Raw genomic sequence first — 53664 nt, 5'->3', positions numbered from 1 at the left:
CATCGCGCCGTTCGACGCCTACAAGCACGGCTCGCAGCTCCCGGTGATCGCCGACGCGCGAGAAGCCCTCACTGCCCTGACGGCGGCCCTCGCCGGGCACTCCGTGCATCCCGGCTACGCGATGTGGATCGCCGAGGAGAAGGCGGAATGGGACGCGGTGGCGGACGCCGCCCTCGCTCCCGCGACTGTCGGGCTGCCCCCGCTCATCGGGCAGTCCCAGATCATCGGTGCGGTCCAGCGCGCCTCCGACCCCCGCGACGTGGTCGTCCAGGCGGCGGGCTCCCTCCCCGGCGACCTCCACAAGCTGTGGCGCGTCCGCGACCCGCTCGGCTACCACGTCGAGTACGCGTTCTCGTGCATGGGCTACGAGATCGCCGGCGGCCTCGGCGTCAAGCGGGGGCTGGAGGCGGACGGCGACGATCGCGACGTCATCGTGCTGGTCGGCGACGGCTCCTACCTGATGCTGCACACCGAGCTCGCGACCGCGGTAGCGGAGGGCATCAAGATCGTCGTCGTGCTCATCCAGAACCACGGCTACGCGTCCATCGGCCACCTCTCCGAGACGGTCGGCTCGCAGCGCTACGGCACGCGCTATCGGTACCGCGACGACGCCGCGCTGAACTTCGAGCGCGGGGACTTCCTGCCCGTCGACCTCGCCGCCAACGCCCGCAGCTTCGGCATCGACGTGATCGAGCTCGCCCCCGGGCCGGACACGGCGGCCCGGCTGGAGGAGGCCGTGACGGCGGCGAAGGCGAGCACGACGTCCACGCTCATCCACGTCGACTCCGACCCGTTCGCGTACGCGCCGGGCGGCGACGGCTGGTGGGACGTGCCGGTCGCGGAGGTCTCCGAGCTGGAGACCACGCGGACCGCCCGCAGCGAGTACGTCGAACAGCGGAAGAAACAGCGGCCCCTGCTCGGCTGAGCGGTCCGCACCGAACCACCCCGACCTTCGAAGGACGACGATGACCGACACCGCCACCGACCACCGCACGCCCGAAGCCCACACCTCCGGCCTCCGCATCGGCACCGCGCCCGACTCGTGGGGCGTCTGGTTCCCCGACGACCCGCGGCAGACGCCGTGGGCCCGCTTCCTGGACGAGGTTCAGGCCGCCGGGTACCACTGGATCGAGCTGGGGCCGTACGGCTACCTCCCGACCGACCCGGCGCAGCTCCTGGACGAGCTCGAGCAGCGCGACCTCCGGATCAGCGGCGGCACGGTGTTCACCGGGTTCCACAAGGGCGCCGACCAGTGGGACCGCGCCGTCGAGCAGGTCGAGAAGGTCGCCGCGCTGACCCGGGCGGTCGGCGGTGAGCACATCGTCGTCATCCCGGACCTGTGGCGGTCCGACGCCACCGGCGAGACCCTGGAGCCGCGCACGCTGACCGACGAGCAGTGGGCGTCGCTGGCCGCCGGGCACGACCGGCTCGGTCGTATGCTCCTCGAGGAATATGGCCTCCGTCAGCAGTTCCACTCCCATGCCGACTCCCACGTCGGCACGCACCGCGAGGTCGAGCGCCTGCTGGCGCAGACCGATCCGCGCTACGTGAACCTGTGCCTCGACACCGGCCACTTCGCCTACTACGGCGGTGACAGCGTCGCGCTGATCCAGGACCACCCCGAGCGCATCGGCTATCTACACCTCAAGCAGATCGACCCGGAGCTGCGCTCCGAGGTGCTCAAGAACGACATCGCGTTCGCGGACGCCGCCATCGACGTGATGGTCGAGCCGCCGGCGGGCGTCCCGGACTTCGCGCCGATCATCGAGGCGGTCGCCGCCATCGACCCGGAGACCTTCGCGATCGTCGAGCAGGACATGCCCGGCATCGATATCGACGTCCCCCTCGGCATCGCCACCCGCACCCGGCAGCACATCTTCGGATGCTCGCCGCTGACCCGCGTCCGCTGAAACTCATCCGCTGACACCCCCGCCACGCACAGAATCGAGCCGCACCGCATGACCACCAGCAACCAGGACCTCCGCGTCGGCGTCGTCGGCGCCGGGCAGATGGGCGCCGACCACATCCAGCGCATCACGCGCACGATCAGCGGCGCCACCGTCTCCGCCATCGTGGAGCCGGATGCCGGTCGGGCAGAGGCCGCGGCAGCGGCCGCGCCCGGAGCGCGGGCGTTCCCGAGCGTCGAGGCCGCGCTGGACGCCTCCGCCCTCGACGCGGTCATCATCGCGACGCCCGGCCAGTTCCACGAGCCGGTGCTGGTGCCCGCGCTGGAGGCCAGGCTTCCCATCCTGTGCGAGAAGCCGCTGACGCCGGACAGCGCGTCGTCGCTGCGCATTCTGGAGCTGGAGCAGAAGCTCGACCGCCCGCAAATCCAGCTCGGCTTCATGCGCCGGTTCGACGACGAGTACCGCGCGCTGCGCGAACTCATCGCCGGGGGCGACGCGGGGGAGCTGCTGATGCTGCGCGGTGTGCACCGCAACCCGTCCGTGCCCGACAGCTACACCCAGTCGATGCTCATCACCGACTCGGTGGTGCACGAGTTCGACGTCATGCCGTGGCTCGCCGGCTCCCCGGTCCGCAGCGTCGAGGTCAAGTACCCGCGACGCAACGACCGCGCGCCCGAGCGGCTCCGCGAGCCCATCCTGGTGCTCATCGAACTGGAGAACGGGGTGCTGGTCGACGTTGAGATGAACGTCAGCGTGCAGTTCGGCTACCAGGTCGCCACCGAGGCCGTCCTCCAGACCGGCATCGCACGGATCGGCCAGCCGTCCGGACTGCAGCGCTGGTCGGACGCCGCATTCTCGATCGCCGAGCACACCACCTTCAAGACCCGGTTCGCCCGTGCGTACGACGCCCAGGTGCAGGCGTGGGTGGACGCGGTGCGCGACGGCTCGCTCGTCGCCGGACCGAACTCGTGGGACGGCTACCTCGTGGCCCTCGCGTGCGAGGCCGGCGTCCGGGCGCTGGAGGAGTCCGGCCCGGTCCCCGTCGAGTCGCCCGCGCGTCCCGCCCTCTACGCCTGACCCGGCTGCCGGTCGGGGTCAGCGGTCGACGAGGGTGAGTTCGAACGAGTAGAGGTCGGGCCGGTACACGTGCCGGCCGAACTCCACCGCCCGCCCCGAGTTGTCGAAGGCCGTGCGCGACATGGTGAGCAGCGGCGACCCGCGGCGGATCTCCAGGAGGTCGGCTTCGTTCGCGTTCGCGGCGCGGGCGCCGATCCGCTGGTTGGCGACCCGGATGGCCACGCCGCGCGCCTTCAGGAGCTGGTAAAGGCCGCGCACCTCCAGCTCCTCGCGCGTGATCCCGATGAAGTCCTCGGGCAGCGTGTTCTCGAGGATCGCCAGCGGCACGCCGTCCGCCGACCGCAGCCGGGTCAGCTCCAGCACCGGGTTGCCGACCGGGACGCCGAGCTCGGTCGCCGCGGTCTCGTCCGCGATCCCGATCTCGTAGGAGATGACGCGCGTCGTCGGTGTCTGCCCGGCGTGTCCGAGGTCCTCGTAGAGGCTGGTCAGCTCGACGTTGCGGGTCACCCGGCCGTGGACGACCTGGGTCCCGATACCGCGGCGGCGCACGAGGAGGCCTTTGTCGACCAGCTCCTGCAGCGCGCGGCGGATCGTCGGACGCGACAGCCCGAGCCGGTTGCCGAGGGAGATCTCGTTCTCGAGCCGCGACCCCGGTGGCACCGTCTCGGCGCGGATGGCCGCCTCCAGTGCCGTCGCGAGCTGGTAGTACAGCGGCACCGGGCTCGTCTTGTCGAGGCTGTCGAACAGGTCCACGGGCAGCGGGTACTCGGCTTGCATCCGTGTCCTCCACAGGTCGAGCTAAATGTCAGAACAACCGTACACCTTGTGGATGATGTCACCGGGGGCGCAGCCCGTGTCCGCAACTCCGGAGACCCGTCTCGATCCGGTCCGGATTACCGGAGTAACGGTCGTTTTCGGCCCCGTTGGAGCGAATCCTCCGGAGTTGCTCTCACCGTCGCTAACTCCGGAGGGTCGGCACGACTCGCCGGCCGAAGGTCCGTGAATCCGGACATTCGGTGGCTTGCCGGGCGGATGTCCGGAGTTGCGGACACCGGCCCCTCACCGAGCCGGGAGGCGCAGCTCGAGTGCCGTGCCTTCGGGCCCGGTGGACGCCACGCGGACCTCGCCGCCGTGGCGCACCGCGACCTCCCGCACGAGCGCGAGCCCGATCCCGAAGCCCGACCGGGAGCGACCCGCGGCCGTCGGCGAGCTGGGTGCGGCGCGGGCGAACCGGTCGAAGATCCGGGCCGGGTCGATGCCCTGGATGCCGGGGCCTTGGTCCGCGACGGTCAGGTACGCCGAGCGACCCTCCCGCCGGATCGTCGCCGTTACCACACCGCCCGTGGGGGAGTGCGCGACCGCGTTGTCGAGCAGGGCCGTCGCGCAGCGTTGCAGCGTGGTCGCCGGGACGTCGCTCGCGACCTCGTCCCGCACCTGCAGACGCACCGTCACCCCGGCCTGGTCCGCGAGCACGCCGAGCGAGTCGACCGCGCGACGGACGGGCTCCGCCAGCAGGACGGGGCCGTCCGACGCCGCGGCGCGCTCGCGCTCGGGGTCGGCGGCGAGCAGGAGGTCGTTCACGACGGCGATCAGAGTGCGGGTGTCGTCGCGCAGTTCGGCCACCGTCCCCGCCGAGGGGTCGTCGGCCGGGAGGCCGCGCTGCAGCACCTGGAGCCGCGCGTCGAGCACCGCGAGCGGCGTGCGCAGCTCGTGGCTGGCGTCCGCGACGAAGTCGCGCTGCCGGCGCAGCGCCTCCCCGAGCGGCCGCACCGCCCGCCGGGTGACGACCACGGCGAGCACGCCGGCGACGATCACCGCCAGCACCCCGACGACGACGAACGCGATCATCGCGTCCACGGTGTCGATGTAGATCTTGTGCTCGCCGGGGCGCGGGGCCTCCTGCAGCTCCTTCGGCTGGAGCTGGTCGAGCACGAAGAAGAACGCCACCCCGATCGCGGCGACGACCAGCGCGCCGGAGGCGATCGTGAGCTGGAGGCCGACCGTGCGGGAGGCGCGGCGGACCTCCAGGAAGTCGACGTCGTCCCGGCGGGTCATGCGCGTCCTCTCACAACTGCCCCAGCCGGTAGCCTTCGCCGCGCACGGTGGCGATGATCTCCGGATCGGTCTTCCGCCGCAGGTAGTGGACGTAGGTGTCGACGGTGCCGGGCTGCTCGTCCGCCTCGAACACGGCCTCCAGGATGTGCGCGCGCGAGAACGTCCGTAGCGGGCTCTCCGCCAGCAGCCGCAGCAGGTCGGACTCCCGCTCGGTGAGCTGGATGCGGCCCTCGTACGGCGAGTAGATGCTGCGGCTCTCCGGGTAGAACCGCCACCCGCCGACCGGCAGCTCACGGCCCTCGCCGGTGAAGGTGCGGGTCAGCGCCCGCAGCCGCGCGAGCAGCTCGTCGAACTCGAACGGCTTGACGAGGTAGTCGTTCGCCCCGGCGTCCAGGCCTTCGACGCGGTCCCGGAGGGCGCCGAGCGCGGTGAGCATGATGATCGGTGCGACGACGCGGCCGTCGCGGAGTTTGCCTACGAGGGTCACGCCGTCGATGCCGGGGAGGCGGCGGTCGACCACCATCGCATCGAAGCGTTCCTGCAGCCCGGCGGCCAGCCCGGCCTCCCCGTCGACCACGCGCGTCACGTCGTAGACCTCCGAGAGCACCTGCTCGATCAGCGGGCCGAGGCGCGGGTCGTCCTCGACGAGCAGCACGCGCAGTCGGGTGGCCTCCATAGCGCTCAACTTATCGCGGCCTCCGCCGTTCGTGGCGGTCGGGCGGGGTCCAGCCCCGGACCAATGAGGGGGAACCGCTCCAGCCGCGGCGCGATCAGCCGCAGCACGCCGAGCACGAGCAGCACCGCGGCGGCCGCGTAGACGAGGGAGGCCAGCACGTCGGTCGGGTTGTGCACCCCCAGGTACACCCGCGAGAACGCGGTGAGGAGGGGCGCGACGATCGCGAACACCTGCAGCGGCCGCCGCAACCGGCCGTGGCCGAACACGATCAGCAGGGCCAGGGCGAGCGCCACCGTGAAGCTGGTGTGGCCGCTCGGGAAGCTGAACCCGGTGTCGGTGAGGACGTGGTACGGGAGCTCTGCCGAGAGTGGCCGCGGGCGCCGCACGACGTCCTTGACCACGGTGCTGCCGAGCCAGGGGAGCAGGGCGAGCGCCGCGAACGCGAGTGCGGGGCCGAGCCTGCGCCGGACGACCCAGGTCGCCGCAGAGATCAGCCCGACGATGGCGAGTGCCGCCACCGGCGAGAACAGGACCGAGTCGGTCAGCGTCACCGCGTCGAGGAACGGCGTACGTGCTCCCTCGATGGCGCGGATGACGCCGAGGTCCCACGCGGTGACGGCGGGGGAGGCCGCGATGGCGAGCCCGGCGAGCACGACCAGCAGGATGGCCACGAGCGGGAGGACGATGCCGCGGGCGATGGCGGCGTGCGCGGCGTGCCGACCACCAGGCTGCTCGGGCGGCGTGCCGTCTCCGGTCGGACGGCGGGGCGTGGTCGCGGTCATCGATCCCTCCTTCGACCATCCAGCCTGCGAGACGCCTCCCCAGATGGCGCTAAGGATCCACAGCCCGCTCCCAGGGGCGCCCGCTCAGAAAATCCAGGGCCGCCCTCTCAGAAAATTCTGAGAGGCGCTGCGGGATGCTGTCGGGATGCTCCGCAACAAGGTCCCCGCCGTCACCGCGCTGTTCTGGGTCACCAAGCTGCTGACCACCGCCATGGGGGAGACGACCTCCGACTTCCTGGTCAAGAACTACGACCCGGTCATTTCCGTCGTGGTCGCCTTCGTGGTGTTCGCTGCCGCGCTGGTGCTGCAGTTCGCCGTGCGCCGCTACATCCCGTGGGTGTACTGGCTGACCGTGCTGATGGTGGCCGTGTTCGGCACGATGGTCGCCGACGTCCTGCACATCGTCATCGGCATCCCGTATCTGGTGTCGACGGTCTTCTTCGCGATCGTCCTGGGCGTGGTGTTCGTCGTCTGGTACCGCACGCAGCGGACCCTGTCGGTGCACCACATCGACACGCGGGCCCGGGAGTTCTTCTACTGGTGCGCCGTGCTGGCGACGTTCGCGCTCGGCACGGCGGTCGGCGACCTCACCGCCACCACCTTCGGACTCGGCTACCTGGTGTCCGGGATCCTGTTCGGCGTGCTGTTCGCCATCCCGGGCGTCGCGTACCGCTGGTGGGGTCTGGGTGCGACGGCGGCCTTCTGGACCGCGTATGTCCTGACCCGGCCGTTCGGCGCCTCGCTCTCGGACTGGCTCGCCGTCTCGCACGCCCGCGGCGGCCTGGACCTGGGCACCGGCCCGGTCAGTCTGGTGCTGTTCGCGGCGATCGTCGTGTGCGTCGTGGTGCTGACCGTCCGCCGTCCGGCCGACCCCGGCGCCGCGGCTGCCGAGGGACGCGTCAGCGCGCCGATCCCCGCCGAATAGCGGCCGCGAGCGGCGTGTCCCCCGTCTGTGGGTGAAATAGGTTTTCCAAACTCTATTTGTCCATTGACACAACAAATCGATCCGGCGAAACTTCACGGCGGACGTCCACTGCCTGGGCGCCCAGCATACGAAGGAGTATCGCGTGACAATTCGAGGTCGATTGATCTTCGCCGGCGCCGCCCTGCTCGGGGCGAGCGCGCTGTTCGTCAGCCAGGGCGCCGCCGTGGCGTCCCAGCGCGGGGATGAAGCACCCCCATCGCACACCCAACCCAGCTCGCTGCGCGCGCTCGCCGCGGAGAGCGGGCTGCGGATCGGAACCGCCGTCAACACGGACGCCCTGGCGAGCGACGCGAGCTACAAGGCGATCGCGGCAAGCCAGTTCTCGACGGTGACGCCGGAGAACGTCATGAAGTGGGATGCCGTCGAGCCCACGCAGGGCACGTACAACTGGGCGCCCGCCGACCAGCTCGTCGCGTTCGCCCAGCAGAACGGCCAGCTCGTGCGGGGCCACACCCTGGTCTGGCACAACCAGCTCCCGGCCTGGCTCTCCCAGGCGCTGCCGTCGATGTCGTCCGCCCAGGTCGCGGCCGTCCTGAAGAAGCACATCACCGACGAGGTCACCCACTTCAAGGGCAAGATCTGGCAGTGGGATGTCGTCAACGAGGCGTTCAACGACGACGGCACGCTGCGGAACTCGGTCTGGCTGCAGAAGCTGGGGCCGGACTACATCGCCGACGCCTTCCGCTGGGCGCACGCCGCCGACCCGAAGGCGCTGCTGTTCTACAACGACTACAACATCGAGTACACCGGCCCGAAGAGCAACGCGGTCTACAGCTTCGTCCAGCAGCTCCAGCGCCAGGGCGTGCCCATCGAGGGCGTCGGCTTCCAGACCCACCTCGACACCCAGTACGGCCTGCCCGACCTGCAGAACAACCTGCAGCGGTTCTCCGACCTCGGCCTGAAGGTCGCGGAGACCGAGGTGGACGTGCGGACCACGCTGCCCGTGACCCCGGTGGAGCAGAACGCCCAGGTCGCCGGCTACACGAGCACGCTGCAGGCGTGCCTCGCGGTGCGCAGCTGCCTCTCCTACACGGTGTGGGGATTCGGCGACGCGTACTCGTGGGTGCCTGGCGTGTTCGCGGGCGAGGGCGCGGCGGACATCTACGACGCGAACCTCCAGCCCAAGCCGGAGTACACCGCGCTCCAGCAGACGCTGGCGCTCGCGGCGGCGCCCGAACGAGGCGACCGGCACTAGCGGAACGCCGACGGGAGGTCTCCGGGGCGCGTTCCCTGGAGACCTTCCGGGTTGCCTTCCGGCGAGCCGCTGGTACCCTCGGTCGAGTATGACGCCCGCGGAACCCCCACGCATGCGCGGCCGCCGCTCGGCAGGCCGTCGTGCCGCCGTACCCCCGGCGAGGCGGTCGAGCGCCCGGAGGGCCTCCCGCCCTGCAGCGGCAGCGCCCCGGAAGGCGACCGCACCCCGTCGCCCGGCACCCCGTCGTCCGGCGCGTCACGCGCTGCAGCTCCCGCTGCACCACCGGCTCGGCGTCTCGCTCGCCGTGATCGCGCTGGTCTGCGGCTTCTCGATCGTGCCGACGGACGCCGCGCTCGCCGCGACCGTGATCGGCCCGGAGGCCACGACGCAGGCGCCAGGCGCTCCCGCTTCCAGCCCAGTGCAGCACCTCCTGGTGGACGCCACGATCGGCGCCCCCGTCGTCGACCGCGACACCCTCGGCGCGACGGACAGCATCCAGAGCCTCTCCCGCATCGGCACGAACGAGTCGTGGGCGGAGCTGGTGCTGATGTTCGGCGGCTGGAAGACGACCAAGGCCAACGTGGACTACATGCTGCGCTGGATGCGCCAGGAGAACGGGCCGCCGGACTGGTGGAACCGTAACAATCCTCTCAACAACGGCTACGGCTCCGGAGGCGGCGCCGGCCTCGGCAGCTACCCCGACCTCGTGACGGCCGCGAAGTACTGCGCCGAGAACCTGCAGCGCGGCTACCCGGCCGTCGTCGCCGGCCTCGTCGACGGCACGAACGCCGACGTTACGGCCGCCGCGATCTGGGCCTCCCCGTGGGCGAGCAGCCACTACGGCTACGGCTCGCGCTGGAGCACGAGCCCCGTGCCGATCGTGACGGCGCCCGCCTCCGCCTGGGGCAACTAGCCCCTGCTCAGCGCGCGACCTCCGACGGCGCACCCTCGCGGGTGATGATCGCAGCATCGCCGTCCTCGTCCAGCTTCACGCCGAGACGCGTGCGGAACGCCCGGGTCAGCACGACCAGGGTGACGATCCCGATGGCCAGCCAGATCAGGCCGTAGGTGAGCGCGTCGAAGTGGAGGTTCGCCCACAGCACCCCGGTCAGCACCATCCCGATCGCCGGCAGCGCGACGTTGCGGATGATCTGCTTCGCCCCGTGCACCTGCCGCTTGCGGATGGCGAAGTGGATGATGACCGTCGCGTTCACCATCGTGAAGGCGATGAGCGCGCCGAAGTTGATCATCGACGACACGAACTCGAGAGTGAAGGCCGCCGCGAGCAGCGACACCGCGCCGACCAGCAGCACGGCCACAGCGGGCGTCCGGAACTTCGGGTGCACGAACGAGAGCGTGCGCGAGATCCGGCCGTTGCCGTTGCGGGCCATCACGTAGATCATCCGCGAGACGCTCGCGTGCGAGGCCAGGCTGGAGGCCACCGCCGCCGCGACCGCGGCCGAGATGAAGAGGATCTGGAAGAGCAGGCCGCCGGTCTTCAGCGCGATCTCCGGCAGCGTGTCGTCGGTGAAGTGGAAGCCGGCCAGGGTCGGGAACCGCGACTGCGCGAACCAGGCGGCGACGAAGAAGATCGCGCCGCCGATCATCAGCGCGAGCACGATCGCCTTCGGCACCGTGCGGGTGTCCTTGGCCTCCTCGGTGTACATCGTGATCGCGTCGAAGCCGATGAACGAGAAGCAGACCACGGTGGCACCGCCGATCACCGCACCGAGGTGCACGCCCTCGTGGAACAGCGGCGCCAGGCTGAACGCCGTCCCGGTGCCGGCCCCGGCGTTCAGCGACGCCCAGGTCAGCGCCACGAACACGCCGATCAGCACGATCTGGAACGCGACCAGGACGCCGTTGACCTTGGAGGTGGACGACATGCTGAACAGGTTCATCGCCGTGATCGCCGCGACGTAGCCGACCACCCAGATCCAGCCGGGCACCTGCGGGAAGAACGACTCCAGGTAGAGCCGGACGATCAGGGCGTTCACGAGCGGCAGCAGGAGGTAGTCGAGCAGCGACGACCAGCCGACCAGGAAGCCGACGTTCGGGTGGATGGTCTCCGACGCGTACGTGTACGCCGACCCCGCCGAGGGGAAGACCCGGGTCATCCGGCCGTAGCTCACCGCGGTGAACACCATTGCGACCAGCGCGAAGAGGTATGCGGCCGGGACGACGCCGTTTGTCTCGCCGGTCACGATCCCGAACGTGTCGAACACGGTCATCGGGGTCATGTAGCCGAGGCCGAGGCCGACGATCGCCCAGAGGCCGAGGGACCGTCGCAGTGCGGTGGGGGCGGGGTTGGGGGACACGCGAGCTCCTTCGCTGCAGTCGGGGACGTGCCATAGTAAGCGCACTCCGCAACGAAATCCGAATCGACGGCGACGGATCACATACCTAAACGGGCTACTTCGCGACGGAATACGGGGTGATTCGGCGTTTTGGGTGTCGATTCCGGTAGTCGGAGAAATCGGCCGAATCCGCCCCTGAGCTACTTCGCCAGCCACTCCCGCAGCCGCGGCAACGGCCAGGTGGTCACGATGCGGTCCGCCGGGACGCCGTTCGCGGCCGCCCGCGCCGCGCCGTAGGCGAGGAAGTCGAGCTGCCCCGGCGCGTGGGCGTCCGTGTCGATCGAGAACAGGCAGCCCGCGTCGAGCGCCCGCTGGATCAGCTCGTCCGGCGGGTCCTGCCGCTCCGGCCGCGAGTTGATCTCGACCGCGACGCCGTTCTCCACGCAGGCCGCGAACACCGCGTCCGCATCGAACTCGCTCGGCGGCCGGGTGCCGCGCGAGCCCTGGACCAGCCTCCCCGTGCAGTGGCCCAGCACGTTCGTGTGCGGGGCGCGGATGCCGCCGAGCATCCGGGCGGTCATCGTGCGGCTGTCCGCACGCAGCTTCGAGTGCACGCTCGCGACCACGACATCCAGGCGGTCGAGGAGGGCCGGCGTCTGGTCGAGGGTGCCGTCCTCCAGGATGTCGACCTCGATGCCGGTCAGGAGGGTGACGCTGCCGGTGTCGAGGCCGGCGATGACGCCGAGCTGCTCCTCCAGGCGCTCGGCGGTCAGCCCGCTCGCGACCGTCAGTGTGGGGGAGTGGTCGGTGATCGCCTGGTACTCGCGGCCCAGCGTCGCCGCGGCTGCGGCCATCACCTCGATGGGCACGGTGCCGTCGGACCACTCGGTGTGGCTGTGCAGGTCGCCGCGGAGCAGGGCGCGCAGCTCCGCCCCGCCGGCGTCGAGGGGCTCCGCGTTGCGCTCGCGCAGGTCGGCCAGGTAGGCGGGGACCTCGCCGTCGACCGCCTGCGAGATGACCTGGAAGGTGCGGTCGCCGATCCCCTTGGTGCGCTTGAGTCGTCCGTCGGCGACGCGCGCCGCGAGCTCGTCCGCGTCGAGCGGAGCGATGATCGCGGCCGCCTTCCGGAACGCCTGGACTTTGAAGGACGGCGCCAACTCGCGCTCCAACCAAAAAGCGATCTCATTCAGCGCCGAAACCGGTTCCATGCCCACATGCTCCCACCCCGCGCCCGCCCCAGCAGCCATCGCTTCCTCACTTTCTCCCGCAACACGCCGAGGGGGAGCGGGAGAAAGTGAGGAAGCGATGGCTGGTTACAGGGGGTTACGGGGGAGGCGAGGGGCGGGGGAGGGCGGCGATAGCTTCGGAGGGTGAGCAGCGCGATCGAGAACCTGGGCCGCGAGTCGCGCCTGTACGAGCCGAGCCCCGAGTTCGCCGCGCAGGCGAACGTCGGACCGGACGTGTTCGCCGAGGCCGCCGCCGACCCGGTGGCGTTCTGGGAGCGGCAGGCCGCCCGCCTCGACTGGGCCGAGCCCTGGCACACGGCTCACACCTGGGAGCCCGCGACCCCTGGCGTGGACGGCGAGCTCAGCATCCCGCGCGCCGAGTGGTTCGCCGGCGGCAGGCTGAACGCGGCCGTCAACTGCGTCGACCGGCACGTCGCCGCCGGCCACGGCGACCGGGTCGCGCTGCACTTCGAGGGGGAGCCCGGCGACCGGGAGACCGTCACCTACGCCGACCTCCGGCGCCGCGTCGCGCAGGCGGCCAACGCGCTCACCGCGCTCGGCGTCGCAACGGGCGACCGCGTCGTCGTCTACCTGCCGGTGCTCGTGGAGACCGTCGTCGTCACCCTCGCCATCGCGCGCGTCGGCGCCATCCACTCCCTGGTCTTCGGCGGCTTCTCGGCGGAGGCGCTGCGGTTCCGGGTGGAGGACACCGGGGCGAAACTGCTGGTGACCTCCGACGGCCAGTTCCGCCGGGGCGCGGCCGTGCCGGTGAAGGCGCAGGCGGACGCCGCCGTCGCGGGCGTCGACGCGATCGAGCACGTCCTGGTCGTGCGCCGCACCGGCGAGCTCACCCCGGACATCCCGTGGACCCCCGGCCGCGACGTGTGGTGGCACGACGTCGTCGACACCGCCCCGGACGTCCACGAGCCGGAGTCCTTCGACGCCGAGACGCCGCTCTTCATCATCTACACCTCCGGCACCACCGGGCGGCCGAAGGGCGTCGTCCACACCACCGGCGGCTACCTCACGCAGGCGTCGTGGAGCCACTGGGCGCTCTTCGACGCGAAGGAGTCCGACGTCTACTGGTGCACGGCCGACCTCGCCTGGGTGACCGCGCACACCTACGTGCTCTACGGGCCGCTGTCGAACGGCGCGACCTCCGTCATCTACGAGGGCACGCCGAACACCCCCACGACGAGCCGGCACTTCGAGATCATCGAGCGCTACGGCGTGATGACCTACTACACCGCCCCCACGCTCATCCGCACCTTCATGAGCTGGTTCCCGGACGGGCTGGCGGCATCCGGCGACGGGGACCTCTCCAGCATCCGGCTGCTCGGCACGGTCGGCGAAGCCATCAACCCGGAGGTCTGGGTGTGGTTCCGGCAGCAGTTCGGAGCCGGCTGCGCACCCGTGGTCGACACCTGGTGGCAGTCCGAGTCCGGCGCGGCCATCGTCGCCCCGCTGCCCGGCGTGACCGCGCTGAAGCCCGGCTCCGCCACCGTCGCGGTGCCCGGCGTGACCGTGCGGGTGGTGGACGAGCGAGGCGAGGACGTGCCGCGCGGCTCCGGTGGCTCCATCGTGATCGACGGCACCTGGCCGGCGATGGCGCGCACCGTGTGGGGCGACCCGGAGCGCTACCGCGACTCGTACTGGCGCGCGTTCGCCGACCGCGGCTACTTCCTCGCCGGCGACGGTGCAGCGGTGGACGACGACGGCTACCTCTGGCTGCTGGGGAGGCTGGACGACGTGATCAACGTCTCCGGCCACCGCCTCTCCACCATCGAGATCGAGTCGGCCCTGGTCGCGCATCCGTCGGTCGCGGAAGCGGCCGTCGTGGGCGTCGGCGACCCGACCACCGGTCAGGCGGTGGCGGCGTTCGTCATCCCGACCGGGGCCGTGGACGCCTCGGTTCTGCGCGACCAGGTGGCGCGCGCGATCGGCGCGATCGCGAAACCGCGCCACGTCGTGGTGGTCGACGACCTCCCCAAGACGCGCTCGGGCAAGATCATGCGGCGTCTGCTGGTCGACCTCTTCGACGGGAGGCCGCTGGGCGACACCACCTCGCTGCAGGACGAGACGGTGCCCGGCCGCATCGCGGACGTGCTGGCGGCCGGCCGCTAGCTCGGAAGCTGCGCGGCGCTCACCCCTGGGCGCTCACTCCGCAGCACTCACTGCCTGGCACTCACTCCCCGGCTGCCGAGCGGAACAGGGCGAAGGAGGTCTCCCCGACGATCACGCTGTCGCCGTCGTTGAGGGCGAGTTCGGGGTCGCTCGACAGCTCCAGCGCCCACTGCGCGCCGGGCGGCTCGGGCAGGACGAACTCGACGCCGTTCTCGGCGGCGTTGAGCAGCAGGAGGAACGAGTCGGCACCGTCGTGCATGAGCACGAACGCGATCGAGCGGGCCTCCGGGTCGCCCCAGTCGTCGTCGCCGAACGGCTCCCCGTCGGCGCGGACGATGCTCACTGTGTCCGTGCTCCCGGCGTCGGGCGCGTGCCGGTACCACTCCGGACGCAGGGCGGGCTCGGCGCGGCGCAGGCGGATGAGCGCCGCCGTGAACTCGTGCAGCTCCCAGTCGGCGTTCTCCCAGTCGTACCAGGAGCTCTCGTTGTCCTGGCAGTACGCGTTGTTGTTGCCGCGCTGCGTGCGGCCGATCTCGTCGCCGCCGAGGATCATCGGAACGCCGGCCGAGAGTAGCACGGTGGCGAGGAAGTTCTTGCGCTGCCGGACACGGATCGCGTTGATGGCCGGGTCGTCGGTCGGGCCCTCCACCCCGTAGTTGCGGGAGCGGTTGTCGGATTCGCCGTCGCGGTTGTCCTCGCCGTTCGCCTCGTTGTGCTTCTCGTCGTAGCTGGTGAGGTCGGCGAGGGTGAAGCCGTCGTGGGCCGTCACGAAGTTCACGCTCGAGAGCGGCGCGCGCCGGGAGTCCTCGTAGATGTCGGGGCTGCCCAGCACGCGCTGCGAGAGCGTCCCGAGGACGCCGGGGGTGCCGCGCCAGAAGTCGCGGACGTCGTCGCGGAACTTCCCGTTCCACTCCGACCAGTCGGCCGGGAACCCGCCGAGCTGGTAGCCGGCGGTGTCCCACGGCTCGGCGATCATCTTGACCCGCGCGAGCACTGGGTCCTGCTGGATGAGCGTGAGGAACGCGCTGTGCAGGCTGGCGTCACCGCCCTGCCGCGTGAGGGTGGTGGCCAGATCGAAGCGGAACCCGTCGATGTGGTAGTCCTCCACCCAGTACCGCAGCGAGTCCATGATGAGCTGCAGCGCGGCGGGGTGGCTGACGTTGACGCTGTTCCCGGTGCCCGTGGTGTCGAAGTAGTGCGCGCGGTCGCCGTCGACGAGCCGGTAGTACGAGGGGTTGTCGATGCCCTTGAGGCTGTACGTCGGCCCCAGGTCGTTGCCCTCGGCGGTGTGGTTGTAGACGACGTCGAGGATGACCTCCAGCCCGGCCGCGTGCAGCGCCTTGACCATCCCCTTGAACTCGTCCACCTGGTGCCCGGTATCGCCGGTGGCGGCGTACTCGTTGTGCGGGGCGAAGAAGCCGATGGAGTTGTAGCCCCAATAGTTGCGGAGGCCCTTCTCCTGCAGGTGCGGGTCCTGGACGAACTGGTGCACCGGCATCAGCTCGACCGCGGTGACACCGAGGTTCTTGAGGTACTCGACGGCGGCGGGGTGGGCGAGGCCGGCGTAGGTGCCGCGGAACTCCTCCGGCACCCACTCCATGAGCTTGGTGAAGCCCTTGACGTGGGTCTCGTAGATGATGGTCTCGCTGAGCGGCGTGAAGGGACGCTCGTGGTCGCCCCAATCGAACTCCTGGCGGTCGATGACGACGCCGAGCGCGACGTGACCCTTGCCGTTGGTGTCGCTGCGCCGCTTGGGGCGGCCGAGCTGGTGACCGAAGACGGCCTGCGAGTTGTCCCAGGAGCCGGTGACGGCGCGGGCGCGCGTGGGCAGCAGCACCTTCGCGGGCGCGAAGCGGAGCCCGTTGGCGGGATCCCACGGACCGGCGACCCGGAGGCCGTAGCGCGTGCCGGGGACGAGCCCGGCGACGAAGCCGTGGAAGACGTGACCGGTGCGATTGGGCAGCTCGGTCCGCTTCTCACGGCCGCGCGCGTCGAACATCGACACGATCACGGCGTCGGCGTTCTCGCTGTAGACGGCGACGTTGGCGCCGCCCTCCACGAGAGTGAGGCCAAGCGGATACGGCGCGGAGCCGTCGGCGCTCATCGGGGCGTCCGGGGGGAGCGGACGCGCAGCGCGCAGGGACGGGGGCAGAACTCGGGCACGGTGCCTCCGATGGTAGGTAGGACGCCACGATACCCGGGCGCCGGTGGGCGCGGGAAGCGGTTGACAGGGGGGTCGGGGGCAGCTAAGTCGGTCAATCGTGACTGGAAGCCCTTGTCGTGTGGTGTCATTAATGGCACCATCGCTTTACTAGGTGCTTCAGGTTCTGAAGGCGATCGACAAGCTGGAGGGAGAAGGGCGATGAACGACATCACGCACTACACGTACCGGGTGATCTGGTCGGCCGAGGATGGCGAGTTCGTCGGCCAGGTGGCGGAGTTCCCCTCGCTGTCCTGGCTCTCCGAGTCTCAGACGGAAGCACTGAGCGGGATCGTCCACCTTGTCGACGAGGTCGTCGCGGACCTCGCCGAGTCCGGTGAACGCATTCCCGTGCCCTTCGGAGAACGGCACTACAGCGGAGAGTTCAAAGTGCGCATCCCGCCGGAGCTCCACCGGAGCCTGGCGATCCGCGCGGCCGAGGAGCACGTGAGCTTGAACCGTTTGGTCAGCACGCGTCTGGCGTCCTGATCCGAGTCATCCCACCGCCCGCGTCACGCGCACCGCGTGGTCGAACACGGCCTCCGTCACCGTCTTCTCCGCGGCGGCCGGGAGGCCGTCCCCGCTCAGTGCCGCCTCCACCCGCAGCCCCGCGCGGGTGAACCCGAACACGCCGTCCTCGTAACCGACGTCAATCGCGCGCGCATGGGCCGGCAGCTCCCGGCGCAGCTCGATGAGGCGGCGGTACCAGGCGAGCAGGCGCGCGTGCGTCGGCCGGTCGGGTTCGGTCCAGTCGAGACGGGCGCTTTCGAAGGTGGCCGGGTCCTGCGGGTCGGGGACCACGTTCGGGTCCCAGCCCATCCGGGCGAACTCGGCGATGCGGCCGGTGCGGGTGGCCTCTGCCAGTTCGGGCTCGGGGTGGGAACTGAAGAACGGCCACGGCGTCGTCGCACCCCACTCCTCGCCCATGAAGAGCATCGGCGTGAACGGGCCGAGCAGGATCAGCGCGGCGGCGACCGCGAGGCGGCCCTCGTCGAGGGTGGCCGTGAGGCGGTCGCCGACCGCGCGGTTGCCGATCTGGTCGTGGTCCTGGCTGAAGGCGACCAGCCGGGTGAACGGGATGTCGGCGTCGAGCGGGCGGCCGTGGTTCCGTTCGCGGAAGCTCGACCAGGTGCCGTCGTGGAAGAAGCCGCGCTCGAACACCTTGATGAGGGCGTTCGGCCCGGCGAAGTCGGCGTAGTACCCGCTTGTCTCGCCGGTCAGGTTGACGTGGACGGCGTGGTGCACGTCGTCGTCCCACTGCGCGTCGAGGCCGTAGCCGTGGCTGCGCCGCTCGCGAATCAGCTTCGGGTCGTTGAGGTCGCTCTCGGCGATCAGCGTCGCGGGCCGTCCGGTCGTCTCGCGGAGGCCGGCCGCCTCCCGGGCGAGCGCCTCCAGGATGTGTTCGGCGCTGCTGTCGTGCAGGGCGTGCACGGCATCCAGCCGGAGGCCGTCGACGTGCATGTCGCGCAGCCAGTACCGGGCGTTGTCGAGGATGAGCCGCCGCACCTCGCCGGAGTGCGGCCCGTCGAGGTTGACCGACTGACCCCAGGTGTTGCGCCCCTCGCTGAGGTAGGGGCCGAACGTCGGGAGGTAGTTCCCGCTCGGTCCGAGGTGGTTGTAGACCACGTCCTGGATGACGGCGATGCCGCGGCCGTGGCACGCGTCCACGAACCGCTGGTAGGCCTCGGGGCCGCCGTACGGCTCGTGCACCGCGAACCAGAGGACGCCGTCGTACCCCCACCCGTGCGGACCGTTGAAGGCGTTGACCGGCAGCAGCTCGACGGCGTCCACCCCGAGCTCGACGAGGTGGTCGAGCCGTGCGGCCGCCGCGTCGAGGGTGCCCTCCGGGGTGAAGGTGCCGAGGTGGAGCTCGTAGATCACGCGACCCGTGAGCGGGCCAGGACGCCAGTCGTTGTCGGTCCACGCGAAGGCTCCCGGGTCCCAGGTGCGGCTCAGCGCGTGCACGCCCTCGGGTTGGCGCCGCGACCGCGGGTCCGGGAACGGCCCGGCGCCGTCGACCACGAAGCCGTAGTCGAGGGGGCCGAGGGTGGAGTCGGCTGCGGCACCGTCGGCGTCTTCCCCGAACGGAGCGGACAACGCCCACCACCCATGCTCGTCCTTCTGCAGGGGATACCGCCCGAACCGCGCGATCTCGACCTCGATCGCGTCCGCATCCGGTGCCCACACCGGGAACGTGCGCTCAGCGAAGCCATCCGCCCCGTCGCCTCGCGCGCTCATCGGGCCACCGCCAGCAGCGCGACGGGATACCGGTCGAACAGCTCCGCGAGCGGCGTCCGGCCGCTCACCTCCCGGCCGGTCAACTCGTCCCGGTAGGCGTCGGGCCCGAGGTCCACGCTCGTGTCGCCCCACCCTCCCGCCTGCGCCAGCCGGGCCGGGAGTCGGGTGGCGAGCGTCACGGCGCCCCCGCGGTCGAACGCCACGAGGTGCTCGGCGCGCTCACCGGTCGCCGTCACGGGCCGGTACTCCGCGAAGAGCTCTGGTCGCTCCCGGCGCAGCCGCAGCGCCCGGGAGGTGACCAGCAGTTTCGCCGCCCCCGACGAGTCGACGGGCGGCAGCCAGCCGTCGTCGAGGTGGGCGAGCAGCCCGGCGGCGGCGTCGAACTCCACCGGCCGGCGGTTGTCCGGGTCGACCAGCGACCGTTCCCAGCGCTCCGAGCCCTGGTAGTTGTCGGGGACGCCCGGCGTCGTGAGCTGGACGAGCTTCGCGCCGAGGCCGTTGCTCGCGCCGGGCGCGTCGAGGAGTGCGGCGATCGCCGCCACCTCCGCGGCCACGCGCGGGTCGTCGAACGCCGCATCCACCAGTTCGCCGAGGGCGTCCTCGAACCCCGCATCGGGGTCGGTCCAGTTCGTGCTCGCCCCGGCCTCCCGCGCGGCCTTCAGCGCGTAGGCCTGGAGTCGCTCCCGGGAGGCGGGCCACGCTCCGACGATGGACTGCCAGAGCAGGTTCTCCAGCGAACCGTCGCCGATCGACACCCGCTCCCGGACGGCCGCCAGGAACCGGCCCCAGCGTTCGGGCAGCTCCGCGAGCACCGCGATGCGCGCCCGGGTGTCCTCGCTCCGCTTGGTGTCGTGGGTGCTGAGGGTGGTGAGGGAGTGCGGGAGGTCGGCCAGCCGCTGCTGCTGCAGGCGGTGGAAGTGGTCCACGGTCACCGCGAACTCCGAAGGATCGCCGCCGACCTCCGTCAGGGACACCAGCCGGGTGTACCGGTAGAAGGCGTTGTCCTCCACGCCTTTGGCCATGATCGCGCCGCTGGTCTGCTGGAAGCGCGCCGAGGCCGGCGACACAGCGCCGTCGGAGTCCGGTGCGAACGCCGTACCGAGCGCCTCCAGCGCATCGGCGAGGTCCGGCCGTGCGGCGGAGGCGGCGTCGAGCGCGGCCTGAAGCCGGTCGGCGCCGAACGGCAGGTAGCTCCGGTAGACCGGGAAGCACGCGGCCAACTCTGCCACCGCATCGGCGAGCGAGTCGGCATCCCGCTGCTCATCGTCCAGGTCCCCCGGCTCCTCGCCCAGGTCGCGCACGACGCGCAGCACCTCCGACCGCAGGAGCCCATCCGCCGCCGCTCGCTTGCGGCGGTGCACGAGCCCCGGCCAGTCCCTGCTCTCCTCGCGGGCGTCGTGTTCCTCCGCCAGTGCCGTCAACGGCTCCTCGCCCGCCGGGTCGACGAACACGCGATCGACGACCCCGAGCGCGTCGTACCCCGTCGTGCCGGCGACCGGCCAGCTCGGCATGCGCTCGTCGCCCTCCAGGATCTTCTCCACCCAGATCGGGCGCCCGTCGGCCAGCTCGGCCAGCCGGCGCAGGTAGTCGCCGGGGTCGCGCAAGCCGTCGGGGTGATCGACGCGGAGGCCGTCCACGAGGCCTTCGCGCACCCAGCGCGCGATCTCGGCGTGGGTGTCCTGGAAGACCCGCGGATCCTCCACCCGGACGCCGGCCAGCGAGTTCACCGCGAAGAACCGGCGGTAGTTCAGCTCCGCGTCGGCCCGTCGCCACGAGACGAGCTCGTAGTGCTGGCGCGCGTGCACCTCGCGCGGGGACGCGAACTCGGTGCCGGGAGCAATCGGGAAGCGGTGGTCGTAGTAGCGCAGCTCGCCGTCGACGACGCGCAGGGCGTCCTCCTCGTCCGGCCCGTCGCCGAGCACCGGGATGCGCAGCCGGCCTCCGCCGAACGCCCAATCGATGTCGAAGTGGCCGGCGAACGCAGACTCCTGACCGAAGCGGAGCACATCCCACCACCACGGGTTCTCGCTCGGCACGGCGACGCCCAGGTGGTTGGGCACGATGTCCACGACCACCTGCAGGCCGCGGCGGTGGGCGGCGTCCGCGAACTCGCGCAACGCCTCCGGACCGCCACGCGACTCGTCCACGCGGGTGGGGTCCACCACGTCGTAGCCGTGCGCGGACCCGGCCGCGGACTGCAGGATCGGCGATAGATAGACGGCGCCGACGCCGAGGCGGTCCACGTAGTCGAGGACCTGCGTGGCGTCCCGGAGCGTGAAGTCGGGCGTGATCTGGAGGCGGTAGGTGCTTATCGGGACGTCGTGGCTCACACCAAGGATTCTTTCGCGCGGCGCACCCCGCTGGAAGGGGCTGGACATTCCCGTGGATAACCCTCGCTTTCGCGCGTGCTGTGCAGGAGGGAGGGGTTGAAAAACTCGTGCGGCCGTGCAGCCTGGACCCGCCTCCGGCCGGGTGGCAGTGTGTGCGGCGAACCTAGCGAAAGGGGACAACGATGGGACTCGACGACAAGATCGGTAACGCCGCGGAGAACGCGGGCGGCAAGGCCAAGGAGGCCACCGGCAAGGCGACCGGAGACGAGCGCCTCGAAGCCGAAGGCAAGGGCGACCAGGCCAAGGCGGACCTCAAGAACGCCGGCGAGAAGGTGAAGGACGCCTTCAAGCACTGACGCGTCTTCACGAGCTGCCCCCGCCCCCGTCCACGTGGGCGGGGGCTCTCGTGTTTACGGGCGCAGCCGGGTGGTGGTCCGGGCTCAGCCTGGCAGCGCCGCGATCGCGCTGATCTCGATCAGCGCCCCCGGGACACCGAGCCCCGCGACCCGCGACGCGGTCACGAGCGGAGGCGCTCCGTCCCGTGCGAGCCGGGGCGCGATAGCGCCGTACGCCGCGCCGAGGTCGGCGGAGACGTCGATGAGGACGAACCACTGCACCACGTCGTCGAGGGTCGCCCCGGCCGCCGCCAGGGCGGTCTCCGCGTTGTCGAGGGCCCGCGCGGCCTGCGGGCCGACGTCCGCCGACACGAGCGCGCCGGCTTCGTCGACGCCGTTCTGGCCGCCGAGGTAGACCGTCGCCGATCCGGATGGGACGACCGCGACGTGACTGAACGCGGGACTGCGGACGAGCCCGTCCGGCTGGAGGAAGGTGACGGCCATGGGCACATCCTGCCAGCGGCCGCCGCCCTCCGGACAGGGGCCGCTGCCGCCGCCGGCGGCGACGGAAGCGCGAACGGGGAGGTGAAATCCTGCATGTCTCCGCACGCGCGCCCGCGGAGGAGCCCGACGAAGGGCGGTGCAGAGACCGATACTCGCATCCATGAAATCGCAGTCTCGTGGCGTTCCGTCCGATGCCGGTCCGATCGTGCCGCACATCGAGCGTGCGACCAGCGTGGCGACCGGTCAGCCGATCCTCATCCGCTGCGAATGCCCGCTGGGGCGTGACCACACGTACGCCGAATGGCAGGCGCGCTTCGGTGACGCCGCGACGACCGAATGACCCCCGAACCGGGCTCCCCGTTAGCGGACCGTTCGGTTCCGCGCGGTGCGCGCATGGATTCCGTGAGGATGCGCGCCACCCAGCTCGGAGCGGCGTAGACCGATATCCGTGACCACGATCGAGCGACCTCCTGCGCGGGGCAGGGCGAGGCGTTTCTGGGAAGGCGCCCACCGCTGGGGCTGGTTCGAGGAGACCTCCGCCCTGTACACCGCGCGCACCGGTGTGGCGGCGCGGCGACTGTTCCTCTACCCGCCGGGGACCACCTCCGCCGAGCGTCGTGCCATCGTCTTCCGGCGGCGCTGGCCGGCGATCGGCGGCCTGCTCGCCCTCCTCCCCGCGCTCGTGCTCGCCCCCGCGCCCGCAGTGGTGGCGATCGGCGCGATGCTGGCCGTCTACGCCGCGGGCTTCGTCGTGGCGCTGGTCGCGACGCGACGGGTGTGGCGGGAGTGCCGGGTGATCCGCTGCTCCACGGTCGCGGTCGGCGAGGAGTACGAGACGTACGGCGACGAGCGGCTGGTCACGGCCTCCCTCGCGTCGCTGCTCGCGCTGGAGCGCGCCCGGGACGAGGGCCGGATCGACGAGGTCGGCTTCGAGTTCGGCTGGAGCCGCGTGTACGACCTGGCGCTGGCGCGTCGCGCGGAGTAGCTTGCGCTGCATGGGCGACCGTTCAGAGCGCGCCCGGGCGCTGCGTCGCGTCGGGCTGGGAGGGTTCTTCGCCGCCCTCGCGCTGGTGTTCACGGTCGCGCTGGTCGTCCTCATCCCGACCGAGGGGGAGAACCCGCGGGCCTGGGGGATCGTCGTCTGCGGGGTCGTGGCGGTGGTGGTCTTCGCCCGGCTCGCGCTGCGCAACTGGCGACTGCTCCAGCACTATCGGGGGGACGACCTCCCTGTCGCGCACGCCGTGCACCGGCGCCTGCTGCACCACTGAGCGCGGCGCCGCGGGCGTCACGGCGTCAGGATCACCTTGCCGCCCGGGTGCCCCGACTCCACCAGCCGCGCCGCGTCCGCGGCCTCCGCCAACGGGAACGTCCGGGCGATGTCCACCTGGAACTCGCCCGCCGCGAGGAGGTCGAGCGCGAGCGCGTAGGCGTCGTCGCGCAGCGTCAGCTCGTCGGCCGTCATCGGCACCGGGTTCCCGCCTCCCCACGCGCGGATGCCCAACTCGGCCGCGCGCGGCCCCACCACGATCGTGCCGATCCGCGAGCGGTCGTCGACGAGCGCGAAGGAGGCCTCCAGCGCCTCGTCGGAGCCGATCGCGTCGAGGATGAGGTCGTAGCCGTCCGGCGCGGCGGCGCGCAGCCGGTCCAGCAGCCCGTCGCCGTACGCCACGGGGGTCGCCCCGAGTGCGCGCAGCCGTTCGTGGTTCGCCGGCGACGCGGTCGCGACCACGGTGGCGCCCATCCGGCGGGCGAGCTGGATCGCCGCCCTCCCGACGCTGCCTGAGCCGCCGTGGATGAGGAGCGTCGTGCCGGGCCCGACGCCCAGCGAGACCAGCGCCTGGTGGGCCGTTCCGACGGGGACGCCGATCGCCGCCGCCTGCTCCCAGCTCACCGCCGCGGGCTTCCGGACGAGGTCGGAGGCCGAGGCGACCAGGTGCGTCGTGTACGCGCCGCGGGCGTTGCGGACGACCACCTCGTCGCCGGGCGTCCAGCCGTCCACCTCGGCTCCGACGGAGAGCACGACCCCTGCCGCGTCGGCGCCCGGCACGCGCGGAGAGGTGATCGGCGCGCTCGGCCGGCCGCCGCTGCGCAGCTTGCCGTCGATCGGGTTCACCCCGATGGCGCGCACCTCCACCACGACCTCGTCGGCGGGCGCCACCGGATCCGGGACCGTCGCCACCTCGAGCACGTCGGGGTCGCCGAGTCGGTCGTACTGGATCTGGGTGGCCATGCGGAGTCCTTCCGTCGCGGGTGGTCGTCCTTCGAGTCAACCACCGCGCCGGCGGATTGTTCCGGGTCAGCGGCGCGCGAAGGCCGCCCTGTAACGGGTGGGCGGCACGCCGACCTCCGCGTCGAAGTGGTGGCGCAGCAGAGTCGCGCTGGCGAACCCGCTGCGGCGGGCGACCTCCTCGACGGGCAGCTCGGTGGTCTCGAGCAGCAATCGGGCGTGGAGGACGCGCTGCGTCGTGAGCCACTGCATCGGCGGCACCCCGGTCTCGGCGACGAAGCGGCGTGAGAAGCTCCGGGTCGACATGTGGGTGCGGGCTGCGAGGCCGGACACGGTGTGGTTCTCGTCCAGCGTGGTGCTGAGGTGGTCCAGCAGTTCGCTGAAGGTGTCGTCCTCGCAGTCCGAGACCGGCCGCTCGATGTACTGCCGCTGGCCGCCGTCGCGCTGCGGCGGGACGACCATGTTGCGTGCGATCGTGTTGGCGACCGCGCTGCCGAGCTCGCGGCGCACCAGGTGGAGGCAGGCGTCGATCCCGGCGGAGGTGCCGGCGCTGGTGATGATCGTGCCGTCGTCGATGAACAGCACATCGGGGTTCACCCGCGCGAGCGGGAAGCGGCGCTGCAGGGCGTCGGCGTGACGCCAGTGCGTCGTGCACTCGCGTCCGTCGAGGAGGCCGGCGGCGCCGAGCACGAAGGCGCCCGAGCAGACGCTGAGCAGGATGGCGCCGCGGGCGTGCGCCCGGCGGAGGCCGTCGAGAAGCTCTTCCGGGTACTCGTCGCGGGTGGTCGCGGCGGGCACGGCGATGAGGTCGGCGTCCTCCATCGCCTCCATTCCGTACGGTGCGATGAGTTGCACGCCCGTCTCGTTTCGGATGGGCTCGCCCGGGGTGGCCGAGCAGACCCGGAAGTCGAAGGGTTCGATCCCCGCATAGCTGCGGTCGAGCCCGAACACCTCGCAGATGACGCCGAACTCGAACATCGCGAACTCGTCGACGACGGGCACGGCCACGCGCTTCAACATGGTTCCGAGTGTACTGGCCGTATCTTTGCGAAGATAGACCTGCAGCCATATGGTGGCCGAATATTTTCGCTCGTAACGTTGAAGACATGGCAAACGGAACCTGGGCACAGGGAATCGAACATAGCTGGGTGGCCCGCCCGGCGCGCACCAATGGCGGCGAGCCGATCCCGCCGCGCCGTCGCCGCTTCGTGCTGAGCGACTGGCTCCCCGCGGCGGTCGCCGCACGCGGCGGCCGCGTCACTCGCGAGACCGAGCGCGGCCTGACCGACCTGCGGGCCGCACAGGACGCGCGCACGACCGGACGCTGACACTGATCGACGGCGGCCCGCGGCCTCGCGCCGCGGGGGCCGCCTAGGCTGGCCCGATGGAGATCAGCGCAGCCGGATTCCTCTTCGATATGGACGGCACCCTCGTCGACTCGCACGCCGTGGTCGAGTCGGTCTGGGGCGAGTTCGGCCGGAGGCACGGCCTGGATCCCGCGGAGCTCCTGGCGTACGCGCATGGCAGGCAGGCGGTCGACACGGTCGCGCACTTCCTTCCGCACCTCTCCGCCGAGCAGAGGGCCGAGCTGGTCGCCGCCCTCGTGGCCGAGGAGGTCACCCGCACCGACGGCATCGTGGAGGTGCCGGGAGCGGCGGCGCTGGTGGCGGGCCTCACCGCGTCCGGCGTGCCGATGGCGGTCGTCACGAGTGCGCCGCGCGCGCTCGCCGTGGCGCGACTGGAGGCCGCCGGCGTCCCCGTCCCGGCCGTGCTGGTCGCCGCGGAGGATGTCTCCCGCGGCAAGCCGGACCCGCAGGGGTACCTGCTGGCGGCCGAGCGGCTGGGCGTGCCGATCGAGGGCTGTGTCGTGTTCGAGGATGCCGAGGCCGGGCTGGTCGCCGCGGTCGCGTCGGGCGGACGGGTCGTCGTGGTGGGCGGACACGCGTCGGCGACGACGGAGGGTCTCGAACGGCTCCGCGACTACACGGCAGGTGCGCCTGGCGTCGAGAGCGTATCGCTGCCGTCCTGAGCAAGGCGCAGCAACTCTTGACCTCCCGGGCGACTGGCTCTATCCTTTAATCAACCGGTTGATTGATAAACAGATGGGTTGATAATGGCGGACGACCAGCTCGACCGGGCCTTCGCGGCCCTCTCCGACCCGGTGCGGCGCGCGATGGTCGCGCGGCTGAGCCGCGGTCCGGCGACGGTCAACGAGCTGGCCGAGCCGTTCGACATCAGCCTGCAGGCGGTCTCCAAGCACATCAGCGTGCTCGAGTCCGCCGGGCTCGTGTGGCGCACGCGTGATGCGCAGCGCCGCCCGGTGCACCTCGACGCCGCCGCCCTGGAGCGCCTGACCTCGTGGATCGATCGGTACCGCCTGGAGGCGGAGCGGCAGTACCGCAGGCTCGACGCCCTGCTCGCCGCGCCTCCGGCGCCCTCACCGGAACAGAGCACGCGAATCAAGGAGAAGGAATCATGACCAACCCTGTCGTCATCGAAGCCGTACCCGGCACCTCGTACGCCGACATCACGCGGGAGTTCGAGGCTCCCGTCGAGGCGGTCTTCCGCGCACACGCCGACCCCGAGCTGTATGTGCAGTGGATCGGCCCTCGCGGCCTCGACAACGCGATCACCCACTGGGACTTCCGCACCGGCGGAGGCTACTCCTTCGAGCAGAAGGACGCCGACGGCACCGTGTACGCCTTCCGCGGTGTCATCCACACCGTGGTCGAGAACGAGCTCGTCATCCAGACCTTCGAGTACCTAGGCGCGCCGAACGAGGTCAGCCTCGACGTCCTGCGCTTCGAGCCGCTCCCGGGCGGCCGCACCCGCCTCGCCGGCCACTCGGTGTTCCCGTCGAAGGAGGCGCTGGAGGCCATGGTCGCCTCCGGTATGGAGTACGGGATGCGCGAGGGATACGAGAAGCTCGACGAACTGCTGGCGCGGGGCTGATCGCGATGACCAGGGTCGTCGCCGACATCACCGTCTCGCTCGACGGGTACGTCACCGGCCCGGACGCCGGCCCCGGCAACGGGCTCGGCACCGGCGGCACGCCGCTGCACCACTGGGTGTTCTCCGACGACCCGGACGACAAGCGCATCCTCGCCGCCGCGACCGAACGCTCGGGTGCCGTCGTCATGGGCCGCAACCTGTTCGACGTCATCGACGGCCCGGGAGGCTGGAGCGACGAGCTCGGCTACGGCGCCACGGAGGTGGGCACGCCGCCGTTCGTGGTCGTGACGAGCTCGCCCCCGTCGTCGGTGCGCCTCACGGGCCTCGACTGGACGTTCGTCACGACGGGCCTGGAGGACGCGGTCGCGGCCGCCCGTTCGAGCGCTGAAGCTGCCTCCGCCGAGCGCGGCGCCGACCTCGACGCGGTCCTCATGGGCGGCGGCGCCCTCATCGGCTCGGCGCTCGCCGCAGGCCTGGTCGACACGCTGGTCCTGCACCTGTCGCCGATCATCCTCGGCGCGGGCACCCCGCTGTTCCGGGGCTCCCGGCCGTGCGAACTGGTGCAACGGGAGGTCGTGGTCACCTCGACGGCGACGCACCTGACCTACGACGTGGAGTGAGTGGCCCGCTCAGCCGTCGGTGGTGGAGCTGAAGCTGATCGGCGTGCAGGTGTAGGTGGTGTTCCCGACCACGTGTGTCCCGTAGCCGAGCCGGTTGCACTCCTCGGCGAGGTGTGCGATCGGCGGGATCAGGGCCGCGAGGAAGAGCGCGGTCATCAGGATCGTGAGCGAGGCGACGGCGATGCCGGCGATCGCGAACCCGTTGCGCTCGCCGGCGCGCCGCGACTTCACGAGTGCCACGATGCACAGAACCAGGCCGACCACGTCGAGGACGCCGATGAACGAGAGGACGAAGCCGACGATCCCGAGCACCCGCGCCGTGCTCATGCGGGACCGCGCGGGCGGCGCGGGAGGAAACGGCATCGTCTGCGGCGTCGGCTGAGGATGGGGCTGGGGTGCTGCTGCGTCGCTGATCGGTCGCTCCTTCGTTCGCACCGACTGTAGGGGACGGCCGCACGCTTTTCGTGCTCGTTCGAGCAGAATGCGTTGCGATTCGCCCGTCATCGCCGCGACGTGGCAAGCTCTCTCGTAGTGAGGCGGGCCGCGCCTGGCGACAACGGCCGGCGGCCCGCCCTCACGAAAACGTCGCGTCAGATGTTCACCCGGGGCATCACATCCGCAGGACGACCGTGCGCCCGGCCTCCCGAGCATCCGCTGCCCGGTGCGCCGCCCACACCTTCTCGAACGCGAACACCTGCGGTTCGAACACCGTGAGCCGTCCCGCTGCCGCGTCCGCGAGGAGCCCGCTCAGCATCCGCCGGTACTCGGGCCGTTTCCGCAGCACCCAGAACGGCACCGAGCACACCACCTCCCGCGGATGCCCGAACCGCCGCAGCACGGCCGTCGTCGTCCCGCGCACTGCGTCGTCCCGCTCGTGTCCCGCGCGGCCGGCGAACGCCGTGCGGACGACGACCCCGGACGGGGCGACCGCCTCCCGGACCAGCGCCGAGCCGGTGTGGTCGATCGCGGCCTCGGCCCCGCCCCCAGTCTGCTCCCGCACCGCCGCGGGCCAGCGCGGGTCGCGGTAGTCGATGAGGGCCACGTCCGACGCGGACAGGCCGGGCGGCGGCGTGGTGCCGGTCCCGAGCACCGTGCGTCCTTCGCGCAGCGCGAGCTGGGCGGCGAGCGACCCGACGGCGCCGGTGATGCCCTGGATGAGCACGCTGCGCGCCGGCCCGGCGTAACGGAGGGCGAGGGCGGCGGTCACTCCGTTGAGCGGGAGGGCCGCGGCGGCCTCGGACGTCAGCGCGTCCGGGACCGCGACCAGGTACGTCGGCGCGATGACGAGCCTGGTGGTGTGCGCGCCCATCCTCGGGAGCACTCCCGCGACGCGCGCCCCGGTGCGCAGCCCGAGCGCCACCGACACCGCCGACTCCGTCTCCAGCACGCCGACGAAGTCGTAGCCGGGGATGAACCCGGGAACCGGCTGCAGCACGTAGCCGCCGCGCCGGGCCAGCACGTCCGTCGACCCGAGCGCCGCGTGCGTGACGCGCACCAGCACCTCGTTGCCGTGCGGCGGTCGCAGCGACTCCGGGGAGAGCGCGATCGCGGACGGGTCGCCGAAGCGGACCACGCGAGCGGCCGTGCGCTGCAGCGGGGGCTCCGCCCGGCCTCCCATCCTCGTCAGCCGGCCTGGCGCTGCAGGAGTCCGGCACGCTCGGGATGGGCGTCGAACCACTCGGCCACGTACCAGCACATCGGCACGATCCTCCGGTCGGAGGTGCGCTCGATGTCGTCGACCGCATAGGCGACCAGTTCGGCCGCGTAGCCTTTGCCGCGCTGCGCGGGGACAGTGAAAGCCCTGGTCAGCGAGATGGACGCGCCGAGCACGCTGTAGTCGAGGACGCCGACCAGCTCGCCGTCGACCCGCATCGCGTAGCGGTTCGCGTCGGTCTCGTTGCTGAACTCCGTGGACATGCGCCCATCGTACGTCCGTCGCGTCTCCCCGTCAGGGGAGGTATCGTGAACGAGGTGGGACCCGACCCGCACCCTCGGGCCCGCGCGCACTCCGCGAGCCAGCCACAGCAGGCCAGGCCGCGTGCGACGACCGTCGCCCGCGTCGCGCACCCGAACCTGGAGCCGCACCCGTGACGATCGACAGTCCGTCGCCCGCCCTGTCCCCAGCCCACCAGGCCCTGCTCGAGCAGGTCCCGATCGGCGAGCACTCCGTGATCGACGCGGAGGTGGTGCCGTACGAGCACGAGGGCCTCCCGTTGGAGGGCTACCTCGCCCGGGACGTGCAGGCCGACGAGCGCCGCCCGGCGGTGCTGATCCTCCACGACTGGCACGGCGTCGGCGACAACGTGCGGATGCGCGCGCAGATGCTGGCCCGCCGCGGCTACGTCGCGTTCGCCGCCGACCTGTACGGTGCCGACGTGCGGCCCAGCGGCGAGGAGGCGTCGGCGGTGGCGGGACAGTACTACCGCGACCTCCCACTGCTGCGCTCGCGCGTCGCGGCCGGGTTCAGCTGGCTGCAGCAGCACCCCGCCGTCGACCCCGCCCGGCTCGCCGTCATCGGCTACTGCTTCGGCGGGACCGCCGCGCTGGAGTTCGCCCGCACGGGAGCGCCGGCGCGCGGGGTGGTGTCGTTCCACGGCGGCCTGATCGCCCACGACCCGTCCGACGCGGCGGCGATCGCGGCCTCCCTGCTGGTCCTGAACGGAGGCGCGGACCCGGTCGTCCCGGACACGGCGGTCGCCGCGTTCCAGGACGAGCTGCGCGCCGCACCCCACGTCGACTGGCAGCTCACGACATACTCGGGGGCGCCGCACGCGTTCACAATCCCGGGACGCGACAGCTACCGCCCGCTGGCGGACGCGCGGAGCTGGCGGGCGATGGCATGCTTCCTGGACGAGGTGTTCGCCTGAGCTGATTGGCGGTCTGCGAGACCGTCATGTAAGCTCTAACAGGCCCGCGCGGAGAACGCGGCTGGGTCATGCGCCACTAGCTCAACGGATAGAGCATCTGACTACGGATCAGAAGGTTGGGGGTTCGAATCCCTCGTGGCGCACACTGGTTGAGACAGTAGAGGAAGCCCCGGCGCAGAGCCGGGGCTTTTTCGTTGCCGCAGGCCGATTGCCTCACCCGGCCGTATGGGAGCGGATCCCCCACTCCCACACGGCATTCGGGTAAGACCCCGGCGCCGACGAGACGCCCCCTTGAACTGCGTGCGCGGCACCGGTGACCCTTCCAGCCTAACCGCAGAGTAGACCGTACAGTTGACCCTGTTCGGCGCGGCGCACCCGGGGCTCGGAAGCCGGTCACGACCGGACTGCCCCACGCCGGGCCCGCTGGCTATCATGTGCGCCATGAGCACGAAGAGCAGGCAGGCGCCGCAGCGGGAGGAAACTCTGCACCTCGGTGCTCACCGCGGGATGTGGGGTGCGTTCGCGGGGCTGATCACGGCCGTCCTGATCGCCTACCCGTTGTCGGCGAGTGTCGCCTTCGCCACCCATCCGGCGACGCAGAAACTGTTCGGGGAGCGGCTGGCGTCCACGTCGCAGGCCGGGTTCCAGGCGTTCTGGTGGATCATCGCGCTCGGCTGCCTGGCGTTGCCGTTCATCGTCGGGTTCGGGATCGCGAGGATGTCGGGGCGCACGCTCGTCGTCATCGGCGGCGTGGTCGTCGTGTTCCTCATCCTGGTGCTCGTGATGGGGCAGTTGTTCCTGTTCTGAGTCGGGGGGTCCCGGCGGGGAGGGCGAGCTCCGCCGTGAGGCCGCCGCCGACCCGTGGCGTGAGCCGGAGGGTTCCGCGGTGCGCTTCCACGACGCTGGAGACGATGGCGAGCCCGAGCCCGTGGCCGCGCACCGACTCCGCCAGGGAACCTGTCCGTCCCGCGCCGCGGGCGAAAGGTGTGATCAGATCGTCGACCCGGTCGGCGGCGATCATCCCGCCCGTGTTCTGGATGCGGAGTCCGCCGGTGCCGTCGCTCATGCCGACGCGGATGGCGATCTCTCCTCCGTCGACGTTGTGACGGACCGCGTTCAGCACCAGGTTGGTGACCGCCTGCCGGATGAGGGTGGTCTCGCCGGCGATGGTGACTGGATGGGAGTCGACCGCGATCCGGATGCGTCGCGACGCGAGTTCCGGCCGGGCGGCCTCGACGGCCTCCCGGACGATCGCGTCCAGCCGGACCCCGTCGACCGCCAGCGGGCGCGAACCGATTGCGGCGAGGTCGAGCAGCGACGCGACCGTCTCGATGCTGCGCCGGTTCGTCTCGCGGACGCGTTCCGCCACACCTCGCAGCGTGTCCGCGTCGGCGTCCGGGTCGTCGAGCGCCACGTCGAGCATCGTCTGGGTCGTCGCCAGCGGTGTGCGGAGCTCGTGCGAGGCGTTCGCCGCGAACCGCCGGTGGGCTTCGACGGTCCGGTGGAGCCGGTCCAGCATGTCGTCGAACGTGTCCGCCAGGTCGCGGAGCTCGTCGTGCGGGCCGCGTAAGTCGATCCGCTGGGAGAAGTCCGCGGATCCGGCGCGCTGCGCGGCCTCGTTGATGCGCTTCAGCGGTTGCAGGAGGCGGGACGAGATGGCCCAGGAGAGGACGGCTCCCACGGCGACGAGCAGGACGAGGACCACCAGGGACACGACGAGCGTCGCGTTGAGGATATCTTCCGGCGAGTTCAGCGACAGCAGCGCCGACGACCCGGGATCGTCGCCACCCAGGCTCGTTCGCCCGGTTGCGACGTACGACGGCACCGTCCGCATGAACACGGAGACCGCCACGGCCATGATCACGCCGGCCGCCGCGACCACACCGGTGAAGGTCAGCATCAGCCGTGCCCGGATCGTCAGCGAGGGGCGCCGGGAACGCCCATCCGCCGCAGGCCCGGCGGTGTCGTCGGCCGGAGGGCTCATTCCGGCGGGCCGATCCGGTACCCGGCGCCCAGGACCGTGTGGACGAGCCAGGGACGCCCGAGCCGCTTCCGCAGCGTGGAGATGGTCACCCGCACGGTGTTGGTGAACGGGTCGGCGTTGATGTCCCAGGCCTTCTCGAGCAGGGTCTCCGCGCTGACCACGCCGCCCTCCGCCCGCATGAGCAGATGCAGCACCGAGAACTCCTTGTTGGTCAGCCGCACGAGCCTGCCGTCGCGGTAGACCTCGCGCCGGAACGGGTCGAGCCGCACGCCGAAGGCTTCGAGGGTCGGCGGATGCGCGGGCCCGGCGCGGCGGCCGAGAGCGCGCACCCGGGCGACCAGCTCGGGGAACTCGAACGGCTTGGCGAGATAGTCGTCCGCGCCCGCCTCGAACCCTTCGACCTTCTCGTCGAGGCCGCCCGCGGCGGTCAGCATGAGCACGCGGCAGTCGGGGCGGTTGCCGGCGATCCAGGCGCACACCTCGTCGCCGTGGACGAGCGGGATGTCCCGGTCGAGCAGCACGATGTCGTAGTCGTTGACCGAGAGCAGTTCGAGGGCGGCCCGCCCGTCCGGCGCGATGTCGGCCGAGAGGGACGCGCGGCGCAACCCGGTGCGGATCGCGTCCGCGAGGTAGGCCTCGTCCTCCACGATGAGTGTGCGCATCCCGCCCCCGATCCGTTCCGGGCAGTCAAGCACGGCCTGCATCAAGCCGGCGTAAGGAATCCGCCGAACGCCCGCTTAACGTCCCGGCTGGTGGACTGTCCTCTCGTTCGGCAACGCCGAAGAGACGAAAGGACACACGACCGTGACCATCACCAGACGACGGATGCGTACCGCTCCGGCCCTCGCCCTCGGTTTCACCCTCGCCCTCGCTGCGCTGACGGGCTGCACCGGCGCCGAGCCGGTGTCGCAGCCGACGGACGCGCCGAGCACGATGACGCGCTCGGAGTGGCAGCTCACGTATGCCGACTGCATGCGGGAGAACGGCATCGACACGCGCGATCCCGGCTCCGCGGGCGGAGCGCTCCTCGACACCGACGTGGACCAGGACACGCTCATGGCCGCGGCGACGGCGTGCCGCACGAAGGTCGGAGATCCGCCGCCGGCGACGGCGGAGGAGGCGTCCGAGGCGGAGCGGTCCGCTCGCCAAGCCGGGCGCGAGATGGCCCAGTGCTACCGCGAGCGCGGCTACGACATGCCCGACCCCCGCGCAGGCGAGGCGCCCCAGCTCCCCGCCGACGCGTCGGACGAGGCGATGGAGACCTGCGGGGCCGGCGGCCGTGCGACGCCCGGACAGTGAGAAGCAGTCGATGACGAAGAACGAGGGAGCGCAGAAGGCCGCACGCCGGCGGACACGGACGCTGTGGTGGCTCGCCGGGACTGCCGTGCTGGGTGTCGCCGCCGCCGCGGTCGTGGGCGCGAGCGGTTTCGCCGATCGCCCTACCGACCCTGTAGCGCAGCCGAAGGCAGCCAGCGCCGCGATCGAGCGGGGCACGCTCGAAGGCTCGCACACCGTCCCCGGCGTCCTGGATTACGCCGGGACCCGAACGGTCGCCGCCGGCCTGAACGGCATCGTCACCTCGGTCCGCGAGGCGGGGGCCAGGGTCGCGGGCGGCGAGGAGCTGCTCAGGATCGACGACACCCGCGTCTCGCTCCTGCACGGCGACCTCCCGGCGTGGCGCGACTTCACCCCCGGCATGACGGAGGGGCCGGACATCCGGCAGTTGCAGGAGTCGCTCACCGTCCTCGGGCACTTCGACGGCGTTCCGAACGGGGAGTACGGCGCGCGGACGGTTGCGGCGGTTCGCGCGTGGCAGTCGGCGACCGGTCAGCAGAAGACCGGACGCATCGAGCTGGGCCGTCTTGTGTTCCTCCCGGCCGACGTGCGGATCGCCTCGGTCGAGGCGCCGGTCGGAGAGCGCGTCGGCGCCGCCAGCCCGGCGCTCGTCGTCACCTCCCTGGACAGGCTGGTCACGGCCGACCTGAAGCTCAGCGATCAGCGGTTGGCCGTGCCCGGCACGGCGGTGACGATCGAACTGCCCGCGGGCAGGCGGACCACCGGCGTCATCTCCCGCGTCGGCCAGCCGACCGAACGCCAGAACAACGGTCGCACCTCCACCGTCGTGCCGATCGAGATCGGGCTCGACCGGGCTGAGGACGCCCACGGCGTGGATCGGGCGAACGTGACGCTCCGGATTCCGACCGAACGGCGTGAGGGTGTGCTCTCGGTGCCGGTGGAGGCGCTCCTCGCGCTCCCCGGCGACGAGTTCGGCGTCGAGGTCGTGGAGGCCGACGGCACGACGCGCCGGCTCCCGGTCACGACGGGTCTGTTCGCCGGCGGCCGCGTCGAGATCTCCGGCGACGGGGTGCGTGACGGCCTCCGCGTCGTGGTGCCGGAACGATGAGCGCAGCGATCGAGTTGCGCGCCGTCGAGCGCGCATACGGGGCTCCCGCCACCCTCGCCTGTGCGGGGGTGTCCCTGGCCATCGAGAAGGGGGAGTTCGTCGCCGTCGTCGGAGCGAGCGGGTCGGGCAAGTCCACGCTGCTGAACCTCATGGGCACACTCGACCTGCCCACCGCGGGCACCGTGAGCGTCGCAGGGAGGGACGTCGGCTCCCTGACCGACGACGAGCTGGCCGGCCTCCGCGCACACCTCATCGGCTTCGTCTTCCAGCAGTTCCACCTGCGCGAGGGCGCCACCGCGCTCGACAACGTCGCCGACGGACTTCTGTACGCGGGTGTTCCTCGCGCACATCGGCGCGAGCGGGCACGATCGGCGCTGGCACGGGTGGGGTTGGCGGATCGCGGAGGCCACCGACCGCACCAGCTCTCGGGAGGGGAGCGCCAGCGGGTCGCGATCGCCCGTGCGCTCGTCTCCGACCCTCTGGTGCTGCTCGCGGACGAGCCGACCGGGAATCTCGACTCCGAAACGGGGCAGGAGATCTTCGAACTGCTGCGTTCGCTCAACGCCGCCGGCGCGACCGTGATCGTGATCACACACGATCAGGCCATGGCGGAGCGGTTCCGGCGGCGGATCGTGATCGCAGACGGGCGGGTGCTCGAAGACATCAGGAGCGAGGGGGTCCTCTCATGAACACGACCGGATCCGCACCCGGGACGCCCCGCCCGCGACTGCGTCTTGCCGACAGCCTCGCCCTGGGTGCGAGCGGATTGCGCACGCGTCCGCTGCGGGTCGTGCTGTCCGCGCTGGGCATCGCCATCGGCATCGGGGCGATGGTCGCCGTTGTCGGCGTCTCCTCGTCCAGCCAGGCCCGACTGGACGACCAGCTCGCGGCGCTGGGCACCAACCTGCTCGAAGCGAAGGCGAACACCGGTCTGATGGGGGAGGAGGCGCGGCTTCCCGCGAACACCGTCGCGAAGGTCGGCATGCTGGACGCCGTCGAATCGGTGAGTTCGACCAGCGCCCTCCCCGTCGATGTGCTGCGCAGCCCGCTGTCGGACGAACGGGCGACGGGAGGGATCGAGGTCCACGCCGCGGACCTCGACCTGCTGGAGGTGACCGCGACCCCGCTCGCGGCCGGCCGATGGCTCGACCGGGCGACGGGCCAGTTCCCCGCGGTCGTGCTGGGCGCGGACGCCGCGGAGCGTCTCGGCATCGTCAGCGTCGGCAGTCAGGTGTGGCTCGGCGGCAGGCACTTCGCCGTCGTCGGCATCCTCGCTCCGTCGGTGCTCGTGCCCGACCTCGACACGTCCGCGCTGATCGGCGAGCGGATCGCGGAGACGGCGTTCGACCACGACGGCTCTCCGACCGTCGTCTATCAGCGCGTGGAGTCGCGCATCGACGAGGTGCGGAGCCTGCTGCCGCGGACGGTGAACCCGGAGGCTCCGTCGGAGGTCGCGGTCTCGCGTCCCTCCGACGCACTGGCGGCCAAGACCGCGGCGGAGGACGCGTTCGGCGGCCTGCTGGTGGGGCTCGGGTCGGTCGCGCTGCTCGTCGGGGGGATCGGGGTCGCGAACACGATGATCATCTCCGTGCTCGAACGGCGCCGTGAGATCGGCCTCCGGCGTGCTCTCGGCGCAACGCGCAGCCACATCCGTTGGCAGTTCCTCGTCGAGGCCTTGCTGCTGTCGGCGTTGGGCGCGGCGGGAGGCGTCGCCCTCGGCGCTGCCGCGACGGCGATCCTCGCCGTGGCGAACGGCTGGCCGGTCGCCATCCCTCCCGCCCTGATCGGGATCGCCGCCGCGGCCGCCCTCGCGGTCGGAGCCGGCGCCGGGCTGTACCCCGCGATCCGCGCGGCACGCACTCCGCCGGTCACGGCGCTGAGCGGGTAGGACGGGAGGGCGGGTAGGACGGGAGGGCGGGGCGCCGGCTTCAGAGGTCGGTGTCGCCGAGGTCTTCCGCGGTGAGGTCGTCGGGCGAGCCCATCACGGCGGGCACGCACTCCGAGAACGCGTAGCGCAGCAGCACCGGCCATTCGCTCGCGTCCACGAGGTCGAAGACGTCGACCACCGCCGCGCCCCCGATGTGGGAGGGCACGCGCAGTTCGAACGGCGGCTCGCTCGTGCGCTCGAACTCGATCTCGTACGCGACCTCGCCGCGCTCGAGGACGGCCAGCACGGTCTCCATGCCTCCTGTCCTACCCGTTTCGGCGCGGCCGCAGAACCCCTCCGGGCCAAGAGCCGGGAGGCCGCCGATCCCGGACCTCGCAAGGTACAAAAGGTACACAATGCATATAATGGCAACTACGTACGCAATCCTCCGCTAGGATGTCCGCATGGCCCTTCTCGACGCTTCGATCAGTGCGCGCGACCTCCGGCAGGATCTCGCGGCCGTCGTCGGCCGCGCCGAGTACGGTCACGAGCGGGTCGGGATCACCCGGCACGGCAAGCTCGCCGCCGTGATGATCAGCGTCGAAGACCTCGAACTGCTCGAGCAGTTCGAACTGGAGCGCGACCGGCACGAGTTCATCAACGCCAAGCGCGCCGACACCGGCGAGCGCATCTCGCTCAGCGACCTCCGGGCCGAGTTCGACGGGTGACGTACACCGTCGAGTTCACCGCGGCCTCGGCCCGGGAGCTCCGAAAGCTCGACCCCGTGGCGCGAAACCGCGTACTCGCGGCCGTCGCCAGACTCGAGAGCGACCCGCGACCCGGCGGAGCGCGCCGGCTCGTCGGGTTCACCGAGGCCTGGCGGCTGCGCGTGGGCGACTATCGCGTCCTCTACGAGGTCGTCGACGACACGGTGCTGGTGACCGTGTTCCGCGTCGGGCATCGCCGCAGCGTCTACGCGCACTGACCGCCTGTTGCCTCCGCCCTCCCCGGGGTGTAGACGGGGGGTGTAGACGGGGGTGTAGACGGGTTGCGGCACCCTCACCGACAAGGAGGAGCCGGCATGTCATCGATCGTGGTTCAGTCGTTCGTCACCCTCGACGGTGTGATCCAGGGGCCGGGCGGCCCCGAGGAGGACACGACGGGGGGTTTCGAGCACGGCGGCTGGCAGTTCGACTACGACGACGACGGCACCGTCGCGGAGTGGGAGAAGAACACCGAGGCGCTGCTGCTCGGCCGGAGGACGTACGAGCTGTTCGCCGGCTCGTGGGGCGTCTGGCCGGAGGATGCCGAGGGGTTCCAAGGCGAGCTCACCCGCCGCTACAACCGGGTCCCCAAGTACGTCGCCTCGCGCTCGCTGACGGAGGTCGGCTGGACGAACTCGTACTTGCTCGGCCCCGACGTGCCGGGCGCCGTGGAGCGGTTGCGCGGCGAGCCGGGCGGCGAGATCCGGGTGTGGGGGAGCACCGAGCTGATCCGCACACTCGCCGAGCACGACCAGATCGACGAGTACCGGCTGCTGGTGCATCCGCTCGTGCTCGGCGTCGGCAAGAAGCTGTTCGGCGACGGCTTCCCGTTCACGCGCTTGGCGCTGGTGGAGTCCCGGTCGACGGCCTCCGGCATCGTCGTCAACGTCTACCGTCGCGCGAGGTATCACTGACCGATTCCGTATTTAGTGACTTTAGGATACTTTATTGGATTCTAATAAAGTCTTCTAAAGGTAGTAACGTCCATTCATGGACAGTCTTCGCAATCCTTATACCCCGAACGCGGGCGCCTCGCCCGAGATCATCGTCGGTCGGGACGAGCAGACCAACGCTTTCACGATTCTTCTCACGCGGCTTTCGCGCGGGAGGACGGGGCAGTCGATGATCATCACGGGACTCCGCGGGGTGGGCAAGACCGTGCTCCTGAACGAGTTCGTCGATATCGCCCGGCGCCAGCGCTGGGAAGTCGTCGAGGTTGAGGCAAGTAAGCACGACGATGATCGGTTCCGCAGGACGATGTTCTCGCAACTGCGTGCGGCGCTTCTTCGCCTCTCACCGCGTGCACGTTGGACGGACAGGGGGAGAAGGGCTGCCGAGGTGCTGAGTGCGTTCGCGCTCACGGCGAAGCAGGACGGCCTCACGGTGTCGTGGGACATTCCCCCTGCAGAGGGGCTGGCCGATCATGGAGATCTCGGCATGGATCTCACGGACGTCTTCGTAGCGCTGGGTGAGGCGGCCGAGGAGCAGAACCGCGGAGTGGTCTTGCTCGTCGACGAGGTTCAATTCTTGAAGACGACACAGCTCGAGGCGCTCATCCAAGCAGTCCACAAGACCGTCCAGCGCAAGCTTCCTATCACCTTCGTGGGAGCGGGTCTCCCTCAGATCGCGGAACTGGCGGGCGACGCTAAGTCATACGCCGAGCGGCTTTTCACATTCCCGAAGATCGACTCCCTCTCGGATGACGACGCGAGAAAGGCCCTGACCGAGCCTGCTTCGACCGAGGGCGCGGAATTCGACACGGACGCCGTTCAGCTCGCTGTCGAGATCACCCAGGGCTATCCCTACTTCATCCAAGAACTCGGCTATCAAGTCTGGGAGGTCGCCTCTGACGACCGCATCTCGCGGGCCGATGTCGAGGCCGCCCAAGAGGCGTACGAGGACAAACTGGACAGCTCCTTCTTCAGGGTCCGGCTCGATCGTGCGACGACGCTGCAAACGGCTTACATGCGAGCCATGGCGGAACTCGGCCCCGAGCCCCAGAAGGCTGCGGACGTGGCGCGCATCATGGGCCGGGAGTCGACGCAAGTCGCTCCCACGCGAGCAGAGCTCATTGACATGGGATTGCTCTACACGCCGGACCATGGCTACGCGGCGTTCACTGTTCCCGACTTCGACAAGTTCATGCTCCGCGCAGTCCCGGAGCTGATCGTCCCCGAGATTCAGCGGCGGCGACCCAAGAACAAGGCCTGAGCGACACCTGTCACAGCGCGTCGAGCGCTGTCGTCATCCGGCGGAACACGTGCGACCGCCAGCCGCCGTTCATAATCTGGAACGCGCGCGCCTGAGCCGGGTCGTCCAGGTCGAAGCCGGACTGTGTCAGCAGGAGTCGCGTGCCGTCGCCCTCCGGGACCAGCTCCCACGTGACGATCGTCTCGAGCGCCGTGCCCGGGCTGGACCACGTCATCCGCAGCCGCCGGCCCGGGTCGACCTCCAGCACCTCGCAGTCCACCAGGCCGGAGAATCCGGTCTGCGGCACCGGCTCGGTCGTGAAGGCGAACCGCGTGCCGACGACGGGCGCGAAACCGTTGTGGGGCATCAGCCAGTCGGTGAGGAGGTCGGGCTCGCTCAGCACGCGCCAGACCTTCGCGGGCGGGTGCGGGAGGAATTCGTCGAACTCGAAGGTGGTCAGGTCGGTCATGGCTGGTCTTTCTCGTCGGGGTCGGTGCCGGTGGTGTCGTCGGTGTCGTCGGTGTCGTCCGCCAGTGCGTCGAGCGTCGCGTGCAGCCGGGGCATCCGCCCGCGCCAGAACCGCTCGTGCGGCGCCAGCCAGTCGCGCAGCTCCGCCCACGGCTCGGGTGCCAGCGCATAGAACACCTGCCGCCCGGCGATCCGTTCGGCAACCAGGCCGGCGTCGCGCAGCGCACGCAGGTGCTCGGACACCGACGGCCGGCTCATCGCGAACCGGGCGGCGATGTCGCCCGCGCTGAGCTCGCCGTCGAGCAGGAGGTCGAGGATGTCGCGCCGGGTCGGGTTGGCGAGCGCGCCGAAGAGGCGGTCGGCCGCTGAGTCCTTCGCGCGGGTCGGCACGTCAGCCCTGCTGGAGGAGCACGAAGCCGTTGCCGTCCGGGTCCGCGAACTGGGCCTGCACCCCCCAGCCGACCTGTTCCGGCTCGGTGACCTCCACGGATGCCGCGCGGAGGGCGGCGACCACGCCCGCGACGTCGTCCGTGTGCAGCACGATGCCCTGCTGCCAACCCGGCCCGGCCTGACCCGGGAACGGCAGGTGCAGGGTGAAGTCGACGCTGCTGCCCGCGGGTGCGACGGACAGCCAGCGGGCGCCGCCGTACGTGGCGTCGGCGCGCACCTCGAAGCCGAGCACGTCGCGATAGAAGGCCAGAGAGCGCTCCTGATCGGCGACGGGGATGGTGACGGTCTGGATGCGGACGGCGGGGATGGAAGCGGTCATGCGTCGAGTATAGGTAGGAAAAAACCTACATATCAACCCACTGTCTCCGACCCGTCCGCGACGGCGGTCCTAAGCTGACCGCATGGCCGGTGGAGCGCAGGACGACCGCAGCGTCGCGGAGCGCGTTTTCGCGATCGCGGACGCCTTCGAGCGCGGCGACGAGCTGACCCTGAGCGAGATCGCCCGCCGTGCCGGCCTCCCGGTGTCGACGACGCACCGGCTTCTGGCCGAGTGGGTGGCGTGGGGCGGCCTGGTCCGCGGGGCGGACGGCCGCTACCGGGTCGGCCTCAAGCTGTGGCGGCTGGGAGTCCGGCAGCCGACCGCGCGGCGGCTCCGGCAGGCGGCGCGGCCCTACCTCGACGACCTCCTGGAGGCCACCGGCGAGCACGTGCACCTCGCCGTGCGCGACGGCCTGGGCGCGGTCTACCTGGAGCGGTTGTCGGGCCCCGGCGCGGTGCGCGTCATCAGCGACGTCGGCTCGCGGCTGCCGTTGCACGCCACCGGTGTCGGGCTGGTGCTGCTGGCGTACGCGCCGGAGGGCACCCTCGCGGAGGTCATCGCCGACCACCCGCGCAAGTTCCAGCCCAACACGCTCACCGGCGAGAAGGAGTTGCGGGCGCGTCTGGCCGGAATCCGCGCCACCGGGGTCTCCCGCTCGGTGGAGGAGCTCACCCAGGGCGCCTTCTCCGTCGCCGCGCCGGTGCGGGACGCGACGGGGGAGGTGGTGGCCGCGGTGTCGATCATCGCCCACGCCGAGCGGGAGGCCGAGCCGCAGTTCACGCTCGGCGTCCGCATGGCCGCACGGGGCATCTCCGGGGTCCTCGGGCTCGACCAGGAGTAGCCGCCGGGGTGATCCTCGGGAGGAAACCTTTCCGACCAGTGGAATCAACCGTCGAGGGGGCGACGGATTCGCCCAGGATGGGACGACCTTCCCACCGACGCGAGAGGCGGAACAATGCGCACCCAGGTCGCCATCATCGGGGCCGGGCCCGCGGGACTCCTGCTCGGGCACATCCTCCGACGAGCGGGGGTCGATTTTGTCATCCTCGAGCAGAAGAGCCGGGAGTACGTGCTCGGCCGGGTGCGCGCGGGTGTGCTGGAACAGGGCTCCGTCGACGTGCTGCGCGAACTCGGCCTCGACGCCGACCTCGCCGCGCGCGGTCTGACCCACCACGGCATCTACCTGCAGTACGAGGGGGAGCGCCACCACCTCGACTTCGTCGACCTCGTCGGCCGCACGGTCACGGTGTACGGCCAGCAGGCGCTCGTGCGCCACCTGCTCGCCGAGCACGACCGCATCGGCTCCGACGTCCGGTTCGAGGTGGAGGGCGTCACCCCGCACTCCGTCGACTCGGACGCGCCGTACATCGCCATCGGCGGCGGAACGGGTGGGCTCGGCAGCGAGGCCGAGCGGATCGACTGCGACATCGTCGTCGGCGCCGACGGCTACCACGGCGTCTGCCGCCCGGCGATCCCCGGCATCCAGGCGCTCGAGCGCAGCTACCCCTACGCCTGGCTCGGCATCCTCGCCGACGTCGCGCCGTCGACTGACGACCTCATCTACGCGCTGCACCCGGACGGCTTCGCGATGCACTCGATGCGGTCGCGGGAGGTCTCCCGCCTCTACCTCCAGGTCGATCCCGGCGAGTCCGTCGGCGACTGGTCCGACGAGCGGATCTGGGAGGCGCTGCAGACCCGGCTCGGAGTCCCCGGCTGGACGCTGAACGAGGGCACGATCACCGAGAAGTCGATCACGCCGATGCGCAGCTTCGTGGCCTCCACGCTGGAGCACGGCCGGCTGTTCCTTGCCGGCGACGCCGGGCACATCGTCCCGCCGACCGGCGCGAAGGGCCTCAACTCGGCCATCGCCGACGTCGCCCTCCTCGGCCGCGCGCTCACCGCGCACTTCGGTGGCGACGACTCCCTCCTGAAGCGCTACAGCGGCGCCGCCCTCGCCCGGCAGTGGAAGGTGCAGCAGTTCTCCCAGTGGATGACCGAGATGCTGCACGTCCACCGGGAGGTCCCCGACGAGGCGGCCCGCGCCTTCCGCTACCGCAGCCAGCTCGGACAGCTGGAGTACACCACCGGTTCGCGTCACGCGCAGGCGGCCCTCGCCGAGCAGTACGCGGGCCTCCCCTTCTGAGGTACGAGATGAGCGCTGAGAACACGACAGAGCCGACGCAGGACCAGATCACCGCGGAGATCGCGGCCGCGCACGCGGCGGCGGCCGCTGCGGGCCCCCTCCCGTCGCACCCGCTGCGCGACTTCGGGCCGTACCGCAGTTCGCGGCTGCGGCATCCCACCCACGAGCTGGTCCGGGCCGACCCGGAGGAGATCGAGCTCGTCTCGCCCGCGTTCGGCCACACCGATGTCGCCGCCGAGGAGAGCGACCTCACGATCCAGCACAGCGGAGAGCCGCTCGGCGAGCGCATCATCGTGACCGGCCGCGTGCTCGACGGCGAGGGCCGGCCGGTGCGCAACCAGCTCGTGGAGGTCTGGCAGGCGAACTCCTCCGGTCGTTACGTGCACAAGCGCGACCAGCATCCCGCTCCGCTCGACCCCAACTTCACGGGGGTGGGCCGCGCGATCACCGGCGAAGACGGCTCCTACCGGTTCGTCACCATCAAGCCCGGCCCCTACCCGTGGCGCAACCACCGCAACGCCTGGCGGCCGGCGCACATCCACTTCTCGCTGTTCGGGTCCGCGTTCACGCAGCGGCTGGTGACGCAGATGTACTTCCCGAGCGACCCCCTGTTCTCGCTCGATCCCATCTTCCAGTCGATCGTCGACCCGGCCGCGCGCGAGCGGCTGATCGCCACGTACGATCACGAGGTGAGCGAGCCGGAGTGGGCGCTGGGCTACCGGTGGGACATCGTCCTGACCGGCGGAAAGGCGACCTGGATGGAGCCGGAGGAGGGCGACCATGCCTGAGACGCAGAAGCAGCACCTGCAGACCCCGTCGCAGACGGTCGGGCCGTTCTTCGGCTACGCGCTGCCGTACGCGGGCGGAGCGGAGGTCGTGCCGCCGTGGCGGGACGGCGTGATCCGCCTGCACGGCACCGTCTTCGACGGCGACGGCGAGCCGGTCCCCGACGCGATCCTCGAGGTCTGGGGCGCCGACGCCGACGGCGCGCCGATCTCCCGGCAGGGCAGCCTCCAGCGCGACGGGTACACCGTTACGGGATTCGGGCGCGTCGCCGTCGACCGCGCCGGGCACTACACGTTCACCACGGTCCGCCCGGGCTCGCCCGCGCCTGGCCGGGCACCGTATCTGCTGGTGACCGTGTTCGCGCGCGGCCTCCTGCACCACCTCTTCACGCGCGCCTACCTCGAAGACGGCGACCCGTTCCTGGCCACGGTGCCGGCGGAACGGCGGAGCACGCTGCTCGCCACCCCGGACGGCGACGACAGCTACCGCTTCGACATCCGCCTCCAGGGCGAGGGCGAGACCGTCTTCCTCGACTTCGTGGGGGACGGGCGTGGCTGAACCCTTCGACTGGGGTCTCCTCGAACCGGCCGGTGCAGTGGGTGTTCCGGCGGGAGACGATCGAGTGCTGGCCGCCATGGTCGCGGTCGAGGAGGCCCTGGTCGGAGCCTGGGACGAGCTCGACGGCTCGGCAGCCCAGCCCGGGTACGCGCCGCTCGGGTTCGACGCCGCGGCGATCGACCGCGCCCGGCTCGTCGCGGGTGCGCGGGAGGCCGGGGTGCCGGTCATCGCGCTCGTCGAACAGCTTCGCGAGCAGGCCGGAGCGCACGCGGGGCGCGTGCATCGCGGCGCGACCAGTCAGGACATCGTGGACTCGGCGCTCGTGCTGGTTTCCCGGGAGTCCCTGTCGCGCGCGCGGAGCGCCCTCGCGGCTGCGGCCGCGGAACTCGCGACCCGCGCGATCCGCTCGCGGGCGACCCCGCTGCTGGCGCGCACACTCACGCAGCAGGCGGAGCCGACGACGCTCGGTGCCGCCCTGGCCTCCTGGCTGGACGCCGTGGTGTCGGCGCTGGAGGTCCTCGACCGTCTCGAGTATCCCGTCCAGCTCGGCGGCGCCGTGGGCACCGGCGCGGCGTTCGCCCGCCTGGCTGCCCGCGCCGACGCCCCGCAGACCCTCCGCGCGGGCGTCGCCGCCCGCCTCGGTCTAAGCGATCCGGGCCGCGCCTGGCACACCGACCGCGGCCCGGTGCTGGCGATCGCGGACGCCGCGGCGCGCGTCGCCGCGGTGGCCGGCCGCGTCGGCCGCGACCTCGGGCTGGCCGCGCGCGACGGCGTGCTCCTCCCCGCGACCGGCGGCGGCTCGTCCGCGATGCCGCACAAGCAGAACCCGGTCGACGCCGTCCTGCTCACCGCGAACAGCCTCCGCGCCCCGGGCCTCCTCGCCACCGTGCACACCGCCGCGCTCAGCTCGGACGCGCGGCCGGCGGGGGAGTGGCACGCGGAATGGCAGGCCTGGCGCGAGCTGCTGCGCATCGCGATCGAGAGCGCCGAGGTGCTCGCGCACGCGATCCCCGATCTGGTGGTGGTCGAACGCGCGGGGAGCACCGTGAACGCCGACGCCGCCGACCTGGCCTCCGCGGGGGCTGTCGTGGACGCCGCCGTCGCCCGCTACCGCGCCCACGCCGAACCCGACCGAGAGGCCCACTGATGACCATCCCGCGACTGCGCGGCTCGATGACCGCGGCCTCCCCGTCCGCCGCGGCGCCGCGCCTCCTGGTGCTGCTGCCCTCCATTGGCACGACGACCGAACTCTGGGACGGCGTCGTGGCTCGCCTGGCAGGCGCTCCGGACTCCCCGCGCATCCTGCGCGTCGACCTCCCGGGTCACGGCGCCTCGCCCGCCGCGCGCGAGCCGTTCACGGTGTCCGAACTCGCAGCGGCGGTGCTGGCCCTCGTGGACGACGTCGGCGGCGGCGCGTTCGACATCGGCGGCGACTCGCTCGGCGGTGCGGTGGCCCTGGAGGTGGCGCTCGCCGCCCCGGAGCGCGTGCGGAGCCTGGCGATGTTCTGCTCCGGAGCGCACATCGGCACGCCAGAGCGCTGGGCCGACCGCGCCGCGCAGGTGCGTGCCTCCGGCACGGCCTCGGTCGTGGCCGGCAGCGCGCAGCGCTGGTTCGCGCCCGGCTACCTGGCCGCGCACCCCGACGGCCCCGGCGGCCACGCGCTGAAAACCCTGCTCGACGTCGACGACGAGTCGTACGCCCTGTGCTGCGAGGCACTCGGCGGGTTCGATCGCCGGGACGACCTCCCGAGCGTGCGAGCGCGGGCGCTCCTCGTCGCCGGCGCGCACGACCAGGTGACGACGTCGGGCCTGATGGCGGAGGACGCCGCGGCGCTCCCCGATGCGCGCTTCGTCGAGCTGGCGCACGCCGCCCACCTCGTCCCGCTCGAAGACCCGGCCGAGGCGGCAGCGTTGCTGAGGGCGCTGCTCGCGGAGCGCGACGCCGACGCCGTCGCGGCCTTCGACCGAGGCATGGCCGTCCGGAGGGCGGTGCTGGGCGACGCCCACGTCGACCGCGCCACGGCGGCGATCACGCCGGAGACCGCGGACTTCCAGGACTTCATCACCCGCTACGCGTGGGGCGAGGTCTGGGGCCGGCCGCAGCTCACGCGGCCGGAGCGCTCGATCGCGACCCTGGCCAGCCTGGTCACCGGCGGCCACGAGAACGAGCTGCGCATGCACGTGCGCGCCGCCCTGCGCAACGGCCTGACCCGCACGCGGATCGCGGAGGTCATCCACCACACCGCCCTGTACGCCGGGCTGCCCGCCGCCAACGGCGCGCTGGCGATCATGCGCGAGGTCTTCCTCGAATCCGACCAGACGGAGGGAACAGATGGATAAGACGTACGGGTCGGCCGCAGAGGCCGTGGCCGACATCCCGGACGGCGCCTCGCTCGCGGTCGGCGGCTTCGGCCTGTCCGGCGTGCCGATCGTGACGATCCGCGCGCTGCTGGCGCGCGGCGTCGGCGGCCTCGAGGTCGTGTCGAACAACTGCGGCGTCGACGGCTGGGGGCTGGGCGAGCTGCTCGCCGCCGGCCGCATCCGCCGCGTGATCGCCAGCTACATCGGCGAGAACAAGGAGTTCGCCCGTCAGTACCTCGGCGGCGAGGTGGAGGTCGAGCTCACCCCGCAGGGCACGCTGGCCGAGCGCCTGCGCGCGGGCGGCGTCGGCATCCCGGCCTTCTACACGGCGACCGGCGCCGGCACGGCTGTGTCGGACGGCGGCATGCCGATCCGGTACGCGGCCGACGGCTCGGTGGCCGAGGAGAGCACGCCGAAGGAGTTGCGCCCGTTCGACGTGTTCGGCCGCAGCCGCGAGTACGTGCTGGAGACCGCGATCCGCACCGACTTCGGCCTGGTGCGCGCCGCGGTCGGCGACCGGCACGGCAACCTGCGCTTCGAGAAGTCGACCCGCAACTTCAACCCGCTGGCCGGGATGGCCGGCCGCATCACGATCGCTGAGGTGGACGAGCTGGTGGAGCCGGGCGTGCTCGGCCCCGACGACATCCACCTGCCCGGCATCTACGTGGACCGGGTGATCGCGCTGACGCCCGAGCAGTCCGCCGATCTGCCGATCGAGAAGGTCACCGTGCGCGCCCGACCGACCACCGCCCCGGAAGGAGCCTGACATGCCCCGCAGCCGCGACGAGATGGCCGCGCGTGCCGCCCTCGAACTCGAGGACGGCTCGTACGTGAACCTCGGCATCGGCCTCCCCACGCTCATCCCGAACCACCTGCCGGAGGGCGTGCACGTCGTGCTGCATTCCGAGAACGGCATATTGGGCGTCGGGCCGTATCCCTGGGAGGGCGAGCAGGACCCGAAGCTCATCAACGCGGGCAAGGAGACGGTCACGGTCCTGCCCGGCGCGAGTTACTTCGACTCGGCCGCGAGCTTCGGGATGATCCGCGGCGGCCGCATCGCCACCGCCGTCCTCGGGGCCATGCAGGTCTCGGCCTCCGGCGACATCGCCAACTGGGCCGTGCCCGGCAAGATGGTCAAGGGCATGGGCGGCGCGATGGACCTCGTCAACGGCGCCGAGCGCGTCATCGTGGTCATGGAGCACGTCGCCAAAGACGGCTCGGCGAAGCTGGTCGAGCAGTGCACCCTCCCGCTGACCGGGCGCGGCTGCGTCGATCGGATCATCACGGACCTCGCCGTCATCGACGTGACCGACGACGGTCTGGTGCTGCGCGAGGTGGCGCCGGGCGTGACCGTGGACGAGGTGGTGGCCGCGACGGGAGCCCCGTTGACGATTCCGGCCGTGTTGGCCGCGGGGACGGAGGCCGCGCATGCCTGAGCTGCGCGAGGTCGTCATCTGCTCGCCGCTGCGCACGCCGGTCGGCCGGATGGGCGGCGCGCTCGCCCCGGTCTCCGCGTTGTCGCTCGCCGAGACCGTGCTGCGCGCCCTCCTCGACCGCACCGGCCTCGACCCGGCCACGGTGGAGGGCGTGATCGGCTCGCAGGGCTATCCCACGATGGAGGCTCCCGCGTTCGGCCGCGTCGCCGCGCTCAACGCCGGCTTCCCGGTCACCACGACCGGCTACCAGCTCGACCGGCGCTGCGGCTCCGGCCTCCAGGCGGTCATCAACGCCGCGATGGAGGTGCAGACCGGCGCGAGCGACGTGCTGGTCGCGCTCGGCGCCGAGTCGATGTCGAACGCTCCTCTCTATACCGAGCAGGGTCGGCGCGGCCTGCCGCCCGGCGGTCTGATGCTGCACGACGCGCTCGCGCGCGGCCGCGAGACCGTCGGCGGCCGCAACTTCCCCACGCCGGAGGGCAACGTCGGCTCGGCGGAGACCCTGCGCCGCGAGTACGGCATCTCCCGCGCGGCGCAGGACGCGCTCTCGCTGCGCTCGCACCAGCGCGCGGTCGCCGCACAGGCGTCGGGTGCGTTCGACGCCGAGCTGGTTCCCGTGACCGTGCCGGGCCGCAAGGGCGATGTCGTGGTCGACCGCGACGAGCATCCGCGTGCCGACACGACGCTGGAGGCGCTGGCCGGCCTCCGCCCGATCCTCGGCCGCAGCGACCCGGAGGCGACCGTCACCGCCGGCAACTCCAGCGGCCAGAACGACGCCGCGGCGGCCGCGATCGTCACCACTCCGGAACGGGCGAGCGCGCTGGGCCTCATCCCTGCACTGCGGCTGCGGTCGTGGGCGGTCGCGGGCAATGACCCGGCCGTGTTCGGCGTCGCGCCCGTCCCGGCCGCGAACAAGGCGCTGGAGCGCGCCGGCGTCGCCTGGGGCGACATCGACGTGATCGAGCTCAACGAAGCCTTCGCCGTGCAGGTGCTCGCGTGCCTCGCCGACTGGGGCATCGACGCGGAGGACCCGCGCCTCAACCCGCGCGGCAGCGGCATCTCGATCGGGCACCCCATCGGCGCCACCGGCCTCCGGATGCTGGCGACGCTCGCCCACGAGCTGCCCGCCCTCGACGGCACGCTCGCGGTCGAGACCATGTGCATCGGCGGGGGTCAGGGCCTCGCCGCCGTCTTCGAGCGCGTCTGACCCCGCGTCGTGCCGCCCCTCCACGGGGGCGGTGCGAGCGGGTGCCGCGACGCGTAGGGTGAGGTGGGCTGCGTCGGAGGAGCACGACAGCCCGGGGGAGGTGCGATGACGCAGGACGATGCGGTCGCGGTGGCGATCCGTGGTCTGCACAAGCGGTTCGGGGCGAAGGCGGCGGTCGACGGCATCGACCTCGACGTGCCCTCCGGCAGCTTCTACGGGCTGGTCGGGCCGAACGGCGCGGGCAAGACCACGACGCTCAACATGGTCACCGGCCTGCTGCGTCCCGACGCCGGTCAGGTGCTCATCCACGGCGTCGACATGTGGCGCGACCCGCTGGCGGGCAAGGCGCTGGTCGGCGTGCTCTCCGACGGCGTCCGGCTGTTCGACCGGCTGACCGGCGAGCAACTCGTCGAGTACGCGGGCCTCCTGAGCGGCATGGACCGCCCGACCGCGATCGAGCGCACCCACGACCTCCTGAACCTGCTCGACCTGGCGTCCGCAGGCGGCACCCTCGTCGTCGACTACTCCGCCGGCATGACCAAGAAGATCGCGCTGGCCGCCGCGATGGTGCACGCACCGCGTGTGCTCGTGCTGGACGAGCCGTTCGAGTCGGTCGACCCCGTCTCGGCTGCGAACATCCGCGACATCCTGCACGGCTACGTCCGGGGCGGCGGCACGGTCATCGTGTCGTCGCACGTCATGGACCTGGTCGAGCGGATGTGCGACCACGTCGCCGTGATCAACGACGGCCGTGTCCTCGTCGCCGGCACCGTGGACGAGGTGCGCGCGGGCTCCACCCTGGAGGACCGCTTCGTCGAGCTGGTCGGCGGTCGCCGGGTCGGGGAGGGGCCGGAGTGGTTGCGACACTCGTAAGGCTGCGCCTCCTCGTCCTCCGCAACTCGTTCCGCCGCAGCACCTCGCAGCTCGTCGCGGTCATCCTCGGCGGCGTATACGCCCTCGGCGCGCTCGTCGTCGTCATCGGCGGCCTCGTCCTGCTGGGCTTCGCGCCGACCGAGGTGGTGCGCACGGTCGCCGTCATCGGCGGCTCGGCCGCCGTGCTCGGCTGGGCGATCTTCCCGCTGCTGCTCTCCGGCATCGAGCAGACACTCGACCCCGCGAAGCTCGCCGTCTACCCGATCCCGCTGCGCCCGCTCATGCTCGGGATGCTGCTGAGCGCGACCGTCGGGGTCGCGGGAGCGGCGACCACGCTCGCGGCGCTGGCGACATCGCTGAGCTGGCTCCGGCTCCCGGGCATCGCCGTGGTCGCGCTGGTGACCGGCGCCCTCGGCGCCGCGACCTGCATCGTGCTGTCGCGCGCGGTCACCTCGGTGTCGAGTGGGCTGTCCGGCGGCCGGCGCTTCCGGGAGGCCAGCGGGCTGCTCGTGCTCATCCCGCTCATCCTTGCCGGGCCGATCGTCATCGGGATCACACGGGGCCTGCGCTCGTCGGCCGACGCGCTGCCGGCCGTCGCCGACGGGCTGTCCTGGTCGCCGCTCGGGGCCGTCTGGGCGGTGCCGTCGCAGCTCGCGCTGGGCGACCCGCTCGGCGCGCTGGCGCGGTTCCTGATCGCGGTCGCCACCTTCGCCGTGCTGTGGCTGGTCTGGCGCTGGGGACTCGCCCGGTCGCTGACGACCCCGGCGCGCGCGTCGTCGCGGGTGAGGGCGCAGGGGAAACTGGGCTGGTTCGGCATCCTGCCCGGCACGCAGTCCGGCGCGATCGCCGCGCGCTGCCTCACCTACTGGTTCCGCGACCCGCGCTACCTGCGTCAGCTCCTGGTGATCCCGCTCATGCCGGTCCTGTTCTGGTTCTACTCGAACCTCAACCACTCGTCGGTGCTGCCGGTGATCGGCGCTCCTGTCGTGGCGTTCTCGCTCGGCATCGGGATGATCGCCGACGTCTCGTACGACTCGACCGCGTTCGCGCTGCACGTCGCGAAGGCCGTGCCGGGCCGCGCGGACCGCTGGGGCCGGGCGGCGGCGCTGCTCTCGTTCGCCGTGCCGGCGATCGTGCTCATCGCGGTCTTCGGCGCCGCCGTCAGCGGTTCCTGGCACATCCTCCCCGGCCTGATCGGCCTCTCGCTCGGGATCCTGCTCACCGGGTCGGCGGTGTGCGCGGTGACCTCGGCCCGGTTCGTGTTCCCCGTGCCGGAACCGGGCGACAACCCGTTCCGGTCGCGGCCGGGCGCCAACATCTCGCTGCTCGGCCCGACCTTCGCCGCGTGGGGCGTGATCGCGGCGCTGTGCCTGCCCGAGATCATCCTGTTCGTGGTCGGGCTGGTGACCGGCGACGCGCTCTGGCTCTGGGCGGCGCTCGTCGTCGGCGTGGCGCTGGGCGGCGTGCTGGTGGGCGTGGGCGTGCGGGTCGGCGGGAACATTCTCGACGCCCGGGCGCCCGAACTGCTGCTGCAGTTGCGGAAGGACGCCTGATCGAGCTGCTGGTGGCGACGGCCTGAGGCGGAGCCCTAGGCTGGCCGCATGGGCAGCATCGCAGTGCACGAGTTCGTCTCCCTCGACGGGGTCTTCGAAGACCCGAGCTGGACGGCCGACTACGGTTTCGATCCCGAGATGGGCGACGACCTGGCACGCATCACGGGCGCGTCGGAGCGGATCCTGCTCGGGCGGCGCACGTTCGAGATGTTCGCCCCGGCGTGGTCGGGGCGCACGTCCGCCGACGACCCGGGAGCGCCCTTCTTCAACGACACCGAGAAGCTCGTGGTCAGCTCGACGCTGGACGACGCCAGCGCCGAGGCCCTCTGGGCGAACTCGCGGTCGCTCGGCGGCTACGACGCCGACCGCGTGCGGGAGGCCAAGGAGAGCGTGAGCGGCGGCCTCTACATCAGCGGCAGCGGCTCGCTCGTGCGGGCCCTGATCGCGGACGGGCTGGTCGACGCCCTCCACCTCTTCGTGTACCCGGTCGTCCGCGGCTCTGGCGCGCGGCTCTTCCCGGAGGGCACGCCGGAGGCGAAGCTGCGGCTGCGGCAGTATGACGCCTACGCCAACGGTGTCCTCCACCTCCTCTACTCCCCGGCCTGATCTCCACAGATTTCGAATGCGGTCACGGGCTGACCGCAGTGCCGGATAGCGTCGGATCAGACGGGGAACATCGTCCCGATACGACTCCACCAGAAAAAGAACCAGGAATCACCGTGACTCTTCTTCGATTGGCGCTGCGGTTCATCCGCCCCTACTGGGGCGCGGTCGCAGCCGTGGTCGTGCTGCAGCTCATCGCGACCATCGCCGCCCTGTACCTCCCCACGCTCAACGCCGACATCATCGACAAGGGCGTCGTCACAGGCGACACGAACTTCATCTGGTCGACGGGCGGCAGGATGCTCGTCGTCTGCTTCATCCAGGTCGCCGCGGCGATCACCGCCACCTACTTCGGGGCGCGCGCCTCGATGTCGCTGGGGCGCGACGTGCGGCGCGCCTTCTACCGCACGGTCGACTCGCTCCCGGCGCTCGACCTCGCCCGGTGGGGCATGCCCACCCTCATCACGCGCAACACCAACGATGTCCAGCAGGTGCAGATGCTCGTGCTGATGACGCTCAACTTCATGGTGTCCACGCCGATCATGTGCGTCGCGGGCATCATCCTCGCCGTGCGGGTGGACGCGGGGCTCTCCTGGCTCGTCTGGGTGTCCGTCGCCGTGCTGTTCGTGGTGGTCGGCATCCTGGTCTGGCTGCTGCTGCCGATGTTCCGGGTGATGCAGGACCGCATCGACGGCGTCAACGGCGTCATCCGCGAGCAGATCGTCGGCATCCGCGTCATCCGCGCGTTCGTCCGCGAGAAGTTCGAGACGGCGCGCTACGACGACGCGAACGCGGCGCTCACCCGCATCTCCGTCAAAGTCGGCAACGTCTTCGTGCTGATGTTCCCGCTCATCATGCTGATCCTGAACGCCGCGACCGTCGCCGTGCTCTGGTTCGGCGGACACCGGGTCGGTGCGGGCGACATCCAGGTCGGCGCGTTGACGGCGTTCCTCCAGTACCTGTTGCAGATCCTGGTCGCGGTGATGATGGGCGTGTTCATGGCCATGATGATCCCGCGAGCAATCGTCTGCGCCGAGCGCATCGACGAGGTGCTGAGCGCGGTGCCGTCCACGGGCGCGGACGCTGGCACCGGCGGTGTGC

Annotated in this window: 61 protein-coding genes and 1 tRNA gene (2 of these 62 cut by a window edge); 41 read left to right on the top strand and 21 right to left on the bottom strand. The window is 71.5% G+C overall.

Annotated features, from left to right (window positions below; all coding sequences use genetic code 11):
• The 3 genes in view from iolD to ABIA36_RS06150 are tightly spaced (at most 48 nt apart) and all read left to right on the top strand, a layout consistent with a single transcriptional unit that may run on beyond the window.
• Positions 1-925, top strand: the final stretch of a protein-coding gene (gene iolD / locus ABIA36_RS06160) for a 3D-(3,5/4)-trihydroxycyclohexane-1,2-dione acylhydrolase (decyclizing) (protein ID WP_369962084.1). Its footprint begins 995 nt before the window's first position; 925 of the gene's 1920 nt are visible here — the last part of the coding sequence; its start codon lies beyond the left edge, outside the window; the stop codon is at positions 923-925.
• Positions 926-965: 40 nt separating this feature from the next.
• Positions 966-1910 (top strand): sugar phosphate isomerase/epimerase family protein, encoded by a 945-nt coding sequence (locus ABIA36_RS06155; protein WP_369961400.1) that lies wholly within the window; start codon positions 966-968, stop codon positions 1908-1910.
• A 48-nt stretch (positions 1911-1958) separates the two neighbouring features.
• The gene (locus ABIA36_RS06150; protein ID WP_369961399.1) at positions 1959-2984 is read left to right on the top strand and encodes a Gfo/Idh/MocA family protein; all 1026 of its coding nucleotides are present in this window, start codon (positions 1959-1961) and stop codon (positions 2982-2984) included.
• Positions 2985-3002: 18 nt separating this feature from the next.
• Here ABIA36_RS06150 and ABIA36_RS06145 read toward each other — a convergent pair whose 3' ends face one another.
• The 4 genes from ABIA36_RS06145 to ABIA36_RS06130 all read right to left on the bottom strand — a co-directional run bounded on the left by ABIA36_RS06145 (position 3003) and on the right by ABIA36_RS06130 (position 6497).
• A complete protein-coding gene (locus ABIA36_RS06145; RefSeq protein ID WP_369961398.1) occupies positions 3003-3761 on the bottom strand; it encodes a GntR family transcriptional regulator in 759 nt (252 codons plus the stop codon).
• 282 nt (positions 3762-4043) lie between these two features.
• Complete coding sequence (locus ABIA36_RS06140; protein ID WP_369961397.1) at positions 4044-5039, bottom strand: sensor histidine kinase; 996 nt, start codon at positions 5037-5039, stop codon at positions 4044-4046.
• Between the two features lie 10 nt (positions 5040-5049).
• A complete protein-coding gene (locus tag ABIA36_RS06135; protein ID WP_369961396.1) occupies positions 5050-5715 on the bottom strand; it encodes a response regulator transcription factor in 666 nt (221 codons plus the stop codon).
• 5 nt (positions 5716-5720) lie between these two features.
• Complete coding sequence (locus tag ABIA36_RS06130) at positions 5721-6497, bottom strand: phosphatase PAP2 family protein (protein WP_369961395.1); 777 nt, start codon at positions 6495-6497, stop codon at positions 5721-5723.
• Positions 6498-6642: 145 nt separating this feature from the next.
• Here ABIA36_RS06130 and ABIA36_RS06125 point away from each other — a divergent pair, with 145 nt between their 5' ends.
• The 3 genes from ABIA36_RS06125 to ABIA36_RS06115 all read left to right on the top strand — a co-directional run bounded on the left by ABIA36_RS06125 (position 6643) and on the right by ABIA36_RS06115 (position 9590).
• Positions 6643-7422, top strand: coding sequence for a hypothetical protein (locus tag ABIA36_RS06125; protein WP_369961394.1), 780 nt, complete (start codon positions 6643-6645; stop codon positions 7420-7422).
• Positions 7423-7564: 142 nt separating this feature from the next.
• Positions 7565-8677, top strand: a complete 1113-nt coding sequence (locus tag ABIA36_RS06120; RefSeq protein ID WP_369961393.1) for an endo-1,4-beta-xylanase — start codon at positions 7565-7567, stop codon at positions 8675-8677.
• Between the two features lie 88 nt (positions 8678-8765).
• Positions 8766-9590 (top strand): hypothetical protein, encoded by an 825-nt coding sequence (locus ABIA36_RS06115; protein ID WP_369961392.1) that lies wholly within the window; start codon positions 8766-8768, stop codon positions 9588-9590.
• 7 nt (positions 9591-9597) lie between these two features.
• On the opposite strand, the gene ABIA36_RS06110 is transcribed toward ABIA36_RS06115, so the two are convergent.
• On the bottom strand, positions 9598-10995 hold the full coding sequence (locus ABIA36_RS06110) for an APC family permease (RefSeq protein WP_369961391.1): 1398 nt from the start codon (positions 10993-10995) through the stop codon (positions 9598-9600).
• Between the two features lie 179 nt (positions 10996-11174).
• The gene (locus tag ABIA36_RS06105) at positions 11175-12182 is read right to left on the bottom strand and encodes a PHP domain-containing protein (protein WP_369961390.1); all 1008 of its coding nucleotides are present in this window, start codon (positions 12180-12182) and stop codon (positions 11175-11177) included.
• A gap of 162 nt (positions 12183-12344) precedes the next feature.
• Here ABIA36_RS06105 and acs point away from each other — a divergent pair, with 162 nt between their 5' ends.
• On the top strand, positions 12345-14324 hold the full coding sequence (acs, locus tag ABIA36_RS06100) for an acetate--CoA ligase (protein WP_369961389.1): 1980 nt from the start codon (positions 12345-12347) through the stop codon (positions 14322-14324).
• Positions 14325-14385: 61 nt separating this feature from the next.
• Here acs and glgX read toward each other — a convergent pair whose 3' ends face one another.
• On the bottom strand, positions 14386-16428 hold the full coding sequence (gene glgX, locus ABIA36_RS06095) for a glycogen debranching protein GlgX (protein WP_369961388.1): 2043 nt from the start codon (positions 16426-16428) through the stop codon (positions 14386-14388).
• A 258-nt stretch (positions 16429-16686) separates the two neighbouring features.
• On the opposite strand from glgX, the gene ABIA36_RS06090 reads away from it, so the two are divergent.
• The gene (locus tag ABIA36_RS06090; RefSeq protein ID WP_369961387.1) at positions 16687-17013 is read left to right on the top strand and encodes a type II toxin-antitoxin system HicB family antitoxin; all 327 of its coding nucleotides are present in this window, start codon (positions 16687-16689) and stop codon (positions 17011-17013) included.
• Between the two features lie 6 nt (positions 17014-17019).
• Here ABIA36_RS06090 and treZ read toward each other — a convergent pair whose 3' ends face one another.
• Positions 17020-18762 carry a malto-oligosyltrehalose trehalohydrolase gene (gene treZ, locus ABIA36_RS06085; RefSeq protein ID WP_369961386.1) on the bottom strand — a complete coding sequence of 581 codons (1743 nt, stop codon included), beginning with the start codon at positions 18760-18762 and terminating at the stop codon, positions 17020-17022.
• Positions 18759-21092 (bottom strand): malto-oligosyltrehalose synthase, encoded by a 2334-nt coding sequence (gene treY / locus ABIA36_RS06080; protein ID WP_369961385.1) that lies wholly within the window; start codon positions 21090-21092, stop codon positions 18759-18761. Before treY ends, treZ begins: the two co-directional genes overlap by 4 nt.
• Positions 21093-21274: 182 nt before the next feature.
• Here treY and ABIA36_RS06075 point away from each other — a divergent pair, with 182 nt between their 5' ends.
• Positions 21275-21448 carry a CsbD family protein gene (locus ABIA36_RS06075; protein ID WP_369961383.1) on the top strand — a complete coding sequence of 58 codons (174 nt, stop codon included), beginning with the start codon at positions 21275-21277 and terminating at the stop codon, positions 21446-21448.
• Positions 21449-21532: 84 nt separating this feature from the next.
• On the opposite strand, the gene ABIA36_RS06070 is transcribed toward ABIA36_RS06075, so the two are convergent.
• A complete protein-coding gene (locus tag ABIA36_RS06070) occupies positions 21533-21931 on the bottom strand; it encodes a RidA family protein (RefSeq protein WP_369961382.1) in 399 nt (132 codons plus the stop codon).
• 160 nt (positions 21932-22091) lie between these two features.
• Between ABIA36_RS06070 and ABIA36_RS06065 the strand changes: the two genes are divergently transcribed.
• The 3 genes from ABIA36_RS06065 (at position 22092) to ABIA36_RS06055 (ending at position 23199) form a co-directional block, all read left to right on the top strand.
• On the top strand, positions 22092-22271 hold the full coding sequence (locus ABIA36_RS06065; RefSeq protein WP_369961380.1) for a hypothetical protein: 180 nt from the start codon (positions 22092-22094) through the stop codon (positions 22269-22271).
• A gap of 108 nt (positions 22272-22379) precedes the next feature.
• Positions 22380-22916 (top strand): DUF6611 family protein, encoded by a 537-nt coding sequence (locus ABIA36_RS06060; protein WP_369961379.1) that lies wholly within the window; start codon positions 22380-22382, stop codon positions 22914-22916.
• A gap of 10 nt (positions 22917-22926) precedes the next feature.
• Positions 22927-23199, top strand: coding sequence for a hypothetical protein (locus tag ABIA36_RS06055; protein ID WP_369961378.1), 273 nt, complete (start codon positions 22927-22929; stop codon positions 23197-23199).
• A 17-nt stretch (positions 23200-23216) separates the two neighbouring features.
• Here ABIA36_RS06055 and ABIA36_RS06050 read toward each other — a convergent pair whose 3' ends face one another.
• Entirely contained in the window at positions 23217-24161 is a 945-nt protein-coding gene (locus tag ABIA36_RS06050) for an NADP-dependent oxidoreductase (protein WP_369961377.1), read from the bottom strand.
• 66 nt (positions 24162-24227) lie between these two features.
• On the bottom strand, positions 24228-25178 hold the full coding sequence (locus ABIA36_RS06045; RefSeq protein ID WP_369961376.1) for a helix-turn-helix domain-containing protein: 951 nt from the start codon (positions 25176-25178) through the stop codon (positions 24228-24230).
• A gap of 86 nt (positions 25179-25264) precedes the next feature.
• Between ABIA36_RS06045 and ABIA36_RS06040 the strand changes: the two genes are divergently transcribed.
• The 5 genes from ABIA36_RS06040 (at position 25265) to ABIA36_RS06020 (ending at position 27730) form a co-directional block, all read left to right on the top strand.
• Complete coding sequence (locus ABIA36_RS06040; protein WP_369961375.1) at positions 25265-25486, top strand: hypothetical protein; 222 nt, start codon at positions 25265-25267, stop codon at positions 25484-25486.
• 56 nt (positions 25487-25542) lie between these two features.
• Positions 25543-26187, top strand: coding sequence for an HAD-IA family hydrolase (locus ABIA36_RS06035; protein WP_369961374.1), 645 nt, complete (start codon positions 25543-25545; stop codon positions 26185-26187).
• Between the two features lie 84 nt (positions 26188-26271).
• Positions 26272-26637, top strand: coding sequence for an ArsR/SmtB family transcription factor (locus ABIA36_RS06030; protein WP_369961373.1), 366 nt, complete (start codon positions 26272-26274; stop codon positions 26635-26637).
• On the top strand, positions 26634-27110 hold the full coding sequence (locus ABIA36_RS06025; RefSeq protein ID WP_369961372.1) for an SRPBCC family protein: 477 nt from the start codon (positions 26634-26636) through the stop codon (positions 27108-27110). The genes ABIA36_RS06030 and ABIA36_RS06025 overlap by 4 nt, the downstream gene beginning before the upstream one ends.
• Positions 27111-27115: 5 nt before the next feature.
• Entirely contained in the window at positions 27116-27730 is a 615-nt protein-coding gene (locus tag ABIA36_RS06020; protein WP_369961371.1) for a dihydrofolate reductase family protein, read from the top strand.
• Positions 27731-27739: 9 nt separating this feature from the next.
• Here ABIA36_RS06020 and ABIA36_RS06015 read toward each other — a convergent pair whose 3' ends face one another.
• From ABIA36_RS06015 to ABIA36_RS06005, 3 genes are all read right to left on the bottom strand, one after another.
• Positions 27740-28057: a DUF4190 domain-containing protein gene (locus ABIA36_RS06015; protein WP_369961370.1), complete on the bottom strand. Its 318-nt coding sequence runs from the start codon at positions 28055-28057 to the stop codon at positions 27740-27742.
• Between the two features lie 283 nt (positions 28058-28340).
• Positions 28341-29348, bottom strand: a complete 1008-nt coding sequence (locus tag ABIA36_RS06010; protein ID WP_369961369.1) for a zinc-binding alcohol dehydrogenase family protein — start codon at positions 29346-29348, stop codon at positions 28341-28343.
• A gap of 5 nt (positions 29349-29353) precedes the next feature.
• Positions 29354-29647, bottom strand: a complete 294-nt coding sequence (locus ABIA36_RS06005) for a GNAT family N-acetyltransferase (protein ID WP_369961368.1) — start codon at positions 29645-29647, stop codon at positions 29354-29356.
• A 170-nt stretch (positions 29648-29817) separates the two neighbouring features.
• On the opposite strand from ABIA36_RS06005, the gene ABIA36_RS06000 reads away from it, so the two are divergent.
• The 3 genes from ABIA36_RS06000 (at position 29818) to ABIA36_RS05990 (ending at position 31404) form a co-directional block, all read left to right on the top strand.
• Positions 29818-30597: a dienelactone hydrolase family protein gene (locus tag ABIA36_RS06000; protein WP_369961367.1), complete on the top strand. Its 780-nt coding sequence runs from the start codon at positions 29818-29820 to the stop codon at positions 30595-30597.
• Between the two features lie 70 nt (positions 30598-30667).
• Positions 30668-30740: transfer RNA gene (locus tag ABIA36_RS05995), tRNA-Arg, on the top strand.
• Positions 30741-31038: 298 nt separating this feature from the next.
• Positions 31039-31404 carry a hypothetical protein gene (locus ABIA36_RS05990; RefSeq protein WP_369961366.1) on the top strand — a complete coding sequence of 122 codons (366 nt, stop codon included), beginning with the start codon at positions 31039-31041 and terminating at the stop codon, positions 31402-31404.
• Here the strand turns inward: ABIA36_RS05990 and ABIA36_RS05985 are convergent.
• Complete coding sequence (locus ABIA36_RS05985; protein ID WP_369961365.1) at positions 31364-32581, bottom strand: ATP-binding protein; 1218 nt, start codon at positions 32579-32581, stop codon at positions 31364-31366. The genes ABIA36_RS05990 and ABIA36_RS05985 overlap by 41 nt on opposite strands.
• Positions 32578-33243 carry a response regulator transcription factor gene (locus ABIA36_RS05980; protein ID WP_369961364.1) on the bottom strand — a complete coding sequence of 222 codons (666 nt, stop codon included), beginning with the start codon at positions 33241-33243 and terminating at the stop codon, positions 32578-32580. The genes ABIA36_RS05985 and ABIA36_RS05980 overlap by 4 nt, the downstream gene beginning before the upstream one ends.
• A 142-nt stretch (positions 33244-33385) precedes the next feature.
• On the opposite strand from ABIA36_RS05980, the gene ABIA36_RS05975 reads away from it, so the two are divergent.
• The 4 genes from ABIA36_RS05975 to ABIA36_RS05960 are packed head-to-tail and all read left to right on the top strand — an operon-like array spanning position 33386 to position 36873.
• Positions 33386-33880, top strand: coding sequence for a hypothetical protein (locus tag ABIA36_RS05975; protein ID WP_369961363.1), 495 nt, complete (start codon positions 33386-33388; stop codon positions 33878-33880).
• A 10-nt stretch (positions 33881-33890) separates the two neighbouring features.
• Complete coding sequence (locus tag ABIA36_RS05970; RefSeq protein ID WP_369961362.1) at positions 33891-34985, top strand: efflux RND transporter periplasmic adaptor subunit; 1095 nt, start codon at positions 33891-33893, stop codon at positions 34983-34985.
• A complete protein-coding gene (locus ABIA36_RS05965) occupies positions 34982-35674 on the top strand; it encodes an ABC transporter ATP-binding protein (protein WP_369961361.1) in 693 nt (230 codons plus the stop codon). Before ABIA36_RS05970 ends, ABIA36_RS05965 begins: the two co-directional genes overlap by 4 nt.
• Positions 35671-36873 (top strand): ABC transporter permease, encoded by a 1203-nt coding sequence (locus tag ABIA36_RS05960; RefSeq protein WP_369961360.1) that lies wholly within the window; start codon positions 35671-35673, stop codon positions 36871-36873. The genes ABIA36_RS05965 and ABIA36_RS05960 overlap by 4 nt, the downstream gene beginning before the upstream one ends.
• Positions 36874-36913: 40 nt before the next feature.
• Here ABIA36_RS05960 and ABIA36_RS05955 read toward each other — a convergent pair whose 3' ends face one another.
• Entirely contained in the window at positions 36914-37168 is a 255-nt protein-coding gene (locus ABIA36_RS05955) for a hypothetical protein (protein WP_369961359.1), read from the bottom strand.
• Between the two features lie 148 nt (positions 37169-37316).
• On the opposite strand from ABIA36_RS05955, the gene ABIA36_RS05950 reads away from it, so the two are divergent.
• The 4 genes from ABIA36_RS05950 (at position 37317) to ABIA36_RS05935 (ending at position 39827) form a co-directional block, all read left to right on the top strand.
• Positions 37317-37580 carry a type II toxin-antitoxin system Phd/YefM family antitoxin gene (locus ABIA36_RS05950; protein WP_369961358.1) on the top strand — a complete coding sequence of 88 codons (264 nt, stop codon included), beginning with the start codon at positions 37317-37319 and terminating at the stop codon, positions 37578-37580.
• Positions 37577-37837: a type II toxin-antitoxin system RelE/ParE family toxin gene (locus tag ABIA36_RS05945; protein ID WP_369961357.1), complete on the top strand. Its 261-nt coding sequence runs from the start codon at positions 37577-37579 to the stop codon at positions 37835-37837. The genes ABIA36_RS05950 and ABIA36_RS05945 overlap by 4 nt, the downstream gene beginning before the upstream one ends.
• 96 nt (positions 37838-37933) lie before the next feature.
• On the top strand, positions 37934-38530 hold the full coding sequence (locus ABIA36_RS05940) for a dihydrofolate reductase family protein (RefSeq protein WP_369961356.1): 597 nt from the start codon (positions 37934-37936) through the stop codon (positions 38528-38530).
• A 76-nt stretch (positions 38531-38606) separates the two neighbouring features.
• On the top strand, positions 38607-39827 hold the full coding sequence (locus tag ABIA36_RS05935; RefSeq protein WP_369961355.1) for an AAA family ATPase: 1221 nt from the start codon (positions 38607-38609) through the stop codon (positions 39825-39827).
• Positions 39828-39837: 10 nt separating this feature from the next.
• Here the strand turns inward: ABIA36_RS05935 and ABIA36_RS05930 are convergent, their stop codons facing one another.
• The 3 genes from ABIA36_RS05930 to ABIA36_RS05920 are packed head-to-tail and all read right to left on the bottom strand — an operon-like array spanning position 39838 to position 41043.
• Positions 39838-40275, bottom strand: a complete 438-nt coding sequence (locus tag ABIA36_RS05930; RefSeq protein WP_369961354.1) for an SRPBCC domain-containing protein — start codon at positions 40273-40275, stop codon at positions 39838-39840.
• Entirely contained in the window at positions 40272-40664 is a 393-nt protein-coding gene (locus ABIA36_RS05925) for an ArsR/SmtB family transcription factor (RefSeq protein WP_369961353.1), read from the bottom strand. Before ABIA36_RS05925 ends, ABIA36_RS05930 begins: the two co-directional genes overlap by 4 nt.
• Before the next feature lies 1 nt (position 40665).
• Complete coding sequence (locus tag ABIA36_RS05920) at positions 40666-41043, bottom strand: VOC family protein (protein WP_369961352.1); 378 nt, start codon at positions 41041-41043, stop codon at positions 40666-40668.
• A gap of 82 nt (positions 41044-41125) precedes the next feature.
• On the opposite strand from ABIA36_RS05920, the gene ABIA36_RS05915 reads away from it, so the two are divergent.
• The 13 genes from ABIA36_RS05915 to ABIA36_RS05855 all read left to right on the top strand — a co-directional run.
• The gene (locus tag ABIA36_RS05915) at positions 41126-41884 is read left to right on the top strand and encodes an IclR family transcriptional regulator (RefSeq protein ID WP_369961351.1); all 759 of its coding nucleotides are present in this window, start codon (positions 41126-41128) and stop codon (positions 41882-41884) included.
• A 114-nt stretch (positions 41885-41998) separates the two neighbouring features.
• On the top strand, positions 41999-43186 hold the full coding sequence (locus ABIA36_RS05910) for a 4-hydroxybenzoate 3-monooxygenase (RefSeq protein WP_369961350.1): 1188 nt from the start codon (positions 41999-42001) through the stop codon (positions 43184-43186).
• A gap of 8 nt (positions 43187-43194) precedes the next feature.
• Positions 43195-43974 (top strand): protocatechuate 3,4-dioxygenase subunit beta, encoded by a 780-nt coding sequence (gene pcaH / locus ABIA36_RS05905; protein ID WP_369961349.1) that lies wholly within the window; start codon positions 43195-43197, stop codon positions 43972-43974.
• Positions 43967-44530, top strand: coding sequence for a protocatechuate 3,4-dioxygenase subunit alpha (gene pcaG / locus ABIA36_RS05900; protein ID WP_369961348.1), 564 nt, complete (start codon positions 43967-43969; stop codon positions 44528-44530). The genes pcaH and pcaG overlap by 8 nt, the downstream gene beginning before the upstream one ends.
• Positions 44523-45677, top strand: a complete 1155-nt coding sequence (locus ABIA36_RS05895; protein ID WP_369961347.1) for a lyase family protein — start codon at positions 44523-44525, stop codon at positions 45675-45677. Before pcaG ends, ABIA36_RS05895 begins: the two co-directional genes overlap by 8 nt.
• Positions 45677-46870 (top strand): alpha/beta fold hydrolase, encoded by a 1194-nt coding sequence (locus tag ABIA36_RS05890; RefSeq protein ID WP_369961346.1) that lies wholly within the window; start codon positions 45677-45679, stop codon positions 46868-46870. The genes ABIA36_RS05895 and ABIA36_RS05890 overlap by 1 nt, the downstream gene beginning before the upstream one ends.
• Positions 46863-47657 (top strand): CoA transferase subunit A, encoded by a 795-nt coding sequence (locus ABIA36_RS05885; protein ID WP_369961345.1) that lies wholly within the window; start codon positions 46863-46865, stop codon positions 47655-47657. The genes ABIA36_RS05890 and ABIA36_RS05885 overlap by 8 nt, the downstream gene beginning before the upstream one ends.
• A gap of 1 nt (position 47658) precedes the next feature.
• On the top strand, positions 47659-48327 hold the full coding sequence (locus ABIA36_RS05880) for a CoA transferase subunit B (RefSeq protein ID WP_369961343.1): 669 nt from the start codon (positions 47659-47661) through the stop codon (positions 48325-48327).
• On the top strand, positions 48320-49534 hold the full coding sequence (locus ABIA36_RS05875; protein ID WP_369961342.1) for an acetyl-CoA C-acetyltransferase: 1215 nt from the start codon (positions 48320-48322) through the stop codon (positions 49532-49534). The genes ABIA36_RS05880 and ABIA36_RS05875 overlap by 8 nt, the downstream gene beginning before the upstream one ends.
• 105 nt (positions 49535-49639) lie before the next feature.
• Positions 49640-50407 carry an ABC transporter ATP-binding protein gene (locus tag ABIA36_RS05870; protein ID WP_369961341.1) on the top strand — a complete coding sequence of 256 codons (768 nt, stop codon included), beginning with the start codon at positions 49640-49642 and terminating at the stop codon, positions 50405-50407.
• On the top strand, positions 50389-51960 hold the full coding sequence (locus ABIA36_RS05865) for a transporter (RefSeq protein WP_369961340.1): 1572 nt from the start codon (positions 50389-50391) through the stop codon (positions 51958-51960). Before ABIA36_RS05870 ends, ABIA36_RS05865 begins: the two co-directional genes overlap by 19 nt.
• Positions 51961-52008: 48 nt before the next feature.
• Positions 52009-52566, top strand: coding sequence for a dihydrofolate reductase family protein (locus ABIA36_RS05860; protein WP_369961338.1), 558 nt, complete (start codon positions 52009-52011; stop codon positions 52564-52566).
• A gap of 113 nt (positions 52567-52679) precedes the next feature.
• Positions 52680-53664, top strand: partial view of an ABC transporter ATP-binding protein gene (locus ABIA36_RS05855; RefSeq protein WP_369961336.1) — the 5' portion only. 746 nt of this gene lie beyond the right edge of the window; 985 of the gene's 1731 nt are visible here — the first part of the coding sequence; the start codon lies at positions 52680-52682; its stop codon lies beyond the right edge, outside the window.

The sequence above is a fragment of the Leifsonia sp. EB34 genome, from assembly GCF_041260585.1.
In the GTDB taxonomy this organism is placed as follows: domain Bacteria; phylum Actinomycetota; class Actinomycetes; order Actinomycetales; family Microbacteriaceae; genus Leifsonia.
This window is presented reverse-complemented; position numbering and strand designations above follow the sequence as displayed.

Coding starts and splice junctions, on each gene's coding strand:
- treZ (WP_369961386.1), bottom strand. CDS start 18,762: ATGAGCGCGCGAGGCGACGGGGCGGATGGCTTCGCTGAGCGCACGTTC.
- pcaG (WP_369961348.1), top strand. CDS start 43,967: ATGCCTGAGACGCAGAAGCAGCACCTGCAGACCCCGTCGCAGACGGTC.
- ABIA36_RS06090 (WP_369961387.1), top strand. CDS start 16,687: ATGAACGACATCACGCACTACACGTACCGGGTGATCTGGTCGGCCGAG.
- ABIA36_RS06145 (WP_369961398.1), bottom strand. CDS start 3,761: ATGCAAGCCGAGTACCCGCTGCCCGTGGACCTGTTCGACAGCCTCGAC.
- ABIA36_RS05910 (WP_369961350.1), top strand. CDS start 41,999: ATGCGCACCCAGGTCGCCATCATCGGGGCCGGGCCCGCGGGACTCCTG.
- ABIA36_RS05875 (WP_369961342.1), top strand. CDS start 48,320: ATGCCTGAGCTGCGCGAGGTCGTCATCTGCTCGCCGCTGCGCACGCCG.
- ABIA36_RS05885 (WP_369961345.1), top strand. CDS start 46,863: ATGGATAAGACGTACGGGTCGGCCGCAGAGGCCGTGGCCGACATCCCG.
- ABIA36_RS06130 (WP_369961395.1), bottom strand. CDS start 6,497: ATGACCGCGACCACGCCCCGCCGTCCGACCGGAGACGGCACGCCGCCC.
- ABIA36_RS05880 (WP_369961343.1), top strand. CDS start 47,659: ATGCCCCGCAGCCGCGACGAGATGGCCGCGCGTGCCGCCCTCGAACTC.
- pcaH (WP_369961349.1), top strand. CDS start 43,195: ATGAGCGCTGAGAACACGACAGAGCCGACGCAGGACCAGATCACCGCG.
- ABIA36_RS05970 (WP_369961362.1), top strand. CDS start 33,891: ATGACGAAGAACGAGGGAGCGCAGAAGGCCGCACGCCGGCGGACACGG.
- ABIA36_RS06075 (WP_369961383.1), top strand. CDS start 21,275: ATGGGACTCGACGACAAGATCGGTAACGCCGCGGAGAACGCGGGCGGC.
- ABIA36_RS06115 (WP_369961392.1), top strand. CDS start 8,766: ATGACGCCCGCGGAACCCCCACGCATGCGCGGCCGCCGCTCGGCAGGC.
- ABIA36_RS06040 (WP_369961375.1), top strand. CDS start 25,265: ATGGCAAACGGAACCTGGGCACAGGGAATCGAACATAGCTGGGTGGCC.
- ABIA36_RS06140 (WP_369961397.1), bottom strand. CDS start 5,039: ATGACCCGCCGGGACGACGTCGACTTCCTGGAGGTCCGCCGCGCCTCC.
- ABIA36_RS06035 (WP_369961374.1), top strand. CDS start 25,543: ATGGAGATCAGCGCAGCCGGATTCCTCTTCGATATGGACGGCACCCTC.
- ABIA36_RS05960 (WP_369961360.1), top strand. CDS start 35,671: ATGAACACGACCGGATCCGCACCCGGGACGCCCCGCCCGCGACTGCGT.
- ABIA36_RS05890 (WP_369961346.1), top strand. CDS start 45,677: ATGACCATCCCGCGACTGCGCGGCTCGATGACCGCGGCCTCCCCGTCC.
- glgX (WP_369961388.1), bottom strand. CDS start 16,428: ATGAGCGCCGACGGCTCCGCGCCGTATCCGCTTGGCCTCACTCTCGTG.
- ABIA36_RS05935 (WP_369961355.1), top strand. CDS start 38,607: ATGGACAGTCTTCGCAATCCTTATACCCCGAACGCGGGCGCCTCGCCC.
- ABIA36_RS05860 (WP_369961338.1), top strand. CDS start 52,009: ATGGGCAGCATCGCAGTGCACGAGTTCGTCTCCCTCGACGGGGTCTTC.
- ABIA36_RS06105 (WP_369961390.1), bottom strand. CDS start 12,182: ATGGAACCGGTTTCGGCGCTGAATGAGATCGCTTTTTGGTTGGAGCGC.
- ABIA36_RS05915 (WP_369961351.1), top strand. CDS start 41,126: ATGGCCGGTGGAGCGCAGGACGACCGCAGCGTCGCGGAGCGCGTTTTC.
- ABIA36_RS06125 (WP_369961394.1), top strand. CDS start 6,643: ATGCTCCGCAACAAGGTCCCCGCCGTCACCGCGCTGTTCTGGGTCACC.
- ABIA36_RS06030 (WP_369961373.1), top strand. CDS start 26,272: ATGGCGGACGACCAGCTCGACCGGGCCTTCGCGGCCCTCTCCGACCCG.
- ABIA36_RS06020 (WP_369961371.1), top strand. CDS start 27,116: ATGACCAGGGTCGTCGCCGACATCACCGTCTCGCTCGACGGGTACGTC.
- ABIA36_RS05930 (WP_369961354.1), bottom strand. CDS start 40,275: ATGACCGACCTGACCACCTTCGAGTTCGACGAATTCCTCCCGCACCCG.
- ABIA36_RS05980 (WP_369961364.1), bottom strand. CDS start 33,243: ATGCGCACACTCATCGTGGAGGACGAGGCCTACCTCGCGGACGCGATC.
- ABIA36_RS06065 (WP_369961380.1), top strand. CDS start 22,092: ATGAAATCGCAGTCTCGTGGCGTTCCGTCCGATGCCGGTCCGATCGTG.
- ABIA36_RS06150 (WP_369961399.1), top strand. CDS start 1,959: ATGACCACCAGCAACCAGGACCTCCGCGTCGGCGTCGTCGGCGCCGGG.
- ABIA36_RS06025 (WP_369961372.1), top strand. CDS start 26,634: ATGACCAACCCTGTCGTCATCGAAGCCGTACCCGGCACCTCGTACGCC.
- ABIA36_RS06050 (WP_369961377.1), bottom strand. CDS start 24,161: ATGGCCACCCAGATCCAGTACGACCGACTCGGCGACCCCGACGTGCTC.
- ABIA36_RS06015 (WP_369961370.1), bottom strand. CDS start 28,057: ATGAGCACGGCGCGGGTGCTCGGGATCGTCGGCTTCGTCCTCTCGTTC.
- ABIA36_RS06045 (WP_369961376.1), bottom strand. CDS start 25,178: ATGTTGAAGCGCGTGGCCGTGCCCGTCGTCGACGAGTTCGCGATGTTC.
- ABIA36_RS05950 (WP_369961358.1), top strand. CDS start 37,317: ATGGCCCTTCTCGACGCTTCGATCAGTGCGCGCGACCTCCGGCAGGAT.
- ABIA36_RS05940 (WP_369961356.1), top strand. CDS start 37,934: ATGTCATCGATCGTGGTTCAGTCGTTCGTCACCCTCGACGGTGTGATC.
- ABIA36_RS06070 (WP_369961382.1), bottom strand. CDS start 21,931: ATGGCCGTCACCTTCCTCCAGCCGGACGGGCTCGTCCGCAGTCCCGCG.
- ABIA36_RS06055 (WP_369961378.1), top strand. CDS start 22,927: ATGGGCGACCGTTCAGAGCGCGCCCGGGCGCTGCGTCGCGTCGGGCTG.
- ABIA36_RS05965 (WP_369961361.1), top strand. CDS start 34,982: ATGAGCGCAGCGATCGAGTTGCGCGCCGTCGAGCGCGCATACGGGGCT.
- ABIA36_RS06155 (WP_369961400.1), top strand. CDS start 966: ATGACCGACACCGCCACCGACCACCGCACGCCCGAAGCCCACACCTCC.
- ABIA36_RS05955 (WP_369961359.1), bottom strand. CDS start 37,168: ATGGAGACCGTGCTGGCCGTCCTCGAGCGCGGCGAGGTCGCGTACGAG.
- ABIA36_RS05870 (WP_369961341.1), top strand. CDS start 49,640: ATGACGCAGGACGATGCGGTCGCGGTGGCGATCCGTGGTCTGCACAAG.
- ABIA36_RS06005 (WP_369961368.1), bottom strand. CDS start 29,647: ATGTCCACGGAGTTCAGCAACGAGACCGACGCGAACCGCTACGCGATG.
- ABIA36_RS06010 (WP_369961369.1), bottom strand. CDS start 29,348: ATGGGAGGCCGGGCGGAGCCCCCGCTGCAGCGCACGGCCGCTCGCGTG.
- ABIA36_RS06135 (WP_369961396.1), bottom strand. CDS start 5,715: ATGGAGGCCACCCGACTGCGCGTGCTGCTCGTCGAGGACGACCCGCGC.
- ABIA36_RS05990 (WP_369961366.1), top strand. CDS start 31,039: ATGAGCACGAAGAGCAGGCAGGCGCCGCAGCGGGAGGAAACTCTGCAC.
- ABIA36_RS05920 (WP_369961352.1), bottom strand. CDS start 41,043: ATGACCGCTTCCATCCCCGCCGTCCGCATCCAGACCGTCACCATCCCC.
- ABIA36_RS05985 (WP_369961365.1), bottom strand. CDS start 32,581: ATGAGCCCTCCGGCCGACGACACCGCCGGGCCTGCGGCGGATGGGCGT.